Below are 57,671 nucleotides of genomic sequence, written 5' to 3'. Positions count from 1 at the left end.
TACGGTTATGTCACCAGCATGTTTAAAGGTTAATGTTAGCGGAAAATGGGAATTAAGCGTTGGTACTTCAGTGAGATTAACTAACATCACATGGAATCCACCAGGGGCTAATTGTTGTTGCTGGTTAGCGGTAATATTAATCGCTTTTACCTGCCGCATTTGCATTAGTCCATTGTTATTATTTAAAGTATGTAATTCAGCTACTTGTGCAATAGGCGAATGTACCGCAATAAGGGTATCGTCAATATTGCCATGATTGATAATGGACAAAAAGGCCGCCGCGACATTTGAGGTTGGTGGCACTGCTTTTGACCATGGTTGAGTGATTTCGATGTTTTTTGCGGTTACTACTGTTGGAATAACGAGGCCGATTATCGCAAATAAAGTGATCAATACTTTTAACATAATGGCTATCCTTTGCTCATGATGTGCCGTTACTACATTCTAATAGTCTAGTATTAATGTATTATTACTGAAGGCTTAAATGAAGATTATTATTTTAATATTGCGTATTATATGTGCGAAAATTAATCAAATGGTGAGAAATCGTGAAAACAACTGAATTTTCTGCTCTTGATAACGATAATGATAAACCTGAAATGTCGTTCTCATTACATGCGGAAAAACGTTCTGGGCATAATGCGCCGCCGGCGAATACCCCTGATTTTAGTCAACCAGCATCTCGTTCTGATATTGTTAATGATAGGGTAGTGACTGAAACTATGACAAAGCCACGTTCTAAACGTTTAACAGATTGCCCTGCTTGTGATGGTACGGTGTCTCGTCGTGCTCATTTTTGTCCTCATTGTGGAGAGCCAGATCCGTCACGCCATATGCAACGAACTCAATGGGTATCTCGCATTGTGTGGACAGTGATCATTGTTGCGGTCGCTTGGTATGCTTATACGTCGTTAGTACCGCTGATTGTTGATCGCCTTAAAGGTTGATGTAGCATAAAACTGACTTTTTAAGCCATAACCCTAATAGCTGTGATGAAGTATTAGGGTTTTTTATTACGTATTTATTGTTAATTAATGTGTTTTTTGTATGCCACGGGTTTGATTCATTGTTCGTGATCCCGCAGTACCATAACTATTAATGTCATAGCGGTTAGGGGAATAACCGATACGTGCGCGGTAACGACGATCGAGTGGGTATAAATTAATATTATAACTATCGATAAGTTGTTTGATTACCACATTCATTTCTTTTTGTGATGTGTTTTGCTCTCTAAGGTAGTAATAGAGGTTCTCTGCGCGTTGTTGATTCATTGTGCCCTCCAATAGGAAATTATTTGCGGTTGAGTAGTTAGGAATACACAGGAAAATGGGGGTTGATAACAGCAAAGGTATTGCTGTTATGTGGCACAAATTATAATCAATATTGAAGAAATGATAATCGGGCGAATACTTAAATGACTTTTACCAAATTGTAATAATAAAGCCGTTATTAAGTTAATTGTTTCCGTATTTTAATGTAACGAAGAATTTGTTTGCTTAATGGCGTATTTTAACCAACAATAAAACAGCGTTCAAATACGGGGTTTATATGTTAAAACGAAGTATTAAAATACAAATAGTGAGTATCGGAGTTGGCATCTTGATTTTACCATGGCTACCGTTACTTATTAGTCAATACTCATTTATTAATGCAATAAAGGATGTTATCGGTGGAATAGCATTTACATTAGCGTGGGGAGCGGGTGTGCCTGCTGGCATCAGTTATGGAATAGCGGTTATTATTTTATTATTGCCAACGATTGCTATTTATTACGGTATGAAACGAATATTAACCAATGAATCAGAATCGAGATAAAAAAACAAGAAGACCATTGAGTGATCTTCTTGTTATAAAGCGACGCTTAATATTAGCAATGTAAATGCAGAGTGTTTGTGGTTGTAAGTTGTGATGTTATTACTCGGGATTGGTCAATTATTCAGGTATTATAAAAAATGAAATTTATATTAAATATCATTGATATAATGCCACGACTATAACAATAAGAGGACAAGGTTAAGCCATGATCAAGAAAACACTTATAATTAGTGCGTTCACTTCGCTATTATTATCAACCACAGCGCAAGCTGCGGAACCTTTTGTATTACAACCTGTTAGTGATAATAATACAGCGACACCGTTAGTTAAATTTGATGATAGCACTCATTATTTTGTTGGTTTAACGGGGGGAAGCAGTGATATTAGTATGACTGCGGGCACTGTTAATGGTAATAACACAACACTGATCAATCAGTTTTCATCACCCGATGTTGCGGGTTTTGTTGGTGCAGATCTGGGATTTTATACTGCTGGTGGATCTGGCCGTATTTATTACAGCTGGCAAAAAATGAGTACTCAATCTGATTTTGATGGTGTCAAAGCGATTGAAACTGATGTGACGTTACATCTATTAAATGCAGATTATATTTTCCGTGCAGATAAAACAATTAATCCCTTTATTGGCGCACACTTAGGCTATATGACTGCTGATATTAAAGGTCAGGGTTATGGTTCACATAGCCAATCAGGACAAGTACTGGGTATTCAACTTGGTGTTGCTTGGCGTATTTCAGATCATATTTCTGCTGAAATGGGTCTGCGCCATACAGCGACACAAGGTGAAGATATTAAGCCATGGTCATCGAATAAAGTTGCTTCACAAATAAAAAGTGTATCAACAGGGTATGCCTCAGTGAATTACCGCTTCTAAGGTTATCTTTCAATTATGTATTAGTGTGGCGATTGCAATAATTTATTGGAGTGATAGCCGCACTACATCATTTTCTTAAACGGCAAGAAAACTGAAGGTTTACTCATCAGTTTAGCCGCGTATAATGCATTTCCCTAGTAAACGACAACCATTATCAATAAAGGACTTCACCTTGAAGCTATTCGTTAGAGACCTCACTGTAATTGACGCATCTTACTTGTGCCCGCAACGGGGAATGGTGGGTGAGAGTTGGATTCTTGATGTGGTGATGTCGGGTGAGTTGAATGAAATGAGCATGGTGCTTGATTTCAGCCGCGTAAAAAAACAAATTAAACAACTCGTTGATCAATATGTTGATCATCGATTACTGATCCCTGCAACATCTACTGCTATTCATACGACAATAACTAAAACTGATTATATGACAGTTGATTTAATCAGTAATGAGCATGCGATTCATCTGCACAGCCCTGAGCAAGCTTTTTGCTTTATTGATACTGATGCGATCACTGTTGAGAGTGTGACTCAATATGTACAACAACTGTTGTTGGGGCATTTACCCAGTAATGTACAAGGGTTAGAAATTACCTTACGCCATGAAAAGATAGACGGTGCGTTTTACCATTACAGCCACGGTTTGAAAAAACATGATGGTAACTGTCAACGTATTGCTCACGGCCACCGTTCACCAGTAGAGTTAGTGGTTAATGGTCAACGCAATGCTGATTTAGAGCAGCAATGGGCACAACGCTGGCATGATATTTATTTAGGCTCACAAGAAGATGTTATTAGTGTTAGTGAGTTAAATTTAAGTTCAGCAGCGGCTAATATTAATGACGAAACCCATTACGGTTTTCGTTATACCGCACCGCAAGGGGAATTTGAATTAGCGATTGCTAAATCGGCGACTGAAATTTTAGCAACGGACACCACGGTTGAATTATTGGCGAGCTATATTGCCGAGCAAATAAAACCACAATTAGCAGCCACTGAGCGTCTGGATGTATTCGCTTACGAAGGTGTTGGTAAAGGTGCGATGGTAACGTTAGATTAACAGTAAACACTTCGCTTATTAATTAATAAGGCGATGAAAAATAAGCTCAATATGATATTTGTTGTTATAAAAATATCAGGTTGGGCTTTTTTTATGGTTAAAATTTCATCAAAAAAGCGTTAATAGTGAGAGCCTTGGCACTAAATCTACCTTCTATCACTTAATCGTTCGTTATTTGTGCGTAAACTTAACAGTAAGTGTCATAAATGAGAGGGATCGATTATGCCTTTAGCGCCTCTAACCAGTGACAAGCTGTATCATATTGCAGCCTTAAATGGATTGAGTGATGCGTGTAAGTCAACTAAACACCTTACACCATTAGATGAAATAGTAGGACAAGAACGGGCTCAACATGCGGTTGAGTTTGCGATGTCGATAAAAGAAAAAGGCTATAATATTTATGCCATTGGACGTAATGGCTTAGGTAAACGGACCATGGTGATGCGTTATTTAAATCGTCATGAACCCAACGGTAATAGTCATACATTGTATGATTGGTGCTATGTGTCTAATTTTGATGATACACGCTGCCCGAAAGTATTAAAACTACCCGCTGGGGAAGGGTGTAGCTTTAAAAAAGACATTGAAAATCTAATGAAGCGATTAGTAAAAGCGTTTCCATTAGCATTTGATAATGAACTTTATTATTCACGTGCAGAAAAATTAAAATCAGAATTAACAACGAAACAAGAATCGACCTTAAAGTCGCTCACAAAAAGCGCTGAAGAGCGTGGTATTAGTGTATCAATCACAACCCAAGGTGATTATCAGTTAGTTGCCATGAATGGTAAAGAGCCACACAGTGAGGACAGTTTCGCTGCATTGTCAGCTGATGATCAACAGGTCTTTGAGAATACCATTACTGCGCTGGAAGTTGAGCTACGTGGTATCGTGCGAAAACTGACTGAATGGGAAGAACAATATTCAGATAAGCAGCAAAAGCTTGATGAAAATATAGCCAAAGAAGTTGTGGGTCATTGTATTAAAGAACTCCAACTTAAATATAAAAAAATTGCTGATGTAAAAGCATATTTGGCTGATATGTATGCGGATATCTTAGATAATATTGATGTTTTCTTAGAAGAAAATGAAGAACAAGTCGCATTGGCTTATGCTTCGTTAGATAAAAAAATGCCGCGTCGTTATCAAGTTAATGTCTTGGTACATCAATCTGATACCCGTAAATTTCCTGTCGAAGTTGAAGAGAGCCCGAGTTATCATTCCATTTTTGGTTATGTTGAAAATGCGACTTATAAAGGAACCGTGTTTACTGACTTTTCTTTAATTCGTGCTGGTAGCATTCATCGTGCCAATGGTGGCGTATTGATGATGGATGCAGTAAAAGTGCTAGAGCGTCCGTATGTATGGGATGGACTTAAACGTGCTTTACGTGCGCAGAAGCTGAATTTAAGCTCACTTGAGCGAGAAGTCACGCTGTCTGGAACCATTTCATTAGAACCAGAAGCGATTCCGCTGAATGTAAAAATTATTTTATTTGGTGATTATCAGACTTATCAGTTATTGCAGCACTATGATCCGGAGTTTAAAGAATTATTCCGAGTTACCGCTGACTTTGAAGATGATATGCCACGAAATGATACCTCAGAAGAGCAATATGCCCGTTTCATTGCCAGTATTGTGCATGATAACGACATGCTTCATTGTGATCGTAAAGCTATTGCACGCATTATTGAATACAGTTCGCGCCAAGCAGATGACCAAAATAAGCTATCACTCCACTCTGCGGATATTGCGAATTTATTGCGTGAAACTAACTATGTTGCACGTGCATCGAATGCCACTATGATTCGCTGTAGTCATGTTGAACAGGCGATGCTCAATCAAGAATTGCGGGTCAGTCGTTTAAAAGATCATGTGATGCAAAGCTTTGTAACAGGAACGACATTGTTAGATGTTCATTCGCATGCTGTTGGGCAAGTGAATGCATTATCGGTGATTGCAACGTCTGACTATCAGTTTGGCGCACCGAGCCGTATTACTGCGACAACCGCTTATGGTAATGGTGAAGTGTTTGATATTGAGCGGAGTGCTGAATTAGGCGGTAATATCCACTCAAAAGGGGTAATGATTCTATCGGCGTATTTAGCATCAGTGTTTGGTAAAACCGCTAAGATCCCGTTAACGACTCATTTAACCTTTGAGCAATCCTATGGTGGCGTCGATGGTGATAGTGCCTCAATGGCGGAAGTGTGTGCGATTGTCTCTGCTTTTTCAGGATTACCATTACGGCAAGATATTGCGATCACTGGTTCAATGAATCAATTTGGTGAAGCACAGCCGATTGGTGGTGTGAATCAGAAAATTGAAGGTTTCTTTGATGTGTGTGGCATCAAGGGGAGAACAGCAGGACAAGGGGTGATTATTCCTGAATCTAATGTGCATAATTTAATGTTACGTAAAGATATTGTCGAAGCGGTTGAAAAAGGCGAGTTTACCATTTGGGCAATAAGCCACGTTTCACAAGCGATTGAAATATTTACGGGTAATGCTGTAGGTGTGGAAGCGGAGCAAGGTTTCTATCCATCAAATACGGTATTTGGTTTAGTGCAGAGTAAACTGAATGCACTACGTCGGTAGTGATTGATGTGACAGATGAAGATGAGCGTGATGCTCTGTAGATAATGTATTTCTAAGCCGACTAGTAAGTAGTTGGCTTTTTTTTTACTTTTATTTTCTCTAAATTACAGATATAAAAAATGCCGGCCTTAGCCAGCATTTTTTTCATTTATCAATAAAGATAAATTATAGAGCTACAACGTTTGCAGCTTGAAGACCTTTTTGGCCTTGCTCTACTTCAAAAGACACTTTTTGGCCTTCAGCAAGAGTTTTGAAACCTTCAGAAGCGATAGCACGGAAGTGAACGAATACGTCAGCGCCGCCGTTGTCTTGAGTAATGAAACCAAAACCTTTCTCTTCGTTAAACCATTTTACTAGACCAGTTGTTTGATTAGACATGTGATGTCCCTTATTAGTTGAGATTAATTAACCGCTAAAATGCGATGTGCTACGTGGTTAAATTATTAATGATACTGCCAATACAAGGGAAACACAGATACAAAACGAAAACGTCACTGTAATCTTTAGTTTAACTGTTACTTGGTGTTGCATTTAATAACTCTTAAACAACAGAGCGAGACGGATAATAGCAGGTGTGCTGCTGATGTACACTTATTTTTGTGTTTTTTTGAAAAAATTTTCTGTTTAAATTGAAAATAATGAATATCTTTTTGATTTATTGAGTGATTTTTGTTTTTTATTTAGAACGATGCTTAAATATGACACTATTACTTAGAGTATTTATAATCGTTCGTGCTTATGGGGTATACAAATAGTATATTGATACTAGAAATGAACGAGAACAGGGGAAGCAATAATGACTCACGAAACTAAAACAATGGAAGTACCTATTGCTATCGCAGAAAGAGTGCAGGCGCTAATAGATGCTTTTAAAGCAAAAGAAATATTTAAGGCTGAACGTAAAGCGGTCGTGAATAATTTTCTTGCGATGGATGGTCTTAGTTGTGAAATGGCAGTGTACAGCTTACCGCAGAATGAATTACTAGATACACTTCGGTTTGTTTATGAATTGTCGGGTACAAACAGTAAATTTATCACGAATATTCTGATTCAATCACGAGAAAACCCTAAAAAAGTGTTGTCTGATGCACAGAGAACCGCCGCTAAGAGCTTATTATTTAATTTAATTAATGATCCGTCTGTAGTCTCAGCGATGAAAGAAATCTAATAATATTATATTAGAGATGATAAAAAACCTGCATTTATGTTCTATCATTATTAACGGCTAGATTGGTTAATAAATAGAATGTTTAGATGCGGGTTTTATTTACTATTGAACACGTTTTATTAAAAGCTTACTTCAGTATTGTCAATGATCGTTGATGAGCAGGCAAGGACATAACCTTGTTCAATATCCTCAGTTGTAAGAGTCATAGCACTGGTTGAGTTAACACTATTAGGTGTGACTTTACAGCGACATGAACCACAAACACCACTACGACAAGCAACGAGAATCGGCAAGCTAGCATTTTCAAGTGTTGTTGCCAAATTATCCCCATGATTAACCGTTAATGTTTGATTAAAAGCTGGAACATTCAGCGTCAGTGTTGTACTGACTTTATCTGCTATTGACTGGGTTATTGTTGGTGTAAAGCTTTCTTGAAAAAATTGCGACATATTAAAATCAAGTTGCTGTAAATATTGACTCACATCTTCCATAAACCCTTCAGGGCCACATAAATAGACAGTTCGTTGATGTAGATTGGGTGTTAATTGCTCAAGCCACTGTTGATTTAAACGTCCTTGGTGGAATTCTGTATTCGCTTTATCTTTTAATAATAGCTGTAAATTAAAGTTACTATTATCACGATCTAATTGATTAAGCTGTTCAAAAAAGAGTGTCTGTGACGGGCTTTTTGCGACATGAATAAAGCAAATATCAATATTCGCATTATGCTCAAGCCAATATTTAGCCATTGAATAGACTGGTGTAATGCCACATCCAGCACTGATCAATAAGACACGTTGGTTTTCAGGCGGGTGATCAATACAGTTAAATTCCCCGGCTGGCTGTAATAATTGTACGTTATCACCAATGGTTAATGTGTTTACAAGGTAAGTTGAAACTCTGCCGCCATCCACTCGTTTAATGGTGAGCTGTAAGGTCGATTGTTGCGGTATTGAGCTGATGGAATAGGCACGAAAAAGTAATTCTCCATCAATACGAATGCCTAGACTTACAAATTGTCCCGGTTTGAAATCAATGGATTCGGCACCAACCTGTGGCTGTAATTCGATGGTTACAGTATCTGGTGTTTGTTGCCACTTATTGATACAAACAAATGTTTCTGGTTGGTGATTTTGCCATTTCTCTAACATTATCATGCCTATAAAAATCGAAATGAATGAATAAATAAAGCCCCTCTTATTTATATAAACAACAGGGGCAATAATGTTATACGTCAATACTATACGTGTAAGATTACGCGCCTAAGATAGTTTTAAGATCTGCCTCAGGGGTTGAGATCGAACGCATGTCGAATTTTTCAGCAATAATAGCCAATAAGTTATCGGTTAAAAATGCAGGTGCTGTTGGACCGGTATAAATACCTTTAACACCTAATGCAAATAAGGTCAGTAGGATCACAATCGCTTTTTGCTCAAACCAAGATAACACTAGAGTCAGCGGTAATTCGTTAATACCACAATCAAACTCTTTCGCTAATGCGAGTGCCAATTGAATTGCTGAATAAGCATCATTACATTGGCCCACATCGAGTAAACGAGGAATACCATTAATGTCGCCAAAGTTATTTTTATTAAAGCGATATTTACCACAAGCTAACGTTAAGATAACGGAATCTTGAGGAACTTGTGCAGCAAAATCAGTGAAGTAACTGCGTTCTGCTTTCTCACCGTCACAACCACCAACAAGGAAGAAGTGACTGATATTGCCTTGTTTCACTTGATCAATAACAGCAGGCGCTGCTGCCATTAGTGCATTGCGACCAAAACCGATAGTGATCATATGTTCGATTTCAGTGTGCTTAAAGCCGTCTAATGCTAATGCACAATCAATAACTTGAGTAAAATCATCACCGTCAATATGCGCCACACCAGGCCATGCCACGATGCTACGTGTAAAGATACGATCTGCATATTGACCTACATTAGGGTTAATTAGGCAGTTTGATGTCATTACGATTGCGCCAGGGAAATTGGCAAATTCAATCTGTTGGTTCTGCCAAGCACTACCGTAGTTACCCACTAAGTGAGGGTATTTCTTCAGTTCAGGGTAGCTGTGAGCAGGTAACATTTCACCATTGGTGTAAACGTTAATATTTTTACCTTCAGTTTGTTGCAGGATCTTTTCAAGATCGTGCAAGTCATGACCTGAAACTAAAATACATTTACCTTGAATTGGCTTAACGTTAACTTGGCTTGGTACTGGGTGACCAAAAGTATTGGTTTCGCCTAAATCAAGCATCTCCATTACTTTGTAGTTCATTAGACCAATTTCCATTGAACACTCAAGTAATGCATTTAGATCAGTAGGATCTGTGCCTAACCAGCCCATGATGTGATGGTATTGTGCGTAAATAGCATTGTCTGTTTGCTCTAATACACGCGCATGCTCCATGTAAGCCGCCGCGCCTTTTAGACCATATAGGCACAATAAGCGTAAACCAATGACATCTTCATTGATGGTTTCATAACCGCGGTTAACCGCTACTTGTGGTGCTAACGCTAAGATAGCATCAATATTATCGGGTAATTCAAATTCAGCCACAGCGGGTAGGGTCGGTAATGGCTGTTGTGCTAGAGTCATTGCTGCTGTGACGGCTTGTGTTAAGCGTGCTTTATAACTTGCAGCAAGATTGGTTAGCGCTAGAATGCGATCGCGATCAAAGTTAACATTGGTTAGCGTTGAGAAGAATGCACGTGGTGCCCAATGGTTAATTTCGTCATCAACAATATCAAACTTTTGTGCAAGATCTGCCCAGTATGATACCCCTTGTAAGGTATAAACTAACACATCTTGTAGATCTGAAATTTCAGCAGTTTTACCGCACATACCTGCGGCGTAAGAACAGCCTTTTTTAATGGGTGTTTCTATTGTCTGTTCACATTGAATACAAAACATGAAAAAGCTCCAGCGTTTGATTATCTAATTATAAATATGATCTAACGGCTACTTAGCATTAACTGTGCCAGTTTTTATGTTGTTGTTTTTAATGTGTTTATTTATTATCTTATACACTAATGATGTTATAAAGACATCATCAGTGTTGTATATATGACATCACTGTTTTTATGGTAGTCTTATTTGATCCCCAGCTTTTTTCCCATACGGTAAAGATTTCCTCGATCCATTTGTAAAAAATCAGCTGATTTCGCCCAATTTTTATGTGTTTTTTCAAGCGTGTGCTCAATTAGCTGCTTTTGGTAGTGTTCAACCAATTGACGCATCGGTTGTGATTGTTCGGGGAAAAATGACGATGTGTTTTTGACATCGCCTGTGGGCGCAAGATCAAAATATTGACTGGTGATCGTATTCTGTTCGTCTTGTATTGCTCGTAATGCAGCTCGTGTAAGTGTGTGTTCTAATTCACGAATATTGCCTGGCCACGGTTTCGCCTCAAGCATATTTAATACTTTAGGGTGAAGGTGAAGATTAGGAATATTAAATTGGTGACGCACTTTTTCAAGTAAGTATCCAGCAAGAACGGGAATATCATCATGACGTTCACGCAGTGATGGCACAAAAATAGGGAATACATTTAAGCGATGGTACAAATCTGCACGAAAATGACCGAGTTCGACTTCGGTTTCTAATTGACGATTTGTTGCTGCGATAATACGAACATTGACATGTAAATGTTGATCACTGCCGACACGTTGAAGTTCACCTTGTTGGATCACCCGTAATAATTTCGCTTGTAATATTAAAGGTAACTCGCCAATTTCATCTAAAAATAAGGTCCCGCCGTCAGCTAATTCAAATTTACCTGCTCGATGACTATTCGCACCTGTAAATGCCCCTTTTACATGACCAAATAACTCACTTTCCGCTAATCCTTCCGGTAGAGCGGCACAGTTAATATAAATCATTGGCGTATCTGCACGTGTTGATTGGGCATGGATCTCGTGAGCGACCAGCTCTTTGCCTGTGCCTGTTTCACCACTGATCAGTACCGCATAGTCTGATTTTGCAACAGTGGCAATATTGGTCCGTAACCGTTGCATGACGGCACTTATTCCCACCATTTCCCCTTGTTGTGAGCGCGCTTGTTGGATCAACGTATCTGTTAGTGATTTTTGTTTTTTATTTTGATCTTTAAGTGCATTAAATTGGGCAATATTGCGTAACGTTGCTGCGGCTAAAGCGGCAAATGTTTCAATGGCAACAGTTTCAATTTCATCAAATGCGCCAACAGTTAACGAATCTAACGTAAGTACGCCAACTAATTGTCCTTCTACATAGAGGCTACAGCCTAAGCAATCATGAATATCAATGGTTTGTTGCTCGTTAAGTAAAATTCCATCAAAGGGATCGGGCAAAGGGCTATCGGCATCAAAACGGACTGGTTGTTTACTTGCCATTATGGCTTCTAAGCGTGGGTGAGCTTGAGGATAAAAACGTCGACCTAATACGGCAGGAGATAGACCTTTAACCGCAACCGGTGTTAATAGACCTTCTTTATCCAATATAAATAAGGCACTTGCATCACAAGGAAAAACTTGATCGATACCATCAATAAGATGCTGATAATGCTGATCACTAGCGAGGTTAGCACTGAGATTTAGGGCTATATTGAGCAGTACATTATCGAGTTTTGAATTCATAATAACCTCGTAGAAGATGATTATTCTATGACAGATGAAGTTGATGTCTTTATTACATCATAGTCAGTACACAGGTTCTTTATTTTAAAACAACAAAATAAAAAAAAGATGGATTATAAGTCCATCTTTTAATGTTAAGTATTGAGCATTTTTTTAGGCTAACAATTTATTGTGCTTGCCAAATTCGTTGACATTCCGCGCTACCATTGGCCGCGATTGGTTTCTCAAATAACCATTGGAGTGGTGCTATTATTGGGCTTGTCGTAAACCGCACTGATGTTGCAAAAATGGCAGATAATGGTATTTCAAGATTAAATTTCTCAAAAGTACCGTGAACTTCAACGGGCGTTTGTAGGCTAAATATTTGTGCTCTTTTAGATCGTGGCGATAGATACAAGTTAAAGTCACGTTTCTTATAACTGGCATCAAATGCGCCATGCACCTGAATACGTGAGGTATCGAGTAATAAATCACGTTGTTTTATATTGCCATTATGAACATTAAATCCGCCAGCAACACAGTTGAGTACCGAGTTATCTTTGGTGGTAAATGTCGGTAATACCGCATCGGCTAAACTTACTGCCCATAGATCAATTACGTTAGCTTGGTAAGCTTTAGGCCAGGCTGCAAACCCAATAAAGCCATTGGCATTATTCATTAAGCTTTCTGGTGTATTCGCAAGACTATTAAGATCGAATTTGGCACTGATTTTGCCATGCATATCCGTTTTAGGGTCGATACGACGAGCGATAATACCGTAGTCAAAATTCTTTACCAACCCATTCAGTTTAATGGCGAATTTATCCCCTTTAGCGGCAACCGAGCCGTTGATATTAATATCACCACCGGGTAATTGAACATGTAAAGGTTTTAGCGTTAATAAACCATTATGTAACGTCCAATCTAATTTACCTGCGCCTAGCCAATCTTTGCCTGAACGGACATTACCGACGTTAAGTTTAAAATTAGCATTGAATAAATTTAATCCTTGCGGACTGATAACGTTCACTGGCTGATTTTTGGAGACAATAACCTTATGCGACTTTTGGTTTGCGGGTAACCATGCTTGCCAATTTTTCAGCTTAAAGTCGTTGATCTGAATAAAAGGAGCATTTAAGACCAGTTTTACGTTAGGGCGATTGCGACCATCACCTTTAATCGGCGGTAAAAAGTCACCATAGCCTTTAAGCGTACTGCTACCAACCTTGATGAGCATGTCACGTAGATGATAGCCAATATTGTCCATTGATAATGATGCTGCAACGTTAACTGGACCATAAGGCGGTAACTTGATCCCTGTAAAGTTATCAAAATGGTTTAAGTTTGGTGTACTGGCTTCAAAAGTGATATTCAATTTTTTAGGGTCAATCGGTAACACAACGTGTGATTGAGCATTAAATTTGATGTCACCGACACTCGCTTTCAGTTTGACTGGAATCGATTTACGACCATCATTTGCCTGTTGTAATGAGACTGAATCAAGGTTAATGGCAACGGGTTTATTTGCCGCTCGTCCATCAAGGGTGAGGTGGGTTGCAGTATTGGGGCCGGTAATGAAATGCCCTTGATTTAGAGTAATATTAAAGGCTTTACCTGTGTAATTATCAGCAAGTTTTAATTGACCGCCATTAAGCTGAGCATCAATTTTTGCTTGTTCCATTAATTCTAATAGTGTTTTTCCTGATAACGATACCGCTAGTTTGGCACTGTCTAAGCTCATATCGAAATGATTAATGATATTAAATTGATGTAAAATACGACCAATGTCAGGTTTATTTACCGCTAAGTGTAATTGTGAATTAATGGTTTGATTATTAATATCAAACGCGATATCGCCACGATAAACGCTGCCCGCATAAGTCGCACTAAACGGTGATGTACTGAGTTTACCATCCTGAATTTGGCCCTTAAATGCCATATCATCAACTTGCTGTTGTGCCCATAGCATCTTATTAACATGTAAATTGACATCGGCATCAGCAATGACAATTTTATTGCTTAGAATAGGCACATCAAGGTTAACGCCTTGGGTCGGTACAGTTTGTTCTACTTTAGGTAAGCGGGTTTTATTAATAAATTGGCTTAATTGAGTAAAATCAAGGGTATTGAATTGGCTATTTAATTTTAAAAATGGCTGATCGTGCAGTGTTCGCCATTGTAAATCTACTTTCCCCTGACTGTTCAGTAGCGTGACATCAGGAATATTAAGATCAAGCCATTCTCCGTTATTGGTGAGTTTTCCTTTGAAATTAATTTTACCGTGTATTGCAGCACGAGTACCAAGCCATGGACTCAGCTTTCCAGCATCATTACTGTGAACACTAACATCAAACCAACTACCTTGTTGCCAGTGAGTATTAACTAACTTTCCTTGTGCCTTTACATCTAAAACTGGGCTGGAAAAGTGCAGTGATGGTGTCCAATCACGATGATTAATAATATCAGCTAATGTGCCTGCTTTGGCTGCAATCTTAACCGGGATATTCATGATCTTACCGCTAACATTTGAGCTGAACGGTTGTTCCATTCCTGAATGCAGTGTAGCGGTATCTATTGCAAATGAAGCTTTAGCGCCCCAATTGACATTAGCATGATTAATAGTAAGTCCAAGCTGACTATTATCTAACCATTGCTGTAATTTGGTGCCTTTTGTTGTTAGCTGTAGTTGAGCACTTTTAAGATGACCCGTAGCATTAGGTATACCTGAAATCCAGCCAGCCATTTCACCTAATGATGAATCTTTTGCCCCTAAGGTAACGTCAACTTTTGATGTTGATTGTGTTGCATTAATACGAGCATTACCCGTGAATGGAACATTAGCAATATTGGCGGCCATTGGTGCTGATAATTTACCGTTTTTACCCTCAATCTTAAGTGAAATCGAATTCACGGGCGTACCTAAGCCTTTAATGGTACCAATGGTTAAGCCAAAGTGAGTGCGGGTTTTTACTAACCATTGATTCAATGCTTTTTGTAGTGGAGATTGTGGCGGTGTGGCGACATACATTGTCGTGCGCCTCATTCGTGGTTGCGGTTGTAACCACGGACGCAGATCAATAACGGGAATATCTAACTTGCCGTCAATAATATTTAACTGTTGAGCATTCTGGGCAAAACGAACATTAATATGACCATTAGCTGAGGTAATAGGGCTACGCACTTGAATATCATTAAATGCAAAACCTTTATTTGATGCGGTGAGCTCTGTTGTCAGTGAGAGTGGTGCAACATGCTGTAAATCAAGATCTAACAGGTTGGCAATTTGATTGGTATTGTTCCAATGTAAACTGATATTAGCCGTAGAGTTATCACTGCTACTAAACGGTGTAATGTTAGCATCAACATCTAATTCGGCACCCGCAAAGTTACCTTTTGCAAATAATTGGCCATGTTGATTATTAATCAGTTTTTGTAAATCGCCCGTCAATGAAAGATTATATTCACTGCCCATAGCGTTACCTTTAGCCACTAATAACCATTTATCAGGTTTTGTTAGAGCTAAGTGATCAAGGTAGCCGCTGTAATAGGCACCTTTGGTTTGATCTTCATAATTCACTCGAATTTTATTAGCGTTAATATTATTACTTAACACTAATTTAAATGCTGAAGATGTTGTGGTTGCAGCGGGTTTTGATGATGTTGATAGTTGATTGAATACCCAATTTTCCTTACCTTGTTGATCTCGTAGTAAGTTTAATGAGATATCGTTAAGGCTAAGATAGTCAATCTTCAGCGTATGTTGTAATAACGGTAATACAGAAATCTTGGCGGCAATGTAGCCAGATTTTAACATTGGCTGCCATGGTATTGATTTTAGATTAGCGATAGTAACATCACTTAATTCTATTTCAGGGCTAAATGACAGGGTGACTGCCATGTTGCCTTTTATATCTGTTTTACGATCAAGGGTTTTAGTTAACCATTGATTAATTTCGGTGCGATGTGAACTGAGATCAAGTTTAACACCATAAGCCAATATGCCAGAGATTGTGACAATTGGTGTCAATAGTGCGATTACTGTCCATAATACCACTTTTTTTAGCGTCTTTTTTTTGTGGATATTTGGTGTCATTTGGGGGCTATCTTGAGTCATTACTTATTCAGTTTCTATCTGTAGTCATGAAAGATAAATTCAGCTGTGATTATTCGTAAAAATGAAATTCTACTTTTTTATAGTTATCGCTGAAACATTAGTTATGCTGCTTATTATACAGTGTGACATTTTGCAATGTCGGTGGTTCCATTCTCTTTTGATATTTTTATTGTTAGACGTGCATAATTTGTGCGTTTTTAATGAAAATATGTCGTGCTCTTAATTGTGAATAGATTTAATTATTATTTAATAGCAACATGAATACGTTATGCTATCACTAATGTTATTGATTTTAGAGCGTTACCATGCAGATTGATTTAACAAAATTAGTTACTGAAAGCCGAAATAGTGCTAGCGAAGCCATAGATACGTTATCGACATTAGAGATGCTAAAAGTGATCAATAATGAAGATAAAAAAGTAGCGTTGGCTGTTGAACAAACATTACCTGCTATTGCTCAAGCGGTCGATGCGATAGCCACTGCTTTTTCACTTGGTGGACGGTTAATTTATGTCGGAGCCGGTACGTCTGGTCGTTTAGGTGTTCTTGATGCAAGTGAGTGTCCACCAACGTATGGTAGCGCGCCTGAGCAAGTGGTGGGATTAATTGCGGGTGGACATAAAGCCATTTTAAAAGCAGTTGAAAACGCAGAAGATAATGCTGAAATGGGTGCTGATGATTTAAAAGCGATCCATTTTTCAGCGCGTGATGTTCTGGTCGGTATTGCCGCAAGTGGACGTACTCCTTATGTATTAGGCGCGATGGCTTATGCGCGTTCAATGAATGCAATTGTTGCTTGTGTGAGTTGTAATCCTCAAAGCCCTATGACTGCCGCTGCTGATATTGTGATCACGCCTGTTGTCGGGGCGGAAGTTGTCACGGGGTCTTCTCGTATGAAAGCGGGCACAGCGCAAAAGTTAGTGCTTAATATGCTAACGACAGGGGCAATGATTCGCATTGGTAAAATTTATGGCAATCTGATGGTAGATGTAGAAGCAACCAATGCCAAATTAGTTGAACGTCAAAAACAAATTGTGATGCAAGCCACTGACTGTGAACGTGAACAAGCAGTAGTGGCTTTAGATGCGTGTGATAGTCACTGCAAAACGGCGATTGTGATGATTTTAACGGGTGTTGATAGTGATACTGCGAAGGCACTTTTACAGCAAAACAAAGGTTATATTCGACCTGCAATAGCTGAACGTAGCTAAGTCATAATGTAATACCGATAAGTTAAACACACACATTATTATTGTGTGTGTTTAACTTAAAAAATCATATTGATATTTAATTACATTGCTTCAAATTCTTTTTGAAAATTGAGTACTTTCTCTAAATAACGTCGCGCTTCAGCTTTAGGATGTTTGTTCGTTAATGCCCAATACGCTTGATTGGGTTGTAAGTTGTTAAGATCCTTCATCGCTTGTTTTCTATCAACATCAAAGGTTGCCAGAACGCCGCCAGTACCACCGTTATAAGCTGAAATCATGGTGTAATGTTTTGTTGTAGGGTGTTGAACTTCTTTTAAGTAACGATTTTTCAAAATATAAAAATAAGCAGTGCCAGTATCAATATTATTGGCAGGATTAAATAAATATTCTTTGGTTGGAATACCGGGTTTATTTTTAACCAAATTAAATACATCCGCACCCGCTGTTTTAGGAATAACCTGCATTAAGCCATAAGCACCTGCATGGCTGACGGCATAAGGATTAAAGCTACTTTCCGTTTTAACTATCGCGTAAATTAAATTTTCATCAATATCGTAGCGTTTAGCCGCTTGACGAATAAGATCGGCGTATTGATATTCTCGCTGCTCAAGGTGATCTTCTACCATATCAATTTCAACATAGTATGCCGTACCGCGTTGGAGTTTTTGGGTTTTCAATTTGTTCGCTATTAAATAGTCAGCATATTGACCTGCACGCCATGGCCATTGAATATCTTGGTTTTGATGATCTTTTACTTGGCCTAATAAAAAAGGTTTACCATTAAGAGGAATGGATTTATCACTAAAAAGATCCACTTGTGATGGATCCGCTGGCATTAATAATGTTTCTTCAATGGCTTGTTTGAGAGTGTGTCGTGTTGCATTGTTAGCAATGGTTGAGACATAAATTTTACCATTATCAAAATCAATATGCGCACGAGTACGATAACCAGCAAAGTATTTCACATAACGATGTTTACCTGCCTGTAAATAATTATCGTCGCCCCATTGTTGTTTAACTTGGCTCTCAAGATATTTAAGTAATGCTTGGCGTTGGGGTTCGGTTAGTGCGCCGAAATTATTATTACTATTGGTATTATTATTGCCAATATTAATTGATGGCGCACAATTATAAATACAATCAGGTGTGGGCGTTGATGAACATGCCACCGTTAATAAACAAGCAGTAATTGTGAGCCAAGTCTTTTTCATTATTATCCTTAATTTTTATAAATAATAGATCTTCCTCTAAAAAATCAATAGCGTTTTGTGGTATGAGATGAGAAAACACCATTAATTATAAGAAGTTAGTTTACCTAAGCTATTTATTTGTTGGTGGCTAATTTTTTATGGTGACGATAAAAGTTCGGAAACTATTCAGTATTGTTTTTTGATAACTATTACCTATTGAATTGATAGAAAACTAATATTGTCTTTCTTTCTTTTAGTGTTGTAAATTAGCTTCAACGAATAAACGAGCCGCCAATATCAGTGGATAAAATTAATTTATTAGATTTTAAATTTACCCACAAAAATAACGTTACTATGTTTTTTGATTAGGTTATGTTTATACACAATATGATATTTAATGATTATCAATAATCATACGAACAATTAGGATAATAATAATGTCAAAATGTCCATTCAATCAGACTCAAACGGTTAATCCATCAATTAACCCAGGTAATGGTACTTCTCCTAGCGAGTGGTGGCCAAACCAACTAAAATTAGGTTTACTTCACCAACATAATGTTAAATCAAACCCAATGGGTGAAGATTTCGATTATGCAGCAGCATTTAAAACATTAAACCTAGAAGCAGTTAAACAAGATCTTCGTGATCTAATGACTGATTCACAAGATTGGTGGCCTGCTGACTTTGGTCATTATGGTCCTTTCTTTGTTCGTATGGCTTGGCACAGTGCAGGTACTTACCGTACTTCTGATGGTCGTGGCGGTGCAAGTACTGGTAACCAACGTTTTGCGCCTCTAAACAGCTGGCCTGATAACGTTAACCTTGATAAAGCACGTCGTTTAGTTTGGCCTATCAAACAAAAATACGGCAATAAAATCTCTTGGGCTGACTTAATTATCCTGACTGGTAACGTTGCTCTTGAATCAATGGGCTTTGAAACTATCGGTTTCGCTGGTGGTCGTGTTGATATCTGGGAACCTGAGTTAGACGTTTATTGGGGTAAAGAAAAAACATGGCTAGCTGATGATACTCGTTATGAGAAAGATGACGCAGTACGTGATCTAGAAAATCCATTAGCCGCTGTTCAAATGGGTCTAATTTACGTAAACCCAGAAGGTCCAGACGGTAACCCTGATCCACTACTTGCCGCTGATGATATTCGTCAAACATTTGCTCGTATGGCAATGGATGATGAAGAAACTGTAGCGTTAATCGCAGGTGGTCATACATTTGGTAAGACTCACGGTGCTGGTGATGCGGCTCAAGTTGGTGCTGAACCAGAAGCGGCTGCTATTGACGAACAAGGTTTAGGTTGGGCATCAAGCTATGGTTGTGGTAACGCTGCCGATACTATTTCAAGTGGCTTAGAAGTAACTTGGACTACAACTCCAACACAATGGAGCAATGGTTTCTTCCACAGCTTATTTAGCCATGAGTGGAAACTAGAGAAGAGCCCAGCTGGCGCACACCAATGGATCGCTAAAGACGGCCGTGATGAATACCCAGATGCATTTGGTGAAGGAATGCACCAAGGCACAATGCTAACAACAGATATCTCATTACTTGTTGATCCTGCTTATGCTGAAATCTCACGTCGTTTCTATGAGAACCCAGAAGAATTTGCAGCAGTATTTGCTCGCGCTTGGTTCAAACTGACTCACCGTGACATGGGACCTCGTGCTCGTTACTTGGGTTCTGAAATTCCAACACAAGAATTCATCTGGCAAGATCTGATCCCTGCTGTTGAATATGATGTTGTTAACGATGCTGATATTGCAGCTTTAAAAGTAGCAATCGCAGATTCTGGCTTATCAGTTCGTGAGCTTGTATCAACAGCATGGGCATCAGCATCAACATTCCGTGGTTCTGATATGCGTGGCGGTGCTAATGGTGCCCGTGTTCGTTTAGCACCTCAAAAAGATTGGGCAGCTAATGAGCCAGCTCAACTAGATAAAGTATTAACCGTACTTGAAAGCATTAAAGCAAACTTCGCAAAAGAAGTGTCTATTGCAGACTTAATTGTTCTTGCTGGTGGTGTTGGTATTGAAATGGCAGCTAAAAAAGCGGGCCGTGATGTATCTGTACCGTTTGCTGCTGGTCGTGCTGATGCAACACAAGCACAAACTGATGTAAATTCTTTCTCTGTTCTTGAGCCTATCGCTGATGGCTTCCGTAACTTTGAAAAAGCAAAATACACAGTTGCAATGGAAGAATTGCTTCTTGACCGCGCACAGTTACTAACGCTAACAGCGCCTGAAATGACAGTGTTAATTGGTGGTATGCGTGTTCTTGATACTAACTATGAGCACAGTGAGTTTGGTGTATTCACCGAGCGTAAAGAAACATTAACCAATGATTTCTTTGTAAACTTACTTGATATGGCAACAGTATGGAAACCAACTTCTGTTGACCAAGATATCTTCGCAGGTACTGATCGTAAGACTGGCAATCAGAAGTGGATGGCAACACGTGTTGACTTAGTATTTGGTTCTAACTCTCAACTACGTGCAATCGCTGAAGTATATGCTTGTGCTGATGCAGAAGAGAAGTTCACTAATGACTTTATCAATGCATGGGTTAAAGTAATGAACGCTGACCGTTTTGACCTTAAAAAATAAGGTTACAACTCGGTAGTATCACTACTCGATAATATTTAATAAGAGGCGCTGATTATCAGCGCCTCTTTTTTATGGGCGTTATTTGGTCATTGCCCAATTATCCCGTCATTTTTCTACTATGACGACCAAACTTCCCCCGATATTTTTTGCTTACAGTGAATGCGAACCATCCACCGTCATTCCCTACAGTGAATGCCCGCGAGGACGATAGGGAATCTACTATTAGCGCGTTGTAGAATTACTATTTTCGCTGACGTTTTTAATGCTCAGTAGCACAGTAAATATAAATATCCCAGCTATTTTATACTGTGACGACCAAACTTCCCCCCGACATCCTTGCCAACAATAAATGCGAACCATCCATCGTCATTCCCTACAGTGAATGCCCGCGAGGGCGATAGGGAATCTACTATCAGCGCGTTGTAGAATTACTCTTTCATCGATATCGAAGTTCTATATTGCTCTTGATGCAGATCTTTTGTACCGCAATGACGATTAGTAGAAAAACCATAAACTAAATGGTAAGTGCCCGACTTTGTGATGATTATCGAGATTTATAAGTGAAAATGTATCTGATTTATAATGTTTTTTATATTATGAAAAGATAAATTCGGGCGTATGTTCAAAGAACAAATTTGGGCAAGCTGTTAATATAATAAGTTGTTAGTTTTTTTACGAGCTCTGTGAACGTGAAAAATTTAAAATCCCCAATTATATCAATGGTTGATGGTGCTATCTCATGAAAATCAAATTGGCTGAAGAAGTTAAGCACTTAACTTTAGAGGAACTTGAAGAGCTATACGAAAGGTACATTTCGGGTGAGAAAAACCAAGAGCTCATGGAAGAATATGGGATAGATGCTCATCCTAATAAATTAGTGTCGTTATTTCCACCTGTTATACATGAATCACTTGAATGTGCATATTGTGCTTTGCCTTTATTTTATAAACGAAAAAGCAAGTCGGGCAGCTCATACTCTATGGAATACTTTTGTATAGAGTGCAACCATAAGGAAGGTTATCATTACAACAGACCACTTGAGTGTAATTGCTTACCGTGTTCTGAGAAAAGAGCTGAAGCCGTTAGAGCAAAACTAGCCGCAGATCTTGAGAAAATTTCTCAAGAGTATAACCTTGATAAAAAGGCTATGCTTAGTTATTTAAAGCTATCGTTTAGTCATAAGTGCTATTTGTTATCCCTGTTTTTAATGCAATCAGAGTCAGATCTTAATCATATTAAGTCGTTGAATAATTCTGGCAGTGCCGTGGATTTATCTCCCACATCTGATTTCGACAATGAAATTATTTTAAAGTTACACCGCGATGGTGCGATTGCTGTGGATCCAAGTTCTCCTTTTTCGGCATTTGATTCCTCAGACGACTTTAAATCATTCTATTATCGAGATGTACTTTGGGTTGTTAATGTTTCACTAGATGGTTCTAATAGGTTAAGCCTCGGAGAATTATTCAAGTTAGTTTATGTTGAGTTACGCGATGGTATACAGATTGAGTGGGAAGAGGACCTCAAGGAGCTAGTATTTAGGCTCGCTGAAGAAGAAGTTGTAACATATTTAGATGTTTGCCTAGAACAACTTCAATTACCTGAGGCTCCAAAGAAAACAAACGAAGTTATAAAAGAAATCCTTAATGATTTTTCTGTATCAGAAATATACTATTTCATAAAGAAAGCAACAGAAAATGCTCACTTATTTTATGCAAAGGGTAAAGCGGAGAGTCGCAAACATGCGGTAAATACGATCCCAAGCAAGATCTTATATTTGGCGACAAGAGCTAGCAATGAAGGGTGGGACGTTTATAAGTATAATCGTACTTATAGTAATGAACGGTCTCAGTTAAACATTGTGTTATTTGATTTTGTCATCGGTGGTGGTGATGATATTGCATTCTATAAGTCTCCAGAAGTTCTTTGGAATAATGAGTTATATAAGATGTTTGATAGTTCTAAATCAACAAAAGAAAGCAGCAAAGACACTAGTTGTGTAATTTGTGGTTCAGTAGATATCATAATTAAAACGGACAAAAACTCTTTAACGCTTCTATGTACCAAATGCGGGGAACTGCAACAGTTTTACGCATCAAAAAACTAACAAAGCCATCAAATCGGACTCCAAACACACGGTATTTTCGCTTCGCTCAAGTATAGCCATGTGTTTTGCACCGTTTATGACAGTCGTTATATTCTAAAAAAACATAGGACACCCATAATTTTTTGCAATTTATTACGATCAATTCTGACGGTGCTCCATGAATGGATTTTAATCAATTGAGCAAAGTATCGCTGTGATCATCAGTAGTTAACGCATCAGGCGGTTTCGTTAAATAAAGCATTTAAGAGTGATTTGTAACGCTTACCGTTTTCGCTTCGCTTAAAGTATAGATAAGTGCCGATTCCACTTTAATGCGGCGCTAACCGCCTCTTTGTTACCTGTGCAATATATTGTACATTTCAGTTTTAGTGAGTTAGACTTGTTCAATATTAAGTACAACTCAACAAAGAGGTAATTATGCGTATAGTTTCTTTTACTGAAGCTCGAAATGGTCTTAAATCAGTTCTTGATGGCGTAGTTAATGATGCTGACTGCACAGTTATTACTCGTCGAGATTCTGAAGATGCCGTTGTAATGTCTATGGATTATTATAATAGCCTAATGGAAACGATATATTTATCTCGTTCTCCAGCTAATGCCGCTCATCTAAACAAATCAATTGCTCAATACAATGCCGGTCAAGTAACGGAAAGAGGTTTACTTGAATGAGTCGAATGTTAGCTTGGACTGACGATGCTTGGAATGATTACTTGTATTGGCAAGGTCAGGATAATAAAACGCTGAAACGCATCAATAGATTAATTACTGATGCGAAGCGTTCTCCCTTCGACGGTATTGGTAAGCCTGAACCATTGAAAGAAAATTTGGCAGGTTTTTCGTCACGTAGAATTGATGACACCAACCGATTAGTGTACGTAGTTAATGATGTACATTTGACAGTAATCTCCTGTCGCTATCATTATTAATTTGAAGCGCAGTTAATAGATAAAGGATATGTGTCACGCCGCTGACACTATTCAGGTATTGAACAAGTCCGACCCGCTTTAGAAGTAATTATCGCGAATATCATCAAGGGTAATACTGAAAAGAAGTCGAGCGTTATCCTTGGCGTGAACCAATCAATTTACGTTATTGATTTATAATTAGAGCCTCTTTAATTATTACGTGTTAATGCCATTATCCTTATTATTTTACGCTTTTATCTGGGGCGAAAAATATCCGTCATTCCTTACAATGAATGTCCGCTAGGGCGATAGGGAATCTATCATCAGCGTGTTGTAGAATTACTATTTCATTGATGTCTTTTAAGCTCGATCACGTGATGAATAGATCACGGATAGCTCATGCTTCGCTTCCGAGATGACGAATAATAACCAATCCCCATTTTGTGATTATTATCGGATTCTATAAGTAAAAATGTATCAGATTTATAATCTTTTTGTATTATTTCGAGGAAAATACGGGCTGAGTTCAAAGATCAAATATGGATAAGTTATTAATATAATAAACTATTATGAGTTTAATAAAATATGAGGGAGATAATTCAATGGTAGCAGTGATTGAAGAAAGAAAGCGTGGCTTTTGGTTAACAGCATTCTTGGTTTTAATGGTAATCGCAAATGCTTTGTCTGTATTTGTTTATTTTGTAAATCCAGACATGATTATAACGGCATTTCCAAAGATATCGTTAGAATTAGCTTATCTACTAGGATCTGTATGCTTATTTAATGTATTTTTAGCTATTAATATATGGATGTGGAAAAAGCTAGCGATATATGGGTTTTATATTGTTGTTATATTTGGTGTTTTAATAAATTTGTATATTGGTCTTGGGCTTATTGGATCATTATCTGGTTTAATGGGGGGGATGATTTTATTTTTAGTAACAAGAAAGAAGATGCAATATTTCGTATAATATTGTTAGCATTTAGATGTAAGAAAATAACAGGATAATATTAATGAAACAGTCAATCATCCATGTTGCTTTAGTTGTGAAAGATTATGATGAAGCCATTGATTTCTATGTGAATAAGTTGAAGTTTGAATTGGTTGAAGATACTTGTCAAGCTGAGCAAGATAAACGGTGGGTGGTTATTTCGCCTCCTGGTTCAAAGGGAATGACGTTATTGTTGGCACGTGCATCAAAACCAGAGCAAGATAATTTTATTGGTAATCAATCTGGTGGGCGAGTCTTCTTATTTTTAAGTACGGATGATTTTTGGCGAGACTATAATCGTATGGTTTCTGACGGCATTAAATTTGTTCGTGAACCACAAGTTCAAGATTATGGGATAGTAGCCGTTTTCGAAGATCTATACGGTAATCTTTGGGACTTATTGGAATTAAGTGCCGATCATCCAATGGCGATTAGAACGCTATAACAAATAAAAATGGTGTCACTCAGTTAATAAAAATTAAGGATGTTTGATGAAAAATAATTATATTGGTGAATTAGTTTTAAGCCAGCAGCAAATCAAAGAGGGTGTAAGTATTTTTTGCTAAAAAGCTGAATGAACGTTTTCAAGATGCGGTCATTATTAGTGTGGTTCCCGATGGTATATTGTTTACAGCAGATTTCAGATAATTACCACGTTAATTCATTATCTATCGCGACATTGTTTGTTAAGCCAAGTCGAGTTGATATTGCTGTGCCTCAATATTTTGCGTATGAAATGGAAAATGATGATTTATTGGTAGGTTATGGGTTACCGTGGCAAAACAAATTAAGAAACGTGCCTTACGTCTCAAAATTGGTTAATGAAAAAGAGAAAAAAGATAGGACACCCATAAGTTTTTTCTAAATAATATCTCGTCACACCGACCCAACATGTTGAATAGATAGAGGTATTATTTTAGCTAGAACCAATAAATCCATTACATTTAGTTACATTTGATGTGTGTTCATTTTCCGTATTTACTGCTCAAATACAGCTTCATTCTTTATTGAGGTATCAAAACACATATGGACGACCCCTCGAGTTGTTCTTTAATTCCTAACTCCTTTTCTATGGAGTTTGTTCAATGCTAGAGTTATTTCTTCAGCCTGAAGCGTTAATGATCTTTGCGACCCTATTTGCACTTGAAGTGGTATTAGGCGTCGACAATATCGTATTCATCTCTGTACTTTGTGAACGTCTCCCACTACATCAGCGTAAAATGGCGCGTAATCTAGGTATTGCGTTGGCTGTTGTTGCCCGCATCGGATTAGTGTTTTCTATTAGCTGGGTAATGTCATTAACACAACCATTAGTGAATGTGTTGAGTTATGATTTTTCTGGGCGTGATTTAATCATGATTGGTGGTGGTGCATTCTTATTAGCGAAAAGCTTAAAAGAATTGTGGATGTGCTTTAGTCACACCCATCAGCAACAAGCAAGTACAGTAAGAGCTGGTATTGCATTAGTGTTATTGCAGATTGTCGCCGTTGATGCGGTCTTCTCAATGGACTCTGTGATCACTGCGGTGGGTTTAACCAGCGAAGTTCCACTGATGGTTGCGGCTATTTTAGCGTCAGCAGTTATTATGGTGCTGTGTGCTGAGAAAATTAACGATTATGTGATGCGTTATCCTGGATTAAAAACGTTAGCACTACTGTTCTTAGTGATGTTGGGCGGTATGTTAATGGCAGAAGGTTTTGCTATTCACTTGAACAAAGGATATGTGTATTTTGCGATGGCCTTTGGTTTAATTATCGAAACTTGTCATATTGTGCTTAAAAAGCAGAATAAGAAAATAATTAGACGGGTATATCCTCAACCCTGTGGTTGGGCAATAAAAGCCAAGTAAGCCTTAAATAAAATAGTCGAATACCGTTCATTTTAAATGGGCGGTATTCGTTTTTTAACAATAAATAATACACCACCAAACCGCTATATAACCTGCTTGTTCTCTATTTATATTCTCATTGCTAACCATCAAATACGTTCATTCTTTCAAGTATAAAATTTTCTTTAAATATAGGTATGGTTATACCGTTAAAAATACCTATTTTCTATCGTCAATAAATTTACCCTTTTAACTTTTTTGAGATGAAGAGTATGGTAAGAAAAAGCATGTGTTATACGAGAATTAATAGTAATAAAAAATCGATTACTTTTCATCTTGTTAAATATTATGCCAATTGATTAAATACTAACACTTGAATTATTTGCTTTCTGATACCATTTTATGATGATGTATCAATATATTTTGATTATTAACTCAAAGGAAAAACGAATATGTGGACTGTTGATCAATTAGTTAAAATTTTAAGTGAAAATGATCAGTGGCAAATCGAGCAAACGGATCAGACGATTATTATTCGTAATCAAGATGGTGTCGCGGCTTATTTGGCGGTTGCAGGCGAGCAAATCTTAGTGGAAGCGCCTTTATTTCCAATGACGATGGTTACTGATGTCGCCAAGCTTAATGATACGATTTTACGCACTCATGAGATGTTTCCATTGACCAATATTTCAATTAATACGGTTGATGGGGACGATTACTATATCGCATTTGGTAGCTTGAGTAGCCAATCTAAGCAAGAGAGCATTGTTATTGAAGTGGCAACATTATTTGTGAATGTTGAAGGCTTTCTTGATATGTACCAACCATTATTAATCGAGGCATAATCGATGAGTGTATTTAAAAAATTGTTTAATTTAGTGCGTGGTTCAGTGAATAACGCGGCAGAATCGGTTGCTGATGCGAATGCTATTACGATTTTGAATGAAGAACTACGTCAAAGTAAGATCGAATTGCGTAAATCAGACGAAGCGTTGGTTTCAATTATTGCAAAACGTAAGCTTTCACAGCAAAAAGTAAATAGCTTTGATGCCAGCATTACTGAATATGAAAAACACGCACGTACCGCAATGGAAAAAGGTCAGCAAGCGTTGGCGCTTGAATGTGCACAAAAGGTTGCGGAATTACGCAGCGAGCAATCTACTGAGCAAGCTTATTGTGATGGATTTTTGAAATCTGAAACAACGATGAAAACTAAAATTGCTCAGGCAAAAGAACGTTTACGTCAAATTGAACAGCAAGTTGATGTTGTTGCGGCACAAGAGAGTGTCATTAAAGCACAAAGCTCTGTGGCAGCAGCTAATGCAGGCAGTAACAGTAAAATGAGTACTGCGTTAGATTCCCTCGATCGCATCAAAGCGCGTCAAGCAGAAGCCTCTGCTAAGTTTGAAGCGGCAGAAGAGTTAGAGTCTGAGTCTTCATCGTCGTCATTAGATAAGAAGTTAGCTGAAGCGGGTATTTCAAAATCAGCGTCATCAGCAGAAGATGAGCTTGCTCGTATTTTGGGTAAATAACATCATTTCTTATCTGTCTTTTTTTATGCCTTTTATCTTATGGTAAAAGGTATTTTTTGGTGTTTAATATGTTCGACTTTTTTAAGAAAAAACCAGTAGAGAAAAAGTCTTTAATTCCAGAAGTACTTGGGTTGAGACTCGGTGGTGTTATCGAATTAGATGCACTAAAAATGAAAATCATTGAGCCTGATTTAACCATTTCTGGTGCCGCAACAACGCAATTAATTCAGGCTGTGGGTGTGGTGCAGTTAGATAACTCAACGCGATTGATTCGTTACTATACTGATGATGACGCGATGGTGCAGGTTTTAATGGATGGTGATTCTGATGCAGATGTACAGCAGTGCATGCTGTCGTATTATTATTCAACAACGCCGATTGACACCGATACTCGATGGAATGAATGGCTCGCGACGGGCGTGGTAAAATCACATTGGGATCTTGATGGTGTTAATTTTACTAAATTGTGGGAAAACGAATTACCTGTTGCGATGACAGAAACAACATGGACATCTGAAACAGAGCATAGCCGCACCGATCAATTTGTCATGCTATATAGTCGTGACGTAAACGCTGATTTATGTGAAATGTTGATTGTGTCTGCAGAAGAACAGATAGTTAATAATCGTGCTGAGCATTGCTTGGTGTTGAGTACCTCATTTGAGCTACAACCGAATGATTTTAAAGTTAATTAAAAATACAGGGAACAGTAGATGTCGGATTTAATGGTAAGTTTATCAACCCTTGGTGATTTTGGGTTATATTTTGGGATTTCTTTAATTTTCTTGATCGCTTTTCGTTTTATTTTCCCATTAGTGACACCCTATAAAGAATGGGAATTGATTAAAAGTGGTAATGTAGCTGCCGCGATTGGTATGGGTGGTTCGTTTATCGGTTATGCCCTTGCCGTTGGGTCTGCAATATCGAACAGTCAAAGTGTGTTAGATTTTGCCGTTTGGGGCGTCGTGGCACTGGTAGCACAAGTGATTGCGTATTTGATTATTCGTATTATTTTCCTGCCTAAAATTAGCGAGCGCATTGAACGAGATGAAGTGTCTGCTGGTGTTATTTTAGCGTCAATTGCGATTGCGGTTGGTTTGTTAAATGCGGCGTGTATGACGTATTAATGACTTTGAGGATTATATTATGAAACGTAGTAGTCATATTCATCGTAATCAGATGCGTAAATCGAATCAGTATCACAATTGGGCTCCGATCACGTTAGTCGCTTTAGGGGCAACTATCGTGTTAACAGGGTGTAATGATAACGATACATTAGCGCAAACCCAATATGATTCCCTACAAGATTGTATTAATGCTGACAGTTCTAATCCCAAACAAGTGGAAATGTGTGCAACCGCTTATCAACAAGCGGTAGATGCTGCGCCAAAGTTTGATTCAAAAAGTGATTGTCAGTCTTCTGGTACGGATAATTGTCGCCAAATACAAGCTAGTAACAATACCAGTTACTGGGTTCCAGCCCTTGCTGGTTTTATTGTCGGACGAATGATGGACAACGGCCGTCATTATTCATCTCAACCTATTTATTATCCATCATCACGACGAACCTCTGGCATGGATCAGTGGGATCGTAATCAAAATAACCGCTATAAAGAATCGACATCTCAGCGTTATAACAATCAATATAGAAACGAAAAACCAGCGGTTAGTCGTACAATTTCACGCGGTGGTTTTGGATCTAAAGCGAGTGCAAGATCAAGTTGGGGTGGCAGTCGTAGTAGTGGCTGGGGTGGTTAATTTTTAGGCTTTAATAGGTATAAATAGAGCATGTTACGAATTCCAATAAAAGAGCGTTCAGATTGGCGAATGATAGCCAATGAATTTGGCTTTCGATTTCACACCTTTGATGGAGAAGAATATTGGACTGAACGGTATTACTATCAATTTTCTTTAAAGCAAATTGAACGTGATCTCGAAGAGCCAACCGAAGAACTTAACCAAATGTGCCTTGCTGTTGTGAATGATGTTGTAAACAGTGATGCGCTAATGGAAAAATTTGCGATACCTCAGGCAAGTTGGGATCTTGTACGGAAGAGTTGGCATAACAAAGAACCCTCGCTTTATGGACGGTTTGATTTTAGCTATGACGGCAAAAATCCCGCTAAATTGCTTGAAGCTAATTTTGACACACCAACATCAGCGTATGAATGTGGTTTCTGGCAATGGATTTGGTTAGAAGACAATGTAAAGTTAGGTCAAATATCACGTGGAGCCGACCAATTTAATTCATTTCAAGAACAGTTTATTGAACGATTAGCGACGTTAGCGGAAACATCGAAAACAAAAGTATTGTATTTTGCCTGCGGTCTTGAGGGCGGTGAAGAAGATTATGGTACCGTAACCTATTTTGCGGATTGTGCGCGTGTTGCAGGATTAACACCTAAAATTATTTATATTGAAGATATTGGCGTTGATAGTGATGGGAATTTTACGGATTTAAATGATCATGTGATTCGATGGCTTTTTAAACTGTATCCGTATGAAATGCTGTTTCGAGAGGATTTCTCAAAATATTTAGATAATGGCACCTTATATTTAGAACCACCGTGGAAGGCAATTATCTCAAATAAAGCTATTTTGCCATTATTGTGGGAGAAATATCCTCACCATCCTAATTTATTGCCTGCCTATTTTGCAGATAAAAAGCACTTGCTCGATGATAAACAAGGTATTGTTAAAAAGCCTATTTTTTCACGCGAAGGTGCCAACGTTAAAATAGAAAAAGAGGGCAAAGTGATTGCTGAGTCTGATGGTTTCTATGGTGAAGAAGGGTATATTTATCAGGCGTTTCATCCTTTGCCTAAGTTTGGTAATGATTATACCGTTATTGGCAGTTGGGTGATTGGAGATAAAGCGGCGGGTCTTTCTATCCGTGAAGATAATACGTTAATTACTAAGGATTCATCGCGTTTTATCCCCCATATCATTTTATAAGATGAGATAAGCAAAGATCCTAGGTGTAAATATTCTTTCTCGTTGAAAGTATATAAAACAGAGGTTCTTTGCTTATAAACTGATTGTAATGAAGTATTAATTAAAGCGTTTACGTTCCACAAAGAAATGCAGTAAAGCCATACCACCATGACCAATTAAATACGCTTCAATTAGCCCTGTTAATGATTTATGAATTTCACGTACATCATTGGCATAAGGGGAGTGGCTTAGCCATAAAACTAACCAAACTAATGCTGCTGTTTCAATTAAGATTAATGCACCAATACCTAAGCCTTGAATAATATTACCTAAGCCTTTTTCTCGAGGTTCAGGTAACTTTCCTTTCATTATCTGCTTGATATCATCTTTTAAAACAGCATTATCACCAAAAAGGTAAGGGAAAAATTGTCTAAATGATTGTTTGGTGAGCATGAAAATAATCATACCAATGGTAGCAATAATCGTTAATGAACCTAGAATAATATGCAACCACAAGAAAATAGTATTAGACATGCCTGCTTCTACGGCACCAGCATGCGTCATATGTACTAAGTTACTGTTTAATATTTGAAGGATAATTAATCCAGCAAGTGTGGTATGTAGATGACGTAATCCTACATTAGGAAAATAATGAACAATATATCGCCAAAAAGAACGTAGGATAGGCATGGTATCTCCAAATTATTATACTGTGAGCATGAATTAGGGAAAATTTTTATAAATTTAGCATAAGCCATAAATATTTATGCGTAATAATTTACTATTATACCGAAAAATAACTATCCATTAATAATGATAAAGGGTGTTTATTTGGCTGTGAATATTAAATAATCACATTAGGTTTTATTAATATTGTTTTTATATATGGAGATTTTAATGAGCTCATCATTACTCGTACCGACGTTATCACAAATACAGGTTTATCCAGTAAAATCGATAGCAGCATTAACGCAATCTCAAGCTTGGGTTGAAAAGCAGGGGTTAGCCTTTGATCGTCGTTTTATGGTGGCGAGTGATAAAGGTGTGATGATTACGGCTCGAAAATATCCACAAATGGTAAAAATCACTGCAACACTAACGATGACCGGATTAGTGCTGCAATACCCAAATAAAACAGATTTAGTTTTACAGTATGCTGATTTTGCAATGGTTGATGTGCCAGCGACTGTGTGGAATGATAATTTTAGTGCTTACACAACAACGGTGATCGCGAATCAATGGTTTAGCGATATTATTGGTCATTCGGCCCAGTTACTTTTTTGTGGTCAGCAATCAAATCGAGTGCGTCCTAAAATTGGTCATAATGTTAGTTTTGCTGATGGTTATCCGTTATTGATCATCAGTGAGGCATCACTTGCTACGTTAAACGAACGTAGTAGTGAGCAACATACTATGGCGCAATTTAGAACTAATCTAGTGGTGTCTAATACTGACGCTTTTGCTGAAGATGGATGGAAACGGATCCGTATTGGTGAGGTTGAATTTGAAGCAGTTAAACCCTGTGCGCGGTGTATTCTTACAACCATAGATCCTTTGACTGGCGAGTTTAATGCGCTAAAAGAACCCTTAAAAACTATGGCAACGTTTCGTGCTAATGCGACAGGGGATGTCTTTTTTGGACAAAATTTAGTGGCTTTAAATGAAGGTACTATTCGTGCGGGAGATGTGGTTGAGGTATTAGAAACTAAAACGAAAGAAATCTATGCGGATAATGCTGAAACTAAGTTATTGCTTACCTGTGTTGAGCGTGAGGATATCGCGTCTGACTTTACAACGTTTTGGTTAGAGTCTCATCAACAATCACCGTTGCCGACTTATTTGCCAGGGCAGCATTTGCCGTTACAACTTGAGATTAATGGTGAGTTTATTGCTCGGCGTTATACTTTATCTTCCAGTCCGTCTCGCCCTGGGCGTTATGCTATTTCAGTAAAACGGATTAATGATGGACGAATTTCTAATTGGTTACATCAGAACTTTCACGTTGGCGATGTACTTGCTGCTGATAAACCGGGTGGAGATTTTCACTTAGGACGCCATACTGATAAGTTATTATTATTGTCTGCGGGAAGTGGTATTACGCCGATGTTATCTATGCTGCGATATTTATCCGATCACGATAATATTCGTGATGTTGTGTTTTATCATCAATGCAGTACCGAAGCTGATATTCCTTCGTTACAAGAATTACATCAACTTGAAAAGATGCATCCCTCACTTGATTTACGAATAGTACTTAGTCAGCCTAAACGCGATTGGCAAGGTGAGTCAGGGCGACTAAGCCTGAGCCATCTAGCAATGATCAGCAATTTAGATCAACGCCAAGTGTTTGTGTGTGGTCCTAATGCCTTTATGGATACGGCTAAAAAATTATTATTGAAAATGGGCGTATCTCCTGCACGTTATCATCAAGAAGCCTTTGGTCCTTTAGGTGGGTCATCAACACCAAAACAAGCTGTAAAGCTTAATATTGATGGTCATATTTTTAAGGGTAATAATCAGCAAACGTTATTAGAACAAGCAGAGGCCGCGGGTGTTGAACTTAATTATAGTTGTCGTGCTGGTTTTTGTGGCGCGTGTAAAGTGACCTTAACCTTGGGGCAGGTTGAACAGCCTGATGTCCCTGCATTATTACCGCAAGAAAGGCAGCAAGGTAAAATATTAGCGTGTTGTTGTATCCCTAAAACAGATCTTAAAATAACAAAGTAAGTCTTTATCTTGAAAAAAGAGCATTGATATTATTTGCATGATGAGAGTGCAAAAATATTAGAGCAAGCGATGAATGATATGGGACTGTACCAAGTCGGTGTAAAGTTAAGCCTTGATGAAATCACGGCTTATCTCAAAATGCTAACCGGTGAGTATAACGGTAAATTGTTGCAATAAATTTGCTATAGAAACGGTTTCTTAGTTAAGAAGCCGTTTTATATTGGTCAAAATAAAAATTCAAATTTAGAGAATATTATTTTGACGCATAATGCTGAAAAGGAATTTAATGTGAGGTATGCTGCGACGCAAACGATTACAATAGAATAAGGATTTCGTATGTTTAGTAAGCCACTTATCGCACTATCTATTACTTTAGCTCTTTCTGGATGTGTTACAACACCTGCAATTCAACATCAACCTTTCACGCTGACCGTTGCTCATATTAATGACACCCATTCACATTTTGATCCGGTGAAATCTAGTTTTTCGGCTAATGGTGTTGAAGTTTTTAACGAATTTGGTGGTTATCCTCGCTTGCAAGCAATGGTTAAACAATATAAAGCGCAAGCACAAAAGAATGACCAGAGTTTGTTATTTTTAGATGCGGGTGATGCTTTCCAAGGCAGTGCTTATTTTAAAATAAACCAAGGTGCGATGAATGCTGATCTTCTTGACCAAATGGGGTTAGATGGCATGGCATTAGGTAATCACGAATTTGATCTTAATAATCAAAAATTAAATCGTTTTGTGAGTAGTTTAGATTTCCCTATTATTGCAACAAATGTTGATGTTAGCCATGACACTAATTTCAATGGGCAGACAAACATTTTACCTTATCAAATTTTTGCCTTTGATGGTGATCATAAGACCGTTGTAAAAGATATTAATAACTTACCAAAGCATAAAAATTTAGTTGCTGTGTTTGGTTTATCTTTACAAAATATGCCTAATATTGCCCCTCATACGGGGGATGTAAAATTCCTTAATGAAGTAAAAACAGCACAATCAACCGTTGATTTTCTTAAATCAAAAGGGGTTAATGATGTTATTGCATTAACTCATATTGGTAATGCAACTGATATTGCTTTGGCCGGAAAAGTGAACGGTATTGATTTGATTGTTGGTGGTCACTCACATACATTATTAGGTGATTTCACTAATATCGGTTGGAGTAATTTTGGTCCTTATGCACAAATGGTGAAAAATCCAAATGGCAAAGCGTCAACCTGTATTGTGCAAGCTGGAAAATATGCAGAAGCTATCGGTAAGGTAAATGTTAGCTTTAACAGCCAAGGTGAAGTAACCAACTGCGCTGGGCATAATACGCTACTAAGTAACGATGTGTTTTATCATAAATCTGATCGTAAACCACAAGATAAGTTTACCGCTGCACAAACGACACAAGTAGAGCAGTTTATTGCTAAGCAAAAGAACATTGTTATTATTAATGAAGATAGCCAACTTCGTCATGAAATCGACACTAAATACAAACCTGCTGTAGAAAAAGCCTATGGCAACATCATTGCTCAAGTACCGATTGAAATTAAGCATGAGCGTCGCCCTGGAGACAGTGGTGCAGCGGATAAGCATGGTTCAGCTGTTGCGCCATTAATTGCAGAAAGTCAGTATTATTGGGCTAATTTACCTCAAGTTCAAAAAGTAACAGGTAAAAAAGTTGATTTTGCATTAATTGGTGCGGGCGGTATTCGTACTAATATTAATGAAGGCGAATACCGTGAAGGTAATGTTCGTTTAGAAATGCTACCGTTTTCTAATTATTTATCAGTGTTGTCATTAAAAGGTTCAACGGTTAAGCAATTATTGCAAGATACGATCACGGCAACGTTACCTGAAGGCGCACATGCGGGTAAATACCCATACGGCGGCCATATTCGTTACACTTTTGATGAAACTAAAGCACATAAAGCGGGTCATTTAACCAGTATTGATGTGATGACGGGCACTGAAAAACACCCAATATGGACACCATTACAAAACAATAAAACCTATAATGTTGTGATTAATAATTATAACGCTACGGGTAATGATGGTTGGACTCCGATATTTACCGCTCAAAATAAACATTCTACTCGTATTGATCTTATTGATGTGAATGGGAAATTAGTAGGTTACAAAGTTAAAAATATCGAAAAACAGGGTGATAAATATCAAGTTATTTATCAAGGTAAAGCCCCTAATTGTAAAGCAGTAAACACTGATTGTGATACTGACGCACAAGCCTTTATTGACTATATTTCACAAACTCGTCATCAATTAGTACCACTGCCATATTCAGTAGTGACATTAGATCGAATAATAAAATAATAACATTTAGTTAAGAATAGATAATGGGTAACGTATCTGAATACGTTGCCCTTTTTTACGATTATTTTTTAGATTGAATAGTAGTTAATGAAAATCTATTCATATTTATTTATTGGTGTGATTTTGGCTGTGTAGTTTGCTTTATTAAAATAAAAGTAATGTATTTCAATAAATTACTTTATTTTTATGTGAGCGGTAAGACTGTTTTTAATATCTAACATCTTGAGCGAGTAATGATAAATATATTTTTGTTTATAGAACGTTAAAAATTAAAAAAAACACTATACAATCAAATTAATTTCATTAGTATAGAACTCGGCCTGTAATTCAGACCTATTTATATGTAACGTTATGTTTTAGAAAACTTTCTTTGTAACGCTTTACCCGTGTCATGAAGCTTTCCATGCATAAGCTATAACATAAATAATTCTTTTTCTGGCTACATTACGCAATTTGCGAATTATTTAATTAAAATTTGGAGACAGTCATGTCTAAATCAACTGGTATCGTTAAGTGGTTTAATGAAGAGAAAGGTTTCGGTTTTATCACTCAAGACAATGGCGGCGCTGACGTATTTGTTCACTTCCGTGCTATCACTGGCGAAGGTTTCAAAACTTTAGCTGAAGGTCAGAAGGTTTCTTTTGACGTAGAACAAGGCCAGAAAGGTCCTCAAGCTGCAAACGTTGAAGCTGCTTAATTCGCACTCGCGTTAAATGTTTTTTAAATACCGACATTATGTCGGTATTTTTTTATTTATATTTTACCTGTTGAATGTAATTGTCCCATCAATATTATTAATACTATCTTGTATCGATCTGATTCATAGCGATTATTAAATTAAACCATTTGAGTAATTTTGTGTTTTTTATACAATTATTACCTTCGATCGTTATTAGTGTTAATTGTTATGATAAATCCATCCTCATTGTCTACTACTATATCTTGTGATGCTTTACGTTTTTTTCAATTACGATCAGGTTTTGAAAATGGTCAATTAGATCCATTAACGGTTGATTTATTGTCTGGGCAACATTTAGCGTTGTCTGGTGCCTCTGGCTGTGGGAAAAGTAGTTTATTGCAAGTTATTGCTGGTCTTAAAGCGCCACAAAATGGGTATTTTAATTATCAGCAACAGCTGATTGATACTGAGTCATTGTCATTTTGGCGCCAACAAATATGCTATTTGCCACAACAAGCCGTGATGGGAGCGGATACCGTATTAGAGGTATTGTTATTGCCGTGGCATCTTAAAGCAATGTTATCTTCTCATATAAAACCTACTGAAGAATATTGCCAACAAGCATTAGCTGACGCTGGATTGATAGTGGCACTTGATAAAGAAGTGGCATTATTATCTGGCGGTGAAAAGCAACGATTAGCCATTGCGCGTGCAGTCTTGATGCAACGTCCAGTGTGGTTAATGGATGAACCTACGTCAGCATTAGATCCTGTGGCGAGAAATAAAATTATTTTATTAATAAAGACATTGAATGTTATCTGTATTTCAGTTTCTCATGATCCGATATGGCTTGCGACAGCCGATCAGGTTTACAACATGGATATAGCATCAGGAATAGACCAATGACAGCAACCATTAGCCATGCTATCGATTTACGCTGGTCAGCCATGGCAGGTTTTTACTTGTTATTACTGATCCCATTAATACTATTTCAGCGTTGGCAGTTAGGATTGAGCCGTACACTGATTATGTCTGTATTACGGATGACATTGCAGTTATCCGTGGTTGGTATTTATTTACATACATTATTTGGTTGGCAGAGTTTCGGTTTAAACCTTGTCTGGTTAACCGTTATGGCTCTTTTTGCCAGTTACACCATTTGTAAACGTTCTGATGTTAATCTATTTCGAGTGATACCAGCGGTTATTTGTGGGCAAGTTATCGCATTATCGGTGGCATTACCTGCGGTTTTAGCGGGTGTTATTCAAGTTTCACCCTGGTGGCAAGCACAATATATGATCCCGATAGCTGGGATGTTATTAGGTAATAGCTTAACTGCGAATGTGTTGGCATTGTCTCGTTGGGGAAGTTTACTGAAAGAGAATCATCAAGAATATCAATATTATTTAACGATGGGATCACCTAATCCTGCTCAGCCTTTTATTCGTACGGCTTTTAAAGCCGCATTAGCGCCACAATTAGCTTCAATGGCAACGTTAGGTATTGTGAGCCTACCAGGTATGATGACGGGACAAATTTTAGGCGGAGCAATGCCACTGGTCGCCGTTAAATACCAGTTAGTGATCATGGTGGCTATATTTGTTTCAGGTGTGCTTTCTGTTGCGACGACACTGACACTTGTAAAACGTCGTTCATTTGATGCTTATGGTAATGTGTTGTAATTTTTTATTTTGAGAAAATGAGTAGAGTAGAAAACAAAAAAGCAGCGTTAGGCTGCTTTTGTTTGTTTGTTTGTTTGTTGGATTGGAGAGCCGTTTTATTTGATTTCTGTAATTGGAAAAATTTCAGTTGGCGCGACAAGTTCATCTTGGGCTGCGATTGTTTGTAGTTCCCATTCGCCACGGCGATGGGTTTCTTTTAATACCGCATAACAAGCATTATGAGCATGTTCAAAAGCTTGTTCTGCTGACCAGCCTTTTAATAAACCACCAGTAAATAATGCTGAAATAAGATCACCAACGCCTACTGGCTGGTTATCAAATGCTAGATGTGGACGTTGTGCTAAATAGCAGCCGTCTTTTGTTGCCAACATCATTGAAAACTTGTCTATTGATAAGCTATGAAGATGTTTTACTAATACCATTTTAGGGCCAAGAGTTAGCGCGTGCTGACAAGCTTTAACGGCATCGTCTAATGTATTGATTGTCATACCAACAAACTGACTAAGCTCAAATTGGTTAGGAACAATTACATCAGCCAGTGGCATTACATCATTAATAAGGTGTTCAGATATGCCATCAGCGACGATACATCCTTTTTCAGGATCGCCCATAACAGGATCACAGATATAGATAGCATTAGGATTTTGCTGTTTAACTGTTTTAACGGTCTCAATAATAGCTAAACATTGATCAGCACTACCTTGGTATCCGGTAAGGACTGCTTCACAGTTTTTAAGCTGATCAATGTTGTTGATGCCTTTGACAAGGTCAATTAAATCGGTTGCTGGAAATGCTGTTCCTGTCCAACCTTGTTTGTATTGAGTATGGTTAGAAAACTGTACGGTATGTAATGGCCAAACTTCAAATCCCATACGTTGAAGAGGGAATACTGCAGAACTGTTACCAGCATGACCATAAACAACATGTGACTGTATTGATAGAATACCTTTCATTGAGGTTCCTTATAACTATCGTATATATAGGTATACTTTACATGTGCTGATATCAGAAACCTAGTCATTTTATATCGTAATTATTCCTTGCAAAAATGCAGACTATTTATTGTTCGACAAATAAAGACAATTTTATTATTACTAACGAAATAAAACTGTAATGTAATTATAGTCTGCTTTATTGGTTATTTAGCTTATTTTTTAACCGTTGAGTGTGTTTTCTTGATGTTATTTTTTATCTTTATAAACATGTAGTTATCGATTTTGTCAGTGGTTATCCACAATTTATTATCAAATTTATTTAAAAAAATATTTACAGCATCAAAAATAGGCGTTAATGTTCGATTCGTCTGTTACTCAGACCTAATGTGTTTTAAATAAAACCACAATGTCATTTCTAATCATTGTTATCCGTTTATGTTGCAAACGTTGTAGCAGTGCCAAGCTATAAGAAGGGTGATCTTATAGTTAAGAAGTAGTAGGTCAATGAGTAAAGCTCTATATCAAGGCTAATTAACGCTTTGGTATAAAACTATTTAAACTCAAATTGATAGCCTCAAATATATATGCTGATAAAAAAAGTAATATTTGGGCATAAAGGAAATATAAACTATGACTTCACAAACAGGTATTATTCGTAGCTTCAACCCAGTTGATAAAATTGGTTTAATTACTAGCGATCTTGGTGGCGATATTCGTTTTGATGCATCTCAAGTATGCAGTCGCTCACAGCCATCATCTGGTAGTATGGTTGAATTTATGTTAGATGATTCAAGCACTAAACTTAAAGCGGTTAAAATTCGTTTTATCTGATTTAGTTAATGAGTTGAATGTTTACTGAAAATGTAACGTTCCTCCATAATTAAATAAATAATCCCGGCCTTGGTCGGGATTTTTTTATTTGAGTCATTACAATGCTAATTCTAATGGATAATTAAAGTATTATTACTAATAATACTGATATCATTATTGCGTATTTTGATGAAATATTAATATTGTTAATGGAAAATACAGATACTGTCATTATTGATAATATGATAAAACTGCTTAGTAAGTAGTTTGATGCTTAAAAAAGGTAGAGAAAATGCATGAATTGACAGAAAGTGATTATGATATTCTTCACGCGATGGAAAATATTGTTGATGGTATCGCTGCAATGTGGGGTGAGCATACTGAAGTCTTATTGCATTGTTTAGATTCTCGCCATCCGTCAATTATGAAAATTGCCAATGGACATATTACGGGACGTGAAGTCGGTGCGCCAATTACCAATATTGCATTAGTAAAGTTAAATGAAGGCAAAGATGTTTCTGATGCTTATATTACCAAAGCACCTGACGGTAAAATGTTACGTTCATTAACAACAGTGATCCGTAATAAGCAGCAGCAAGCGATAGGTTTACTCTGTGTTAATTTTAATTTAGACGCCCCATTTCAATCTATGATCCATAGTTTAATGCCAACAATTGGTACTTATTGTGATCATGGTGTTACTGCGGAAACGTTTGCGCGTAATAGTGATGAAATGATGCATAGCTCGATTGAAAATGTTCGTGAGCAGGTAATGAGTGATAGTTCGATCCCTCCCTCAAAGAAAAGTCGAGAAATTGTAACGCGATTACATGACCTTGGTATTTTTGATCTCAAAGACAGTGCTCAAATAGCAGCAAAAGGGTTGGATATTTCCATTCATACTATTTATCGCTATTTGCGAGAAATACGTGCAAATTAAATATGTAATTAAACAATGACATTATTTCATAGGATAGTGTCATTGTTTATTATTCTAAATAATTGATAATTTTTTATTTTTAAAAATGCATATTTTTTCTATTTTTCATGATGTTTCTTTAATTGATACTCTGCTTTTTTTAGACCTTCCGTTACTCATTAATACCCATCAATAAACGTGCTTAAATAACAGGCGTGATTTTTGCATCCTTTTTCGTTCCCTGATTAACTACGTTGGTTGAGTTATGGAAACGATGAAAATTATCCGTAGAGTATTAATGCTTTTTTGCTTTTGTGGTGGGTTGTTGTTCAACATCTCGATGGCTCAAGCACAACAAATCTCAGGCTTTGTATTTAATGATGATGGGAATGGTGGTGGTACTGCCACGAATGGTATTAAAGATGGAACCGAAACTGGGTTAGGTATTGGAATCCCTATCGTTGCTTATAACACTTCGACTGGTTTATGTTATGCAACGACAACAGATGTAACAACGGGAGCATATGCCCTGACGGTGGGAACTACGGGCACTTATAAAGTCTATGAAGCTATTAATGAAATGAATACCACTTCTCCAACTTGTCCGCCAACAGCGCCTATATTAGACATCAATACGGGTAGTTATGGTGGCGGTACTATCGGGGATGCTGCTACCTTTCAATCGAGTAGTGCTAATATTGTGACAGTGAGTGCTGGTATTGTAACTGACGTTAATTTTGCTGATTTTGCTGTAAGTTCTTTTGAGGTGTGTTCTACTCCGGCATATTTAACCCAATCTAATGGTTCTGGCTCAACTGTTTTAAATGCCATTAATTTAGCGACAGGATCGGTTAATTCACTGACGTCACCCGTAACGGCTGGTTCTGGTGTTGGGTATTCTATGGTGACAAATACATTGGCTGGAATACAGGCAACAAACACACTTAATTTATTTGACAGTGCTTATAATTCTTATTCATTACCCATATCTAATTCAACCATGCCAAGTGGCGCTAATAATGGTGATATAGATGATAACGGTATTTTATATGCACATAAGGATGGAGATTTCTATTTATTTGATACCAATCCAAACAGTGAAACCTATTTAACTCAAATTGGAACCTTACCGACGACAAGTTTAAATTATGCTGATATTGCGTTTAACCCGATTGATGGCTTTATTTATTCTGTGCCGAGTAATAATTCACGAACACTATATCGATTTAATCCAACAACAGGCACAAGAACGTCATTAGGAGTATTACCTGGAATCGCTAATGGACCATATGGTGCGATGTATTTTGATAATCAAGGCTATATGTATATATCAGAAAACCCATCGCCAGGACGTATTTATCGTATTGATGTATTGGATGGTTCAAAAGCCGCGGGCAGTTATACGGCCACACTTTTTTCTCAAACAAATGTTTCTGCGGCAGGTAATGATGGTGCCCGTTGTCGTTATGCACCAGTACCGTTAGATTGGGCTGATGCACCAACCGTTAATGGTTATGCGACAGAATTAGTTGATAGCGGTCCACGTCATATGACCGAAGCTTCAACGCCTTATTTAGGGGTAAATAATCCGGATAATGAAAATGATGGCCAGCCTACAGTTACCGCTGATGGTGATGATAGTAATGGATTAATACCGGATGATGAGGATGGATTTATCCAACCTGCGATAAATAATATTCTTGTTAGTGGCGATATATTGTCTTTAATTGTACCCGTTGTTACTTCAGGTAACGATAACTTATATGGTTGGATTGATTTTGATGCTAGCGGTACTTTTGATGCAGATGAAAGACAAACTGCTAATATCACTGTTTCTGGTAATGAACAATTAGATTTTAATGTGCCGGCGGATATGCAATTTATGGATAGCTTTGTTCGTCTACGCATCTGTTCTAGTACTGAAACCTGTGATAGTCCAACAGGCGGTAGTGGCGATGGTGAGGTTGAAGATCATGTTATTTTATTAAAACCTCAGGGTGATTTAGCGTTAACGTTAGCGATGGATCCTAGTGTGAATGTCACGCTTGGGATCCCATTTAATGTCGTGGTAAATATTGAAAATATGGGATCAACCATAGCCTTAAATACTAAAGTAACGCTGCCTATTCCTGCAGGATACAGCTTTGTTAAGGCATATGCAGGTGATGGTGTTACAGAAATCACGACGTATGATCCATTAACGGGAGAATTAGATCTTGGTGCGATTGGGTTAGGATTTAATGATTATGCGGTGATCCGTTTAGCGCCTCAGGTATTAACTGCACCTAGTATTAATGCTGAGATCATTACGACGAGTATTAATGATATTGATTCGACGCCAAATAACGGTTTTGGTAATGGCGAAGATGACACTAATAGTGTAACACCCATTATTTCTATCTTTGTGCAACCCAATATTTGTGAGGCGCCCGTTGTTTTTGAAGGTGGCGATGCTTATTTAGCCGCAAATGGTGAATATGTTGTGACGCCTAATGCTACTAACCAAAAAGGGTATTTGTGGAGCTATGAGTATATTGATTTAAACCAACCCATGTATGCTGAACTTGCAGTTTATTTGGGTGATAGAACCTGTAATACCGGCTGTCCAACAGGGATTGAAAGTGGTGCTGATGGTATGACGTTTGTATTATCTGCTGATGCGCGAGATCTGAATGCCTTTGGTGCTTTTGGTGGTGGATTAGGTGTTGGTGATATTTTTGGAGCTACACCTGTTTCGCCATCGGTGGTATTTGAATTTGATACCTTTGATAACACCTTTATTGGGGCGACAGATGATGCTGTTGGCGGGCAATATATTGATCATACCGCCGTTTATCTTAATGGAGATGTGTATACCCCAGATGCTGCTAATACCCTTATTCCTGCCACGTCTGTTTCTGGTGGGGAATTAGAAGATGGTCGTTATCATATAGCGCAGTTTGAATGGGATCCAACCATTAATCAATTTACCTATTATGTTGATGGCGTCATGGTGGGCCAGTTTACGCGAGATATTCGTAATGATCTGGGTAATAATATGGTGCGCTTTGGTTTTACTGGAAGCACTGGGGCAGGGTATAACCTTCAAAAAGGGTGTTTTACTAAGGCTCCAAATGTTCTAGGTAGTGATTTAGGTGATGCTCCAGATACGAGTATTGGAACGGGGACTAATAATTACACTACAACCTATGAAAATGACGGTGCTGCCCATGTTCAAGCAGATAGTGATAATAACGGTTTTATTGATTTGCGAATGGGTACTTTGTGGGATGCTGATATTGGCGATCTTCAGAATATTGGTGCAATCGCTGATGATAACGATAATTTTGATGATGAAGATGGCGTTAGTGTGCTTCTTGCCGCAACCAAAGGGGCGAATTTTGATATTGCGATTAATGTTGCTGAAGATGCAGCTCGTATTAGTTCAGGACAACGATTATATGCATGGTTAGATTTTAATCTTGATGGTGATTGGGATGATAGTGGTGAACAAATCATTGCCGATGTCAGTGCTGTGATAGGAAATAATAATTACAGTGTGCCGATTCCCTCAAATGCCATTGTTGGTTACAGCTATTTGCGGGTACGTTTATGCAGTGATGTCAGTTGTGATAGTCCTATTGGACTCGCGAATGACGGTGAAGTCGAAGACTATCGAGTTTTAATTTCTGATTTAATCAGCAATAACCAGTGTGATCTCATTGTGCAAACGCGTTTACCGATAGCCGCGACAGATTATAGTTATAATTCACTCGATGTTACTGCTGAGCCTATTACTTTTAATAATATTGTTAATCCAATAATAATAACGAATCAAATCAATATTAATAATATTAATGCAATTGGTTTTAATCGTATTCATGGTTTGATTTACGGTTCTTTCACCGACATGTCACAAGCTGATCGTATTCATCATTTGTTTGTGACCGATAAAACAGGCACTAGCTTTATTGATTTAGGTGAAATTCGAGCTGAATCAGCAACCACTATTCGTCGTTTACAAGATGGTGAAAGTTTTGATTTTGCCAAAGGGGATTCACTGCGTCATAGCGGCTACAGTTCGACCTCGACGGTGTTGAGTGCGCCAACTGCGGGTGATGTTACAGCCGATGGTAATTATTTAATTGTATGGCGAACGTCATGGGATTCATTAGTTAAAATTGATCTCAATACACAGACCTTTACTACTGTTCCTTTAGATATTGCTACCATGGGAGGCTCTTATGGTGGTGGTTCAATAGATGTTGGGGCTGATTTAGCCATTAGTAGCCAATCTGGGTTGGGTTATTTAGTTGATTTAAATGGCGACATGCTTTACAGCGTTAATGTGTCAACAGGTGCTGTTACGGCTCAAGCTCTGACTTATTTTGGTGCTGAGCCAACGTTAGATACCAATAGTAAATTACAGGCAGGGGCATTAGTGATCGATGACGCGATTAGCCTTTATGCTCTGACGAATGGTGGTAATCATGATACAAATCAAGATGGCACGGTTAATTTAAATGAACAAGCGGTTGTCTATCGTATTAATGCCATTACTGCAGAAGTGGAATATGTAACGGCTTCTAATGAAAGTAGTTTACAAGGTAATGATGGTGCGGGTTGTTATGATTCGATCGATTATGGTGATGCTGCAGCAACATATGGCCAAGCCAGCCATGCGTATTTAGATGCGGCATTAGATGGCGTGGCAGATTTAGCGCTTGGTTCTCGTTGGGATCCTGAATTTATACAATGGGTGAGCACTGATGCAACAGGTGATGATATCCATGGCCAGAATGATGAAGATTTAGTGATACCTGCTCAAATCATTGTAGAAACCAGCACCACGTTACCGATTCAAGTCGTTGGTAATGGTTTTGTAAGTATTTGGGTTGATATAAATAATGACGGTGATTTTTCCGATAGCAATGAATTATTGATCAACGATCAGGCGGTCACGGCAGGGAATAATAATATTGCGATAACGTTAGATGCCGCCAGCGCCGAAGGGTTTAATGGTAATACTGTGATGCGGGTGCGTTTATGTTCAGCCGCTAACAGTTGTAATACGTTTGATGGTGCAGCCGTTGATGGTGAAGTCGAAGATCATTTATTTGAATTGCTCAATCGTATTGTTTTAAGTGGCGTGGTGTTTGAAGATAATGGTGTCGGTGGCGCAACGGCGGCGCATGATGGTATTCAAGACGGCACTGAAGTTGGCTTAGGCAACTTTACTGTTACCGTAACCTTTAATGATGCTGGCGTTACTGGAGTGACGACGGGTGATGTGATAGCAACGGACATGACGTCAGGTGATGGTAGTTATAAATTTATTCTTGGCGTTGATTTTTCAGGTAAAAATTTATTACTTGATGTGATTAAACAAGCGGATTGGATCGATATCAGTGAAGCGAATGTCACTGTGATCCCACAAGTGACCAGCACCAGCGTTATTGATAGTCAGATGGCTGTTAATGCAAATGCGGGAGACGATATTAGTGGCCTTGATTTCGGTAAGGTACGTGAATCAAGAATGGAACCCGATAATTTTAGTGAAGTTGAACCTGGAAAGGCGGTGTTATTCCCACATAAGTTTACGGCTGCAACGGCAGGAAGTGTGAACTTCTCTATTATAAATTCAGAAGTGTCTCCAGCGAATACCGGTTGGAATACCGTTCTTTATATAGATAATAACTGCAATGGCGAAGTTGATGGTGCAGATGCTCAAATAGTCAATCCAGTTGCGGTTAATAGTAATAGCGCGGTATGTCTACTCAGTAAAGTGTTTGTGCCAGCAGATGCACCACTTAATGCCCAATATCATTACGATATAGCTGCAGATATGATCTTTAGTGATAGTGCAGGCACAGGACATGGTATTACGCGTCAAGTTCTTGATAAAGATACTGTTAGAGCAACGTTCCGTGGTGCGGGAGAATTAAAGCTTGAAAAAACGGTACGTAATATTACTCAGGGAACGGCAGTTGGAGTCAGTAATAATGGTCGTCCTGGCGATATACTAGAATATGTTATTACCTTTACTAACGTAGGGAATGGTGATTTAACTGAAGTCAGTATTTTTGATAGTACCCCTAGTTATACTGGATTATCTCAAGCTATAGATTGTACGTCGGGTAGCGTGCCAACGTCTCTCACTTGTATGCCTGTTACTACTAATGGATCAAATATTGTAGGTTATGAGGGGGAGATACGCTGGAATATGATAGGTTCTTTAGCTTCAGGCGATCAAGGAACAGCTATTTATTTAGTGAAAATAAAATAGTATCGTCATTGACTAATATTTCAAGAAATAACTATACGATAGAATATCGATATGGTTATTCTTTATATTGATAAATGTAATATATATTAATTATAAAACAGTTGTTCTTTAATTAAGAATAAATCAATCAAGTTATCCAATAAATTAATGTGTAATAATTATTTTTACGTAAATAATTGTTGTCGAATATTTTTAAATTAATTTCTTATAATTTCTAATTTGTGTAATACACGTTATAGCATATTGGCTATTTTAAAAATGTCATCCCATGATTCTATGGCTATAACATTAGGTTTTTAGGTTTAATTTCGCATTTAAATAATGATTCGCAAAATTACAATTAATTATCCATTTTGCTTTTTAAATAAACACATGTAATTAACTCATTGTTTTTTAATGGTGTAAAAGTTTTTATTATTGGCATGCTTATCGCATTAGTTATATTTCACGGATCATAAAGGATGAGGTGTAATATGAAAAATTTATTATTGATAGTGATTGGCTGTTTGATGATGTCTTTTTCTGTTTATGCGGAAGATGACAACTTACTAGTAAGTAAAATGGATGCATATATAGTTGAAGTAAATAAGAAAGGAGAGGAAAAATTAGTAAAAGCAGAAAATGCCGTACCTAAAGATAAAATTGAATATAAGTTAACCTACACAAATAATAGTGAAAAGCCTTTGAATGGCTTAATTATCACAGGACCTATTCCTGAGAATACTTTTTATATTGCTAATACAAGTAGCACAAAAATTAAATCGAATTTTTTAGTTAGTATTGATGGAGGAAAAACATTTGAAAAAGAGCCAGTGAAGCGCGAAATAATGAAGGATGGAAAAAAAGTTGAAGTTATTATTCCACCTGAAAAATATACCGCCGTTCGCTGGATACCATTAACAGCTATTAATGCTAAGGAAAAACAAGTTTTTGCTTATCGCATCGAAGTTAAATAAACGTTAAGTAAATGTACCGCCCTGCGATTTTGCAAGGGTATTTATACACATCGTAATTAAATTAATGACCTTAAAAGGTAACCACTTTATGAATACGCATTTAAAACCTATCAGTGTATGGGTTGCGGCGGGGCTCATAACGGTAGGTGCAGGTTTACTATCTAGCCAAGCCCTTGCAGCTACTGCCGCCGGAACTGATATTAAAAACTTAGCAACAGTAACCTATGAAGATGAGTCAGGAAATAGTTATACCGCAACATCTAATGAAGCGGTTGTAACTGTAGCTCAGATTTATAGTGCAACGATTGAGCAGGATCTCAATACTACTGGCTCTCCAGGTCAAACGGTATATTTACCTCATGTATTAACCAATACAGGTAATGGTGCAGATACTTATACATTGACATTTGCGCAGAATCTTCCTGGAACTGATACGCGAGGAACAGATACGATTGATGCGACAACATTGAAGCTCTTCAATGATGCAAATAACAATGGTCAGCCAGATGCGGGGGAAACTGAGTTTACTTCTGGTGATACCGTTACCTTAAATGCTGGTGAGCAAATGAACTTAATGCTTGCAGCAGCAGTGCCTACAACGGCTGTTCCTGGTGATACATTAGGTGTGACATTAGAAGCAGAAGCACATGATGGTACACCATCTCCTGTTGATGGTTCTGTCACTGATATTGGTGATAACAATGATGTCTTACCTGATACTAATGCATCATTAATTACGGTTACTAATGACGCTGTTGTTAATATCACTAAATCAGCCACTCATTTAGAGAATGTTGGTACGGAAGCCGCTTTAGGTATTGATTTAGATGGTGATGGTGGTACAGATCGAGAGTTGAGTTTAATTCGTTATACAGTAACTGTTTCAAATACCGGTAATACAGACGCTAAAGATGTGACTATTTTTGATGGTATTCCGGAAGGAACGGTATATGTCGCGAGTAGTACTGGTGGATTGTATGATGCATCAAGTAGCGGTTTGTTAACGGTTAATGGTGATACGCCTATTGATTTTGCTGCTAATTTAGTTGATGAATCTACACATGGTGTTGATTTAGACCAAGATACCAATGTGGATATTGCAGAAAGTGGAATTGATGGCGGCTTAGATCTTAACAGTAACGGTAATACAACGGATACCGCAGTACCTGGTGTATATGCTATAGATAGTCAATTAGCTTCTAATACAACCATTTCAATGACTTTTTATGTAGCGTATTCTCCTGAAACAACGATGGGTGATACTGACATTGGTAATGTTGCTTATTCATGTTCAGATCTTAATGGGGATGGACTCTTTGATGGCCCTGGCGAGTGTAATGATCCAGATCCTACAACTGCGGGTCCTGATCCATCAAATCCGACCACAACAACCACGACGACTACCTCCGGTGTAGTTATCATTGATACTGGTACTGAAACTGGAACATCAGGTGGTGGTGATGCTGATGGTTCTGAGAATAGTATTCAGGAAGTAGATTCTGCTGCTGCTGGTAGTGAAGTGTTCTTCTATAACAAGATCATTAATAACGGTAATACAACCGATAGTTTTGATCTTTCAACGGTAAATATTAGCTTCCCAGCAGGAACTACGTTTGAATATTGGAATACTGATGGCACAGCGCAACTAGTTGATACTAATGGTAATGTGACGCCAGATAGTGGTCCTGTTGATCCTTCAACATGTATCGATGCCGCTGTAACTATTGATGGTATTACTGTCAATTGTAATGAGACATTGTTCCGTGTTGTTGCCAAACTACCATCAGATGCTGCTAATTCGCCAACACCATTTGAAGCAACAACAACCGCAACATCTTACAATGATGCAACCCAAATAAGCAGTAAAAAAGAGCGTTTAGTCGCTATTACTGCGCCTACCGTTGATATTGCAAATACGCCAATTACGACTATTGACCCTACAGTCGATGTCGATCCAGTGCTTCTTGCTGGTGGTGTCCTTACCAGTGCGGATGTGGCAACTGTATTTAATGATCAACCATTAGGTTCAACAGTTGTAGCGCCTATTTATATTGCGAATGAAGGTGGTAGTTCAGATTCATTCCTATTAAGTGCTGAAGGTAGTTATAACGGTACAAGTTGGGAAACCGCATTACCAACTGGTTGGAGTGTTGTATTCAAGCATAATGGTATTGATATTGATGCTGATGGCGTCGTAGATATTGCCGCAACGGGTAATGTTATTACATCGACACCAACTATTCCTGCCGGTGCGGTATTGTGGGTTAACGCTGAAATTACTATTCCATCAGATCCCACTCAAGCTCTAGCTGATAGTGATCAAACAGCAGCCATTGATACTAATAGTGATAATGACAAGGATTACATTATCTCACTTGTTGCTAAATCAACGGCATCTGGCGCGGATAACCGTAAGGTTGAAGCATTTGATGTCGCAACTGATGCAAGTATTGATATTACGCCTGCGTCATTAAGCAACCAAATCGAACCAGGTGGTAGTGTTACTTATGACCATACTTTAGGTAATAATGGTAATACAACTGAAACCGTTGATTTAAGTTCAGGCAATAATATGACTGGATTTAATAATACAATTACGGTTGATACCGATGGTAATGGTACGCCTGATACTGAAGTAGGTAACTTATGTGATACCCCTGTAACGACGCCAATTATTGTGCAGCAAGCGGATGGTTCTACTGTAAATGTAGAAGTTACGTGTGATGCAACCGATGGCTCAGATACAGTTCCAACACTAACGTTAGAACCTGGTGAAACCATTCCAATGGAAGTCACTGTATTTGCACCAACAGATGCAACATCTGGTACTAATAACCTAACAACAATTACTGCTGTATCAACAACAGATCCAACAGTGACTGCTCAAGGTCAAGATAATTCAGAAGTTGTTAAAGGTCAGGTTCGTCTTTATAAGTATGCTGATTTAGATACTGGTTGTACTGGTGTTGCTGATACAGATAAGACGTTCTTGAAGCAACAAACAACAAAGGTTAAGCCTGAAGAATGTGTTGTTTGGAAACTGATTGCCGTCAATGAAGGTACATCTGATGCGCTAAATACGGTTATTACTGACCAATTAACTGAGTACTCTCAATTTCATGCGGGTGGTAGCTTGGTAAGTTGTCGTAATACAACAGATTCAGGTACTGTAGTTGCACAAGCTGCGACCACATATCCTTTAGCATCTGATGATTTAGGCCCTTTATGTAATCCAAGTAGTACTACAGGTACTGATGTTACTGGTGTGGTAAGTGGTAACACAGTTACCTTTACTGTAGGAACACTTGTTCCTGGTGACAAAGCTGTTGGTCACTTTGTAGTAAAAATTGATTAAAAGTAAATATAACCTAGCCCTCCCTACCTCGTAGGGGGGCTTATTGAGCTTATTTTAAATATATATTTGAAATTAATTAAACCAAGTAAGTTCAATAAGCCTATATCCATATCTTTGAATTATTAGCCTTTGGAGAATGCTTATGGCCCTCTTAGATGTAATAACTAAAATGAAGTACCTCATTGTTTTTATATTATTAAGTGTGAGTTCAACAGTTTTTGGGTTAACTAATGCTGGTACAAAAATAATGAATCAGGCCATCATGACTTATTTTGACTCAACGACGGGTGAGAATATTCGAGTGCTTTCGAATATATCCCATATTAAAGTTGAAAAAGTATATGATGTTTCATTATCGCCTGATACATCGGGAGATAATAAGACAGAAAAAAATGTTTCACCTGGTTCTATTGTTAGTATTCCTCATACAGTAACTAATACTGGTAATATTAAAGATAGCTATATTATTAATGTTAATAATCTAACTGATGATAATGGAGATCTTACATCACCGAGTGCAGACAATATAAAAATATATTTTGATACTAATGGTAATGGTATTCATGATCCCGGTGAGCCAGAGCTTAATAAAAATAGTGATGATGAATATATTAGTGGTCAACTAAGACCTGGTGAATCTATTAATATTGTTTATATTGTTGAACTTCCAACCATAGATAAAAACAATGATTTTTATGAGCTTGATACGGTTGTTACCTCTGTAAGTGAACCTTCAGTTGTAAAAATAAGTACCACTAAACTTATTGTGATTAATGGACCTCTCGTTAATTTAACCATTGAAAATTCCCCGCTTTGTCAACAACAGATTACTTCATTATCTGAAATTGATTTTAGAGTAAATTACACAAGTATTGGTCGTACAAAACCAGAATCAGCAGCACAACCCTATAATATTTTTATTCAATCTAAAACAACGGGTTCACAAGTTCAAGTTAGCCATACTGGTGTATTAATATCAGTGAAGCTGCCTGCTAATATCTCTCTTTTACAAGATAAAGTTATTAATGGTCAGCCATCGAAAGATTTTTCACCAATAACACTCGTCTCTCCTGAAAATAATTTTGATGGTGGTGTGGTATTAGTTGGTATTAATAATAATTTTGTTTTCGAGCAAGATGACCATAATTTAGATTGGTATGAATATAGCTCTTGGGATGGTTTAGGTAATGTGGAAAAAATAGGGTTTCTCGTTAAACCTGATTATATGAAACCGAATACGTCTGGACATTTCTCTTATTATGCACAAGTTAATGATGTGCGAGGAACTGTTCCATTTAAAATATTTAGTAAAGCAGAAGTTAATTTATCAGCATTAGATAAGAACATTTCAAAAAGTAGTAAAATATGTAATACCTTAGTTGGTAAAGAAGAAGATAATTTAATTGATTTTGAACTTCTCGATAATTCGGTATTAGATCCAAATAGTCAATTTACAATTTTATATAGTAATGATGAACATTTTATCCCCACAAATTTTTATTATCACTCAAGTTCAACTGGATTTGATCTCAAATTTGATGGTGTTCATGCTCAAATTATCCTTCCTCAAGGAAATGAACATGCATCAACCATTGATATTATTGGTCCAGCATCGTCTAATTATCCTGTAACGTTGCGTTCTACCCAGGGTGATTACTTTAATTGGATTTTTGCAGAAACAGGACCTAATACGGGTATTTTTAGAAGTGTTATTCCTGTGCATGCAGTATCACCAAAGGATAATTACATCCGTCCAGGTGGTAACCACTGCTTAGACGATATTTCAATTCCATGGCGTACTGGTGAAATCAACCGCTCTGCATTATTATCTAATATTGATAAGACTATTAATTTCAAAGGTTTTGGTCTTAATGGTTCAACTGCGGATAATTGTGAAATTCAATCAAATCCTAATGATGAATTGGTGATTGAGGTATTTGACCCTCAAAATGGTAATAAGATAATCCTGACTGATTTAGCTTATATTAGTCCTCAATTTGTTGTTTTTGATGCAACAAACTTCAATGGCGTACAGAATGCGATCGTAAAATTTTATCAAACGAAAAATAATATAGCACCAACGGCAAAAGTACGAGTACCAAATGTTGATGGCTTAGTCCCTGTTGCTGAAGTGATATCAGATGTTGATGGTCGGGTGTTATTTCCTAAATTAGCCCCAATTGATGGAAATCAATATTATATTTCGGTTGAGCCACCACAAACACATGTATGGCCATCAGTTTATACCACATTAGATAATTTTAATATTTATAACGTTACCCCAATGTCATATGGACCATATGGTAATCAAGGCATTGAAAATTCAGGCTTATTCCCTATTACGGTGAGAGATCGGGTTGATACGTTTGATATACCGCTAGATCCTAAAAGTCTAGATCGTAGATTAACCATTCAAAAAGATGCAGATAAAGATAACGCAGAAATTGGTAGCTTCGTTAAATATTCAGTAACCATTAAAAATAATTTACCGAACAGTCAATTATTTAATGCGCAAGTTTATGACTCAATGCCATATGGTTTTAAATATATGGAAGGCAGTACTCGATTAAATGATCAGCCATATAAAGATCCAGTACGTATTGATACTTATACTCATCGTTTTGATATCGGAACATTAAATGGAAGTACGCAACCGCCAGAAAATGGAACTTATCAATTAACCTATGTTCTTCAATTAACGGCAGGAGCAGTGGATTCTGATGGGATTAATTCTGTTTATGTCAATGCAGCAACCTTTGGTGGCAATAATGAGTCTCGTATAACGTCTAATGTCGATAAATATCAAGTTAAAGTTACTCAAACGGGCGTGATGTCAGACCGCGGAATTATTTTTGGTAAGGTTTTTGTTGATGCACAATGCAACGACATTATGAAAAATCAAATGTGGCCAATTGGTGGCGTTAAAATATATTTAGAAACAGGTGATTATGTTATCACTGATGAAAATGGTCAATATTCAATGTTTGGTGTTAAGCCTGGTAATCATGTTATGAAGGTTGACAAACAAACACTGCCTTTAGGGATTGAATTAGAATCGATAGATACGCGTAATGCAGGAAAAGGTGATTCTCGATTTGTTGATATGAGACGCGGTGAAATGCATCGGGCAGACTTTGTCGCGCCATGTCCGACAGAAAATCAAGACGCTGTTTATCAAGAATTAAAAGAGAGAAATACTAATATTAATGGTGATTGGCTCTTTAAAACAGCAGAAAATTTCAAAGGGTTGCAATATGATGCCAAACCCAAAGCATTAAAATCGGAAGAATTGCAGTCTGGTGTTATTAGTGGTCCTTCAACAAGGTCGGATAATTCTTCTAAAATGACAGCATCTGGATCTATTTCTTCTTTGACCGTTTTTAAAGGTTATGCGTTAGCGTCACGTAAAGGTAGCACCGAAGATCTTACGAGTATGATCAAGTTATATCCAAAATCAGTACAAGATGAGGCTTATATTTATCCTGGAACTGATAATTTATCCTCAATTCGTTTTGGTTTTAGTGATTCACAAGACAAGCTTAAAGAGTTAAGGACTGCTTTATCGCTTTATAAAATCAAAACTGAAATAGTGCCAACTGCATATAATAATATTCCTAAAGAAGCCAAGTTTAGAATTGATAATATTCTGCAAGATGTTATTCCACTGCCTGAAAGTGAAGCTAAAAACATTACCCGTGCAGAAGCTGAATCTGGTGCATGGTATTGGCCAACTAATGATTATAGCTATGACGGACGTTTTATTGTTGTAATTAGAGGTGACGTAGAACCAACATTGTATGTTAATGGTCAGGTGATCAGTATTGATCAGTTAGGCGAACGTATTATCAATAAGCGTGAAAATGCTCAGATTGTTGGTTGGTATGGTGTGCCTTTAGAAGATGGTGACAATGTTGTTGAAATTAAAACGATTGATCCATTTGGTAATGAACGTCTAGTTTTAGGCAAAACGTTCTCTCATCCTAAGTCTGCAAAACGTATTAGTGTTGTTGCTGATGGTGACGTATTACGTGCCGATGGTGGGCGTTCTGTTATTCCAGTTATTATTAAACTGTATGATGAAAATAATAATTTGGCGCGAGGTACTTATTTTGTAACGCTAAATACAGATCAAGGTGATACTTGGTTAGATCCTGATATTCAAGAGAATGAAACAGGTCATCAGGTTCGTGTTATTAATGGTGAAAAAACTGTTTATTTACGTAGTACTGAAAATACGGGGCAAGTTAATATTCAAGCCTCAGTCGAAGATTTCTCTGACAAAATAAAGCTTTATCAAATTGCTGCTAAACGTCCATTATTCGTCTCCGGTATTTTAAATTATACCGGACGCTATGGCCGCTTTAGTGGAGAGCAACCACCGGCTCAATTAGATGGTTATGAAAATAAAAGTTATAGCTATGATGAAAGAGCCGCTGCCTTTATTAAAGGTAATATTAAAGGTGGTATGCATTTAACCTTAAGTTATGACAGTGATAAGTCTGATGAAGAATTTTATCGCGAAATATCACCTGATAGTTATTACCCAATCCCAGGTGATGCGAGTATAAAAGGCTATGATGCCCGTAGTACCAGTAAGCTTTATGTGAAGCTTGAGAAAGAACGTCATTTTGCAATGTGGGGTGATTATAGTACTGCCGATGGAACTGACGAGTCTGATATTGGTCGTACGAGCCAGATTCTTAATGGCTTTAATAGCATGTATAACGATGGCAAATTAACCGGCCAATTATATGGTGCTCGTCCAGAAGATTTACATAAAGTTGTTGAGTTTAATGGTAATGGTACTGCGATGTTTTATAGCATCGGAGATACCCGTATTGTTCGTCATTCAGATACGGTAACGTTAGTTACTTATGATAGAGATAATGCAGGCTTGGTATTAAGTCAGCAACCATTAGCGCGTTATATTGATTATACGATTGATTATTTTACGGGTGATATGCGTTTCAATCGTGTTATTCCAACTTATGACGCTGATCTTAATCCTATTAAAGTAAGAGTTGCTTATGATGTTGATGGTGATGGTGATGCTTATACAGTAGCAGGGGCAAGGCTTTCTTATTTATTTACCCCTTATTTGATTTCCGGTATTAGCTATGAATATAACGATAATGATGTTGAAGGTTATGATATCGGTAGTCTTTGGGTTAATTATGATTTTGATAGTAAAACGCAAGTAACCGCTTCTGTTGCGACGATGTCCCATAAAGGAAATGAAAGTGCTGATACGTTAACAACAGCAACAGACACAAGTAATAAAATTAAAGATGGTATGGCTTATAAACTTCGAATTAATCGTGATTGGAATGCCCAAGCAGCCACTGAACTTGAATATGTTTATGCTGAAGAAGGATTTACTAATACAACTGGCGGTGTAACCCCTGCACGTCAAGAGCTTCGTCTTCGTCATCGTCAGAAATTGACAGGATTAATGAAT

43 protein-coding genes (2 of these 43 cut by a window edge) are annotated in these 57,671 nt (G+C 37.6%); 33 read left to right on the top strand and 10 right to left on the bottom strand.

Translation table 11 applies throughout. From position 1 onward, the window contains the following. Nucleotides 1-405, bottom strand: the 5' portion of a protein-coding gene (locus tag CIK00_RS10810; RefSeq protein ID WP_101768874.1) for a copper chaperone PCu(A)C. The gene continues 72 nt to the left of window position 1, outside the view; the window shows 405 of its 477 coding nt (coding positions 1-405); its start codon is at nucleotides 403-405; its stop codon lies beyond the left edge, outside the window. Between the two features lie 143 nt (nucleotides 406-548). On the opposite strand from CIK00_RS10810, the gene CIK00_RS10805 reads away from it, so the two are divergent. Then, the gene (locus CIK00_RS10805; RefSeq protein WP_227990311.1) at nucleotides 549-947 is read left to right on the top strand and encodes a hypothetical protein; all 399 of its coding nucleotides are present in this window, start codon (nucleotides 549-551) and stop codon (nucleotides 945-947) included. An 84-nt stretch (nucleotides 948-1,031) separates the two neighbouring features. On the opposite strand, the gene CIK00_RS10800 is transcribed toward CIK00_RS10805, so the two are convergent. After that, nucleotides 1,032-1,271: a hypothetical protein gene (locus CIK00_RS10800; RefSeq protein WP_101768872.1), complete on the bottom strand. Its 240-nt coding sequence runs from the start codon at nucleotides 1,269-1,271 to the stop codon at nucleotides 1,032-1,034. A 277-nt stretch (nucleotides 1,272-1,548) separates the two neighbouring features. On the opposite strand from CIK00_RS10800, the gene CIK00_RS10795 reads away from it, so the two are divergent. The 4 genes from CIK00_RS10795 (at nucleotide 1,549) to CIK00_RS10780 (ending at nucleotide 6,359) form a co-directional block, all read left to right on the top strand. Beyond that, nucleotides 1,549-1,815, top strand: coding sequence for a hypothetical protein (locus CIK00_RS10795; RefSeq protein WP_101768871.1), 267 nt, complete (start codon nucleotides 1,549-1,551; stop codon nucleotides 1,813-1,815). A gap of 205 nt (nucleotides 1,816-2,020) precedes the next feature. Beyond that, on the top strand, nucleotides 2,021-2,707 hold the full coding sequence (locus CIK00_RS10790) for an outer membrane beta-barrel protein (RefSeq protein ID WP_101768870.1): 687 nt from the start codon (nucleotides 2,021-2,023) through the stop codon (nucleotides 2,705-2,707). A gap of 172 nt (nucleotides 2,708-2,879) precedes the next feature. Continuing rightward, a complete protein-coding gene (locus tag CIK00_RS10785; RefSeq protein ID WP_101768869.1) occupies nucleotides 2,880-3,761 on the top strand; it encodes a 6-carboxytetrahydropterin synthase in 882 nt (293 codons plus the stop codon). 222 nt (nucleotides 3,762-3,983) lie between these two features. Continuing rightward, complete coding sequence (locus tag CIK00_RS10780; protein WP_101768868.1) at nucleotides 3,984-6,359, top strand: Lon protease family protein; 2,376 nt, start codon at nucleotides 3,984-3,986, stop codon at nucleotides 6,357-6,359. A gap of 165 nt (nucleotides 6,360-6,524) precedes the next feature. Here the strand turns inward: CIK00_RS10780 and cspE (CIK00_RS10775) are convergent, their stop codons facing one another. Next, nucleotides 6,525-6,737, bottom strand: coding sequence for a transcription antiterminator/RNA stability regulator CspE (cspE, locus tag CIK00_RS10775; RefSeq protein WP_045035441.1), 213 nt, complete (start codon nucleotides 6,735-6,737; stop codon nucleotides 6,525-6,527). A gap of 418 nt (nucleotides 6,738-7,155) precedes the next feature. Here cspE (CIK00_RS10775) and CIK00_RS10770 point away from each other — a divergent pair, with 418 nt between their 5' ends. Beyond that, nucleotides 7,156-7,527 (top strand): hypothetical protein, encoded by a 372-nt coding sequence (locus tag CIK00_RS10770; RefSeq protein WP_101768867.1) that lies wholly within the window; start codon nucleotides 7,156-7,158, stop codon nucleotides 7,525-7,527. A gap of 119 nt (nucleotides 7,528-7,646) precedes the next feature. On the opposite strand, the gene CIK00_RS10765 is transcribed toward CIK00_RS10770, so the two are convergent. From CIK00_RS10765 to CIK00_RS10750, 4 genes are all read right to left on the bottom strand, one after another. Continuing rightward, nucleotides 7,647-8,678, bottom strand: a complete 1,032-nt coding sequence (locus CIK00_RS10765; protein ID WP_101768866.1) for a hybrid-cluster NAD(P)-dependent oxidoreductase — start codon at nucleotides 8,676-8,678, stop codon at nucleotides 7,647-7,649. Between the two features lie 103 nt (nucleotides 8,679-8,781). Beyond that, nucleotides 8,782-10,443: a hydroxylamine reductase gene (hcp, locus tag CIK00_RS10760; RefSeq protein WP_101768865.1), complete on the bottom strand. Its 1,662-nt coding sequence runs from the start codon at nucleotides 10,441-10,443 to the stop codon at nucleotides 8,782-8,784. 179 nt (nucleotides 10,444-10,622) lie between these two features. Next, nucleotides 10,623-12,146, bottom strand: coding sequence for a nitric oxide reductase transcriptional regulator NorR (gene norR, locus CIK00_RS10755; protein WP_101768864.1), 1,524 nt, complete (start codon nucleotides 12,144-12,146; stop codon nucleotides 10,623-10,625). Nucleotides 12,147-12,312: 166 nt separating this feature from the next. Beyond that, nucleotides 12,313-16,239: an AsmA family protein gene (locus tag CIK00_RS10750; RefSeq protein WP_101768863.1), complete on the bottom strand. Its 3,927-nt coding sequence runs from the start codon at nucleotides 16,237-16,239 to the stop codon at nucleotides 12,313-12,315. Between the two features lie 305 nt (nucleotides 16,240-16,544). Between CIK00_RS10750 and murQ the strand changes: the two genes are divergently transcribed. Then, entirely contained in the window at nucleotides 16,545-17,450 is a 906-nt protein-coding gene (murQ, locus tag CIK00_RS10745; RefSeq protein WP_101768862.1) for an N-acetylmuramic acid 6-phosphate etherase, read from the top strand. Nucleotides 17,451-17,530: 80 nt separating this feature from the next. Here the strand turns inward: murQ and mltC are convergent, their stop codons facing one another. Further along, the gene (gene mltC / locus CIK00_RS10740; RefSeq protein ID WP_101768861.1) at nucleotides 17,531-18,661 is read right to left on the bottom strand and encodes a membrane-bound lytic murein transglycosylase MltC; all 1,131 of its coding nucleotides are present in this window, start codon (nucleotides 18,659-18,661) and stop codon (nucleotides 17,531-17,533) included. A gap of 416 nt (nucleotides 18,662-19,077) precedes the next feature. Between mltC and katG the strand changes: the two genes are divergently transcribed. The 14 genes from katG to CIK00_RS10670 all read left to right on the top strand — a co-directional run bounded on the left by katG (nucleotide 19,078) and on the right by CIK00_RS10670 (nucleotide 31,581). Beyond that, nucleotides 19,078-21,261, top strand: a complete 2,184-nt coding sequence (katG, locus tag CIK00_RS10735; protein ID WP_101768860.1) for a catalase/peroxidase HPI — start codon at nucleotides 19,078-19,080, stop codon at nucleotides 21,259-21,261. 739 nt (nucleotides 21,262-22,000) lie between these two features. Then, nucleotides 22,001-23,368, top strand: a complete 1,368-nt coding sequence (locus tag CIK00_RS10730) for a hypothetical protein (protein WP_101768859.1) — start codon at nucleotides 22,001-22,003, stop codon at nucleotides 23,366-23,368. Nucleotides 23,369-23,785: 417 nt separating this feature from the next. Continuing rightward, nucleotides 23,786-24,037, top strand: coding sequence for a type II toxin-antitoxin system Phd/YefM family antitoxin (locus tag CIK00_RS10725; protein ID WP_101768858.1), 252 nt, complete (start codon nucleotides 23,786-23,788; stop codon nucleotides 24,035-24,037). Beyond that, a complete protein-coding gene (locus CIK00_RS10720) occupies nucleotides 24,034-24,294 on the top strand; it encodes a Txe/YoeB family addiction module toxin (RefSeq protein WP_101768857.1) in 261 nt (86 codons plus the stop codon). Before CIK00_RS10725 ends, CIK00_RS10720 begins: the two co-directional genes overlap by 4 nt. A gap of 581 nt (nucleotides 24,295-24,875) precedes the next feature. Then, nucleotides 24,876-25,244: a hypothetical protein gene (locus CIK00_RS10715; protein WP_101768856.1), complete on the top strand. Its 369-nt coding sequence runs from the start codon at nucleotides 24,876-24,878 to the stop codon at nucleotides 25,242-25,244. A gap of 43 nt (nucleotides 25,245-25,287) precedes the next feature. Continuing rightward, a complete protein-coding gene (locus CIK00_RS10710) occupies nucleotides 25,288-25,710 on the top strand; it encodes a VOC family protein (protein WP_101768855.1) in 423 nt (140 codons plus the stop codon). Between the two features lie 144 nt (nucleotides 25,711-25,854). Beyond that, nucleotides 25,855-26,130, top strand: a complete 276-nt coding sequence (locus CIK00_RS10705; RefSeq protein WP_373322860.1) for a hypothetical protein — start codon at nucleotides 25,855-25,857, stop codon at nucleotides 26,128-26,130. Nucleotides 26,131-26,350: 220 nt separating this feature from the next. Next, the gene (locus tag CIK00_RS10700) at nucleotides 26,351-27,115 is read left to right on the top strand and encodes a TerC family protein (protein ID WP_101768854.1); all 765 of its coding nucleotides are present in this window, start codon (nucleotides 26,351-26,353) and stop codon (nucleotides 27,113-27,115) included. A gap of 431 nt (nucleotides 27,116-27,546) precedes the next feature. Further along, nucleotides 27,547-27,939 carry a DUF2170 family protein gene (locus CIK00_RS10695; protein WP_101768853.1) on the top strand — a complete coding sequence of 131 codons (393 nt, stop codon included), beginning with the start codon at nucleotides 27,547-27,549 and terminating at the stop codon, nucleotides 27,937-27,939. A gap of 3 nt (nucleotides 27,940-27,942) precedes the next feature. Further along, nucleotides 27,943-28,626 (top strand): PspA/IM30 family protein, encoded by a 684-nt coding sequence (locus tag CIK00_RS10690; protein ID WP_101768852.1) that lies wholly within the window; start codon nucleotides 27,943-27,945, stop codon nucleotides 28,624-28,626. 68 nt (nucleotides 28,627-28,694) lie between these two features. Further along, nucleotides 28,695-29,321, top strand: a complete 627-nt coding sequence (locus CIK00_RS10685; protein WP_101768851.1) for a YjfK family protein — start codon at nucleotides 28,695-28,697, stop codon at nucleotides 29,319-29,321. A gap of 18 nt (nucleotides 29,322-29,339) precedes the next feature. Next, nucleotides 29,340-29,753, top strand: a complete 414-nt coding sequence (locus tag CIK00_RS10680; protein WP_101768850.1) for a DUF350 domain-containing protein — start codon at nucleotides 29,340-29,342, stop codon at nucleotides 29,751-29,753. Nucleotides 29,754-29,772: 19 nt separating this feature from the next. Then, a complete protein-coding gene (locus tag CIK00_RS10675) occupies nucleotides 29,773-30,384 on the top strand; it encodes a DUF1190 domain-containing protein (RefSeq protein ID WP_144043159.1) in 612 nt (203 codons plus the stop codon). Nucleotides 30,385-30,414: 30 nt separating this feature from the next. Beyond that, on the top strand, nucleotides 30,415-31,581 hold the full coding sequence (locus CIK00_RS10670; RefSeq protein ID WP_101768849.1) for a glutathionylspermidine synthase family protein: 1,167 nt from the start codon (nucleotides 30,415-30,417) through the stop codon (nucleotides 31,579-31,581). A 96-nt stretch (nucleotides 31,582-31,677) separates the two neighbouring features. On the opposite strand, the gene CIK00_RS10665 is transcribed toward CIK00_RS10670, so the two are convergent. Beyond that, entirely contained in the window at nucleotides 31,678-32,250 is a 573-nt protein-coding gene (locus CIK00_RS10665; RefSeq protein WP_101768848.1) for a cytochrome b/b6 domain-containing protein, read from the bottom strand. Between the two features lie 207 nt (nucleotides 32,251-32,457). Here CIK00_RS10665 and CIK00_RS10660 point away from each other — a divergent pair, with 207 nt between their 5' ends. The 6 genes from CIK00_RS10660 (at nucleotide 32,458) to CIK00_RS10635 (ending at nucleotide 38,973) form a co-directional block, all read left to right on the top strand. Continuing rightward, complete coding sequence (locus CIK00_RS10660; protein WP_101768847.1) at nucleotides 32,458-34,287, top strand: hybrid-cluster NAD(P)-dependent oxidoreductase; 1,830 nt, start codon at nucleotides 32,458-32,460, stop codon at nucleotides 34,285-34,287. Nucleotides 34,288-34,320: 33 nt separating this feature from the next. After that, nucleotides 34,321-34,464 carry a hypothetical protein gene (locus CIK00_RS10655; protein WP_193435464.1) on the top strand — a complete coding sequence of 48 codons (144 nt, stop codon included), beginning with the start codon at nucleotides 34,321-34,323 and terminating at the stop codon, nucleotides 34,462-34,464. A gap of 159 nt (nucleotides 34,465-34,623) precedes the next feature. After that, nucleotides 34,624-36,612: a bifunctional metallophosphatase/5'-nucleotidase gene (locus CIK00_RS10650; RefSeq protein WP_101768846.1), complete on the top strand. Its 1,989-nt coding sequence runs from the start codon at nucleotides 34,624-34,626 to the stop codon at nucleotides 36,610-36,612. A 487-nt stretch (nucleotides 36,613-37,099) separates the two neighbouring features. After that, nucleotides 37,100-37,309, top strand: a complete 210-nt coding sequence (cspE, locus tag CIK00_RS10645; RefSeq protein ID WP_036792221.1) for a transcription antiterminator/RNA stability regulator CspE — start codon at nucleotides 37,100-37,102, stop codon at nucleotides 37,307-37,309. Nucleotides 37,310-37,519: 210 nt separating this feature from the next. Then, on the top strand, nucleotides 37,520-38,197 hold the full coding sequence (locus CIK00_RS10640) for an ABC transporter ATP-binding protein (RefSeq protein WP_101768845.1): 678 nt from the start codon (nucleotides 37,520-37,522) through the stop codon (nucleotides 38,195-38,197). Further along, complete coding sequence (locus CIK00_RS10635) at nucleotides 38,194-38,973, top strand: ABC transporter permease (RefSeq protein WP_101768844.1); 780 nt, start codon at nucleotides 38,194-38,196, stop codon at nucleotides 38,971-38,973. Before CIK00_RS10640 ends, CIK00_RS10635 begins: the two co-directional genes overlap by 4 nt. A 95-nt stretch (nucleotides 38,974-39,068) precedes the next feature. Here the strand turns inward: CIK00_RS10635 and pdxY are convergent, their stop codons facing one another. After that, nucleotides 39,069-39,926: a pyridoxal kinase PdxY gene (pdxY, locus tag CIK00_RS10630; RefSeq protein WP_101768843.1), complete on the bottom strand. Its 858-nt coding sequence runs from the start codon at nucleotides 39,924-39,926 to the stop codon at nucleotides 39,069-39,071. Between the two features lie 612 nt (nucleotides 39,927-40,538). On the opposite strand from pdxY, the gene CIK00_RS10625 reads away from it, so the two are divergent. From CIK00_RS10625 to CIK00_RS10600, 6 genes are all read left to right on the top strand, one after another. Beyond that, nucleotides 40,539-40,739: a hypothetical protein gene (locus CIK00_RS10625; RefSeq protein WP_101768842.1), complete on the top strand. Its 201-nt coding sequence runs from the start codon at nucleotides 40,539-40,541 to the stop codon at nucleotides 40,737-40,739. A 271-nt stretch (nucleotides 40,740-41,010) separates the two neighbouring features. Continuing rightward, the gene (locus CIK00_RS10620; protein WP_101768841.1) at nucleotides 41,011-41,658 is read left to right on the top strand and encodes a helix-turn-helix transcriptional regulator; all 648 of its coding nucleotides are present in this window, start codon (nucleotides 41,011-41,013) and stop codon (nucleotides 41,656-41,658) included. A gap of 244 nt (nucleotides 41,659-41,902) precedes the next feature. Then, the gene (locus CIK00_RS10615; protein WP_233426555.1) at nucleotides 41,903-47,902 is read left to right on the top strand and encodes a GEVED domain-containing protein; all 6,000 of its coding nucleotides are present in this window, start codon (nucleotides 41,903-41,905) and stop codon (nucleotides 47,900-47,902) included. 473 nt (nucleotides 47,903-48,375) lie between these two features. Beyond that, a complete protein-coding gene (locus tag CIK00_RS10610; RefSeq protein ID WP_101768840.1) occupies nucleotides 48,376-48,858 on the top strand; it encodes a DUF11 domain-containing protein in 483 nt (160 codons plus the stop codon). Nucleotides 48,859-48,946: 88 nt separating this feature from the next. Next, nucleotides 48,947-52,213 carry a beta strand repeat-containing protein gene (locus CIK00_RS10605; protein ID WP_233426554.1) on the top strand — a complete coding sequence of 1,089 codons (3,267 nt, stop codon included), beginning with the start codon at nucleotides 48,947-48,949 and terminating at the stop codon, nucleotides 52,211-52,213. 142 nt (nucleotides 52,214-52,355) lie between these two features. Continuing rightward, a protein-coding gene (locus CIK00_RS10600; protein WP_101768839.1) for a DUF11 domain-containing protein crosses the window boundary here: on the top strand, nucleotides 52,356-57,671 show its 5' portion. 1,278 nt of this gene lie beyond the right edge of the window; the window shows 5,316 of its 6,594 coding nt (coding positions 1-5,316); its start codon is at nucleotides 52,356-52,358; its stop codon lies beyond the right edge, outside the window.

Source organism: Photobacterium carnosum (assembly GCF_002849605.1).
In the GTDB taxonomy this organism is placed as follows: Bacteria; Pseudomonadota; Gammaproteobacteria; order Enterobacterales; family Vibrionaceae; genus Photobacterium; species Photobacterium carnosum.
This window is presented reverse-complemented; position numbering and strand designations above follow the sequence as displayed.

Excerpts from the sequence above, each read along its gene's own strand:
- CIK00_RS10800 (WP_101768872.1), bottom strand. The coding sequence starts at position 1,271 with ATGAATCAACAACGCGCAGAGAACCTCTATTACTACCTTAGAGAGCAA.
- CIK00_RS10795 (WP_101768871.1), top strand. The coding sequence starts at position 1,549 with ATGTTAAAACGAAGTATTAAAATACAAATAGTGAGTATCGGAGTTGGC.
- CIK00_RS10790 (WP_101768870.1), top strand. The coding sequence starts at position 2,021 with ATGATCAAGAAAACACTTATAATTAGTGCGTTCACTTCGCTATTATTA.
- CIK00_RS10780 (WP_101768868.1), top strand. The coding sequence starts at position 3,984 with ATGCCTTTAGCGCCTCTAACCAGTGACAAGCTGTATCATATTGCAGCC.
- cspE (WP_045035441.1), bottom strand. The coding sequence starts at position 6,737 with ATGTCTAATCAAACAACTGGTCTAGTAAAATGGTTTAACGAAGAGAAA.
- CIK00_RS10770 (WP_101768867.1), top strand. The coding sequence starts at position 7,156 with ATGACTCACGAAACTAAAACAATGGAAGTACCTATTGCTATCGCAGAA.
- CIK00_RS10765 (WP_101768866.1), bottom strand. The coding sequence starts at position 8,678 with ATGTTAGAGAAATGGCAAAATCACCAACCAGAAACATTTGTTTGTATC.
- hcp (WP_101768865.1), bottom strand. The coding sequence starts at position 10,443 with ATGTTTTGTATTCAATGTGAACAGACAATAGAAACACCCATTAAAAAA.
- norR (WP_101768864.1), bottom strand. The coding sequence starts at position 12,146 with ATGAATTCAAAACTCGATAATGTACTGCTCAATATAGCCCTAAATCTC.
- CIK00_RS10750 (WP_101768863.1), bottom strand. The coding sequence starts at position 16,239 with ATGACTCAAGATAGCCCCCAAATGACACCAAATATCCACAAAAAAAAG.
- murQ (WP_101768862.1), top strand. The coding sequence starts at position 16,545 with ATGCAGATTGATTTAACAAAATTAGTTACTGAAAGCCGAAATAGTGCT.
- mltC (WP_101768861.1), bottom strand. The coding sequence starts at position 18,661 with ATGAAAAAGACTTGGCTCACAATTACTGCTTGTTTATTAACGGTGGCA.
- katG (WP_101768860.1), top strand. The coding sequence starts at position 19,078 with ATGTCAAAATGTCCATTCAATCAGACTCAAACGGTTAATCCATCAATT.
- CIK00_RS10730 (WP_101768859.1), top strand. The coding sequence starts at position 22,001 with ATGAAAATCAAATTGGCTGAAGAAGTTAAGCACTTAACTTTAGAGGAA.
- CIK00_RS10725 (WP_101768858.1), top strand. The coding sequence starts at position 23,786 with ATGCGTATAGTTTCTTTTACTGAAGCTCGAAATGGTCTTAAATCAGTT.
- CIK00_RS10720 (WP_101768857.1), top strand. The coding sequence starts at position 24,034 with ATGAGTCGAATGTTAGCTTGGACTGACGATGCTTGGAATGATTACTTG.
- CIK00_RS10715 (WP_101768856.1), top strand. The coding sequence starts at position 24,876 with ATGGTAGCAGTGATTGAAGAAAGAAAGCGTGGCTTTTGGTTAACAGCA.
- CIK00_RS10710 (WP_101768855.1), top strand. The coding sequence starts at position 25,288 with ATGAAACAGTCAATCATCCATGTTGCTTTAGTTGTGAAAGATTATGAT.
- CIK00_RS10705 (WP_373322860.1), top strand. The coding sequence starts at position 25,855 with ATGCGGTCATTATTAGTGTGGTTCCCGATGGTATATTGTTTACAGCAG.
- CIK00_RS10700 (WP_101768854.1), top strand. The coding sequence starts at position 26,351 with ATGCTAGAGTTATTTCTTCAGCCTGAAGCGTTAATGATCTTTGCGACC.
- CIK00_RS10695 (WP_101768853.1), top strand. The coding sequence starts at position 27,547 with ATGTGGACTGTTGATCAATTAGTTAAAATTTTAAGTGAAAATGATCAG.
- CIK00_RS10690 (WP_101768852.1), top strand. The coding sequence starts at position 27,943 with ATGAGTGTATTTAAAAAATTGTTTAATTTAGTGCGTGGTTCAGTGAAT.
- CIK00_RS10685 (WP_101768851.1), top strand. The coding sequence starts at position 28,695 with ATGTTCGACTTTTTTAAGAAAAAACCAGTAGAGAAAAAGTCTTTAATT.
- CIK00_RS10680 (WP_101768850.1), top strand. The coding sequence starts at position 29,340 with ATGTCGGATTTAATGGTAAGTTTATCAACCCTTGGTGATTTTGGGTTA.
- CIK00_RS10675 (WP_144043159.1), top strand. The coding sequence starts at position 29,773 with ATGAAACGTAGTAGTCATATTCATCGTAATCAGATGCGTAAATCGAAT.
- CIK00_RS10670 (WP_101768849.1), top strand. The coding sequence starts at position 30,415 with ATGTTACGAATTCCAATAAAAGAGCGTTCAGATTGGCGAATGATAGCC.
- CIK00_RS10665 (WP_101768848.1), bottom strand. The coding sequence starts at position 32,250 with ATGCCTATCCTACGTTCTTTTTGGCGATATATTGTTCATTATTTTCCT.
- CIK00_RS10660 (WP_101768847.1), top strand. The coding sequence starts at position 32,458 with ATGAGCTCATCATTACTCGTACCGACGTTATCACAAATACAGGTTTAT.
- CIK00_RS10650 (WP_101768846.1), top strand. The coding sequence starts at position 34,624 with ATGTTTAGTAAGCCACTTATCGCACTATCTATTACTTTAGCTCTTTCT.
- cspE (WP_036792221.1), top strand. The coding sequence starts at position 37,100 with ATGTCTAAATCAACTGGTATCGTTAAGTGGTTTAATGAAGAGAAAGGT.
- CIK00_RS10640 (WP_101768845.1), top strand. The coding sequence starts at position 37,520 with ATGATAAATCCATCCTCATTGTCTACTACTATATCTTGTGATGCTTTA.
- CIK00_RS10635 (WP_101768844.1), top strand. The coding sequence starts at position 38,194 with ATGACAGCAACCATTAGCCATGCTATCGATTTACGCTGGTCAGCCATG.
- pdxY (WP_101768843.1), bottom strand. The coding sequence starts at position 39,926 with ATGAAAGGTATTCTATCAATACAGTCACATGTTGTTTATGGTCATGCT.
- CIK00_RS10625 (WP_101768842.1), top strand. The coding sequence starts at position 40,539 with ATGACTTCACAAACAGGTATTATTCGTAGCTTCAACCCAGTTGATAAA.
- CIK00_RS10620 (WP_101768841.1), top strand. The coding sequence starts at position 41,011 with ATGCATGAATTGACAGAAAGTGATTATGATATTCTTCACGCGATGGAA.
- CIK00_RS10615 (WP_233426555.1), top strand. The coding sequence starts at position 41,903 with ATGGAAACGATGAAAATTATCCGTAGAGTATTAATGCTTTTTTGCTTT.
- CIK00_RS10610 (WP_101768840.1), top strand. The coding sequence starts at position 48,376 with ATGAAAAATTTATTATTGATAGTGATTGGCTGTTTGATGATGTCTTTT.
- CIK00_RS10605 (WP_233426554.1), top strand. The coding sequence starts at position 48,947 with ATGAATACGCATTTAAAACCTATCAGTGTATGGGTTGCGGCGGGGCTC.